The 51,344-nt window shown below is 67.6% G+C and carries 51 protein-coding genes; 16 read left to right on the top strand and 35 right to left on the bottom strand.

The genetic code is table 11. The annotated features are described in order from the left end of the window. The 6 genes from WB461_RS07835 to WB461_RS07810 all read right to left on the bottom strand — a co-directional run. On the bottom strand, positions 1-1,315 hold a 1,315-nt coding region (locus tag WB461_RS07835), incomplete at its 3' end, for an SAM-dependent methyltransferase (RefSeq protein ID WP_423852172.1). A gap of 46 nt (positions 1,316-1,361) precedes the next feature. Further along, positions 1,362-2,282: a hydroxymethylbilane synthase gene (hemC, locus tag WB461_RS07830; RefSeq protein ID WP_423852169.1), complete on the bottom strand. Its 921-nt coding sequence runs from the start codon at positions 2,280-2,282 to the stop codon at positions 1,362-1,364. Then, positions 2,279-3,574: a glutamyl-tRNA reductase gene (locus tag WB461_RS07825; protein ID WP_423852168.1), complete on the bottom strand. Its 1,296-nt coding sequence runs from the start codon at positions 3,572-3,574 to the stop codon at positions 2,279-2,281. The genes hemC and WB461_RS07825 overlap by 4 nt, the downstream gene beginning before the upstream one ends. Next, on the bottom strand, positions 3,571-4,254 hold the full coding sequence (locus WB461_RS07820; RefSeq protein ID WP_423852167.1) for a redox-sensing transcriptional repressor Rex: 684 nt from the start codon (positions 4,252-4,254) through the stop codon (positions 3,571-3,573). Before WB461_RS07820 ends, WB461_RS07825 begins: the two co-directional genes overlap by 4 nt. A gap of 125 nt (positions 4,255-4,379) precedes the next feature. Continuing rightward, a complete protein-coding gene (locus WB461_RS07815) occupies positions 4,380-4,640 on the bottom strand; it encodes a glutaredoxin family protein (RefSeq protein ID WP_423852166.1) in 261 nt (86 codons plus the stop codon). Then, positions 4,637-6,208 (bottom strand): class I adenylate-forming enzyme family protein, encoded by a 1,572-nt coding sequence (locus WB461_RS07810; protein ID WP_423852165.1) that lies wholly within the window; start codon positions 6,206-6,208, stop codon positions 4,637-4,639. Before WB461_RS07810 ends, WB461_RS07815 begins: the two co-directional genes overlap by 4 nt. A 139-nt stretch (positions 6,209-6,347) precedes the next feature. Between WB461_RS07810 and WB461_RS07805 the strand changes: the two genes are divergently transcribed. From WB461_RS07805 to WB461_RS07795, 3 genes are all read left to right on the top strand, one after another. Further along, the gene (locus tag WB461_RS07805; RefSeq protein WP_423852164.1) at positions 6,348-7,145 is read left to right on the top strand and encodes an HAD family hydrolase; all 798 of its coding nucleotides are present in this window, start codon (positions 6,348-6,350) and stop codon (positions 7,143-7,145) included. A 47-nt stretch (positions 7,146-7,192) separates the two neighbouring features. Next, positions 7,193-7,897 (top strand): sigma-70 family RNA polymerase sigma factor, encoded by a 705-nt coding sequence (locus WB461_RS07800; RefSeq protein ID WP_423852163.1) that lies wholly within the window; start codon positions 7,193-7,195, stop codon positions 7,895-7,897. A gap of 100 nt (positions 7,898-7,997) precedes the next feature. After that, a complete protein-coding gene (locus WB461_RS07795; RefSeq protein WP_423852162.1) occupies positions 7,998-9,059 on the top strand; it encodes a DUF5667 domain-containing protein in 1,062 nt (353 codons plus the stop codon). A gap of 60 nt (positions 9,060-9,119) precedes the next feature. Here WB461_RS07795 and WB461_RS07790 read toward each other — a convergent pair whose 3' ends face one another. The 6 genes from WB461_RS07790 to proC all read right to left on the bottom strand — a co-directional run bounded on the left by WB461_RS07790 (position 9,120) and on the right by proC (position 14,012). Further along, complete coding sequence (locus WB461_RS07790) at positions 9,120-10,385, bottom strand: 1-acyl-sn-glycerol-3-phosphate acyltransferase (RefSeq protein ID WP_423852161.1); 1,266 nt, start codon at positions 10,383-10,385, stop codon at positions 9,120-9,122. Then, complete coding sequence (locus tag WB461_RS07785; protein WP_423852160.1) at positions 10,382-11,365, bottom strand: NAD-dependent epimerase/dehydratase family protein; 984 nt, start codon at positions 11,363-11,365, stop codon at positions 10,382-10,384. The genes WB461_RS07790 and WB461_RS07785 overlap by 4 nt, the downstream gene beginning before the upstream one ends. 6 nt (positions 11,366-11,371) lie before the next feature. Further along, complete coding sequence (locus WB461_RS07780; protein ID WP_019143756.1) at positions 11,372-11,473, bottom strand: 30S ribosomal protein bS22; 102 nt, start codon at positions 11,471-11,473, stop codon at positions 11,372-11,374. A gap of 201 nt (positions 11,474-11,674) precedes the next feature. Then, on the bottom strand, positions 11,675-11,860 hold the full coding sequence (locus WB461_RS07775) for a helix-turn-helix domain-containing protein (protein WP_118398399.1): 186 nt from the start codon (positions 11,858-11,860) through the stop codon (positions 11,675-11,677). 160 nt (positions 11,861-12,020) lie between these two features. After that, complete coding sequence (locus tag WB461_RS07770) at positions 12,021-13,196, bottom strand: acetoin utilization protein AcuC (RefSeq protein WP_423852159.1); 1,176 nt, start codon at positions 13,194-13,196, stop codon at positions 12,021-12,023. Between the two features lie 9 nt (positions 13,197-13,205). After that, the gene (gene proC / locus WB461_RS07765; RefSeq protein ID WP_423852158.1) at positions 13,206-14,012 is read right to left on the bottom strand and encodes a pyrroline-5-carboxylate reductase; all 807 of its coding nucleotides are present in this window, start codon (positions 14,010-14,012) and stop codon (positions 13,206-13,208) included. Positions 14,013-14,050: 38 nt separating this feature from the next. Between proC and WB461_RS07760 the strand changes: the two genes are divergently transcribed. After that, positions 14,051-15,016, top strand: a complete 966-nt coding sequence (locus WB461_RS07760; protein WP_423852157.1) for a bile acid:sodium symporter family protein — start codon at positions 14,051-14,053, stop codon at positions 15,014-15,016. A gap of 64 nt (positions 15,017-15,080) precedes the next feature. Here WB461_RS07760 and WB461_RS07755 read toward each other — a convergent pair whose 3' ends face one another. From WB461_RS07755 to WB461_RS07745, 3 genes are all read right to left on the bottom strand, one after another. Next, a complete protein-coding gene (locus WB461_RS07755; protein WP_423852156.1) occupies positions 15,081-16,505 on the bottom strand; it encodes an APC family permease in 1,425 nt (474 codons plus the stop codon). A gap of 128 nt (positions 16,506-16,633) precedes the next feature. Continuing rightward, positions 16,634-17,419 (bottom strand): sugar phosphate isomerase/epimerase family protein, encoded by a 786-nt coding sequence (locus WB461_RS07750; RefSeq protein ID WP_423852155.1) that lies wholly within the window; start codon positions 17,417-17,419, stop codon positions 16,634-16,636. Between the two features lie 24 nt (positions 17,420-17,443). Then, positions 17,444-18,355, bottom strand: coding sequence for a Ppx/GppA family phosphatase (locus WB461_RS07745; protein ID WP_423852154.1), 912 nt, complete (start codon positions 18,353-18,355; stop codon positions 17,444-17,446). 59 nt (positions 18,356-18,414) lie between these two features. Between WB461_RS07745 and WB461_RS07740 the strand changes: the two genes are divergently transcribed. From WB461_RS07740 to disA, 4 genes are read left to right on the top strand one after another with little or no spacing between them, the layout of a single operon-like run. After that, the gene (locus WB461_RS07740) at positions 18,415-19,158 is read left to right on the top strand and encodes a hypothetical protein (RefSeq protein WP_423852153.1); all 744 of its coding nucleotides are present in this window, start codon (positions 18,415-18,417) and stop codon (positions 19,156-19,158) included. A gap of 42 nt (positions 19,159-19,200) precedes the next feature. After that, positions 19,201-19,839, top strand: a complete 639-nt coding sequence (locus tag WB461_RS07735; protein ID WP_423852152.1) for a VOC family protein — start codon at positions 19,201-19,203, stop codon at positions 19,837-19,839. Positions 19,840-19,895: 56 nt separating this feature from the next. Then, a complete protein-coding gene (gene radA, locus WB461_RS07730; RefSeq protein ID WP_423852151.1) occupies positions 19,896-21,269 on the top strand; it encodes a DNA repair protein RadA in 1,374 nt (457 codons plus the stop codon). Between the two features lie 37 nt (positions 21,270-21,306). Then, positions 21,307-22,416, top strand: coding sequence for a DNA integrity scanning diadenylate cyclase DisA (disA, locus tag WB461_RS07725; protein WP_423852150.1), 1,110 nt, complete (start codon positions 21,307-21,309; stop codon positions 22,414-22,416). Between the two features lie 14 nt (positions 22,417-22,430). On the opposite strand, the gene WB461_RS07720 is transcribed toward disA, so the two are convergent. Then, entirely contained in the window at positions 22,431-23,135 is a 705-nt protein-coding gene (locus WB461_RS07720) for a hypothetical protein (protein ID WP_423852149.1), read from the bottom strand. Between the two features lie 102 nt (positions 23,136-23,237). Between WB461_RS07720 and WB461_RS07715 the strand changes: the two genes are divergently transcribed. Next, a complete protein-coding gene (locus WB461_RS07715; RefSeq protein ID WP_423852148.1) occupies positions 23,238-24,134 on the top strand; it encodes an A/G-specific adenine glycosylase in 897 nt (298 codons plus the stop codon). A 73-nt stretch (positions 24,135-24,207) separates the two neighbouring features. On the opposite strand, the gene WB461_RS07710 is transcribed toward WB461_RS07715, so the two are convergent. The 7 genes from WB461_RS07710 to WB461_RS07680 form a co-directional block, all read right to left on the bottom strand. Further along, a complete protein-coding gene (locus WB461_RS07710) occupies positions 24,208-26,718 on the bottom strand; it encodes an ATP-dependent Clp protease ATP-binding subunit (RefSeq protein ID WP_423852147.1) in 2,511 nt (836 codons plus the stop codon). Positions 26,719-26,858: 140 nt separating this feature from the next. Beyond that, positions 26,859-28,316 carry a lysine--tRNA ligase gene (lysS, locus tag WB461_RS07705; RefSeq protein ID WP_423852171.1) on the bottom strand — a complete coding sequence of 486 codons (1,458 nt, stop codon included), beginning with the start codon at positions 28,314-28,316 and terminating at the stop codon, positions 26,859-26,861. 124 nt (positions 28,317-28,440) lie between these two features. Further along, positions 28,441-29,220, bottom strand: a complete 780-nt coding sequence (locus WB461_RS07700; protein ID WP_423852146.1) for a type III pantothenate kinase — start codon at positions 29,218-29,220, stop codon at positions 28,441-28,443. Between the two features lie 4 nt (positions 29,221-29,224). Continuing rightward, on the bottom strand, positions 29,225-29,659 hold the full coding sequence (gene panD, locus WB461_RS07695; protein WP_423852145.1) for an aspartate 1-decarboxylase: 435 nt from the start codon (positions 29,657-29,659) through the stop codon (positions 29,225-29,227). A gap of 2 nt (positions 29,660-29,661) precedes the next feature. Continuing rightward, complete coding sequence (gene panC, locus WB461_RS07690; RefSeq protein ID WP_423852144.1) at positions 29,662-30,495, bottom strand: pantoate--beta-alanine ligase; 834 nt, start codon at positions 30,493-30,495, stop codon at positions 29,662-29,664. A gap of 2 nt (positions 30,496-30,497) precedes the next feature. Next, the gene (locus tag WB461_RS07685; RefSeq protein WP_423852143.1) at positions 30,498-31,400 is read right to left on the bottom strand and encodes a Rossmann-like and DUF2520 domain-containing protein; all 903 of its coding nucleotides are present in this window, start codon (positions 31,398-31,400) and stop codon (positions 30,498-30,500) included. A gap of 106 nt (positions 31,401-31,506) precedes the next feature. Next, positions 31,507-32,982 (bottom strand): glycosyltransferase, encoded by a 1,476-nt coding sequence (locus WB461_RS07680; RefSeq protein WP_423852142.1) that lies wholly within the window; start codon positions 32,980-32,982, stop codon positions 31,507-31,509. A gap of 36 nt (positions 32,983-33,018) precedes the next feature. Between WB461_RS07680 and WB461_RS07675 the strand changes: the two genes are divergently transcribed. The 4 genes from WB461_RS07675 to WB461_RS07660 are packed head-to-tail and all read left to right on the top strand — an operon-like array spanning position 33,019 to position 38,243. Then, a complete protein-coding gene (locus WB461_RS07675) occupies positions 33,019-33,951 on the top strand; it encodes an SAM-dependent methyltransferase (protein WP_423852141.1) in 933 nt (310 codons plus the stop codon). Next, on the top strand, positions 33,948-35,423 hold the full coding sequence (locus WB461_RS07670; RefSeq protein WP_423852140.1) for a polysaccharide pyruvyl transferase family protein: 1,476 nt from the start codon (positions 33,948-33,950) through the stop codon (positions 35,421-35,423). Before WB461_RS07675 ends, WB461_RS07670 begins: the two co-directional genes overlap by 4 nt. Beyond that, the gene (locus WB461_RS07665) at positions 35,420-36,562 is read left to right on the top strand and encodes an NADH-quinone oxidoreductase subunit D (protein ID WP_423852139.1); all 1,143 of its coding nucleotides are present in this window, start codon (positions 35,420-35,422) and stop codon (positions 36,560-36,562) included. The genes WB461_RS07670 and WB461_RS07665 overlap by 4 nt, the downstream gene beginning before the upstream one ends. A 28-nt stretch (positions 36,563-36,590) precedes the next feature. Beyond that, a complete protein-coding gene (locus WB461_RS07660) occupies positions 36,591-38,243 on the top strand; it encodes a DUF885 domain-containing protein (protein WP_423852138.1) in 1,653 nt (550 codons plus the stop codon). Between the two features lie 9 nt (positions 38,244-38,252). Here WB461_RS07660 and WB461_RS07655 read toward each other — a convergent pair whose 3' ends face one another. From WB461_RS07655 to dacB, 11 genes are all read right to left on the bottom strand, one after another. Next, positions 38,253-38,756 (bottom strand): DUF3180 domain-containing protein, encoded by a 504-nt coding sequence (locus tag WB461_RS07655; protein ID WP_423852137.1) that lies wholly within the window; start codon positions 38,754-38,756, stop codon positions 38,253-38,255. A 13-nt stretch (positions 38,757-38,769) separates the two neighbouring features. Beyond that, positions 38,770-39,333, bottom strand: coding sequence for a 2-amino-4-hydroxy-6-hydroxymethyldihydropteridine diphosphokinase (folK, locus tag WB461_RS07650; RefSeq protein ID WP_423852136.1), 564 nt, complete (start codon positions 39,331-39,333; stop codon positions 38,770-38,772). After that, positions 39,330-39,704 carry a dihydroneopterin aldolase gene (gene folB, locus WB461_RS07645; RefSeq protein WP_423852135.1) on the bottom strand — a complete coding sequence of 125 codons (375 nt, stop codon included), beginning with the start codon at positions 39,702-39,704 and terminating at the stop codon, positions 39,330-39,332. The genes folK and folB overlap by 4 nt, the downstream gene beginning before the upstream one ends. A gap of 3 nt (positions 39,705-39,707) precedes the next feature. Then, the gene (locus WB461_RS07640) at positions 39,708-40,142 is read right to left on the bottom strand and encodes a nuclear transport factor 2 family protein (RefSeq protein WP_423852134.1); all 435 of its coding nucleotides are present in this window, start codon (positions 40,140-40,142) and stop codon (positions 39,708-39,710) included. Then, positions 40,139-40,969: a dihydropteroate synthase gene (gene folP / locus WB461_RS07635; RefSeq protein ID WP_423852170.1), complete on the bottom strand. Its 831-nt coding sequence runs from the start codon at positions 40,967-40,969 to the stop codon at positions 40,139-40,141. The genes WB461_RS07640 and folP overlap by 4 nt, the downstream gene beginning before the upstream one ends. 7 nt (positions 40,970-40,976) lie before the next feature. Then, a complete protein-coding gene (gene folE / locus WB461_RS07630) occupies positions 40,977-41,543 on the bottom strand; it encodes a GTP cyclohydrolase I FolE (protein WP_423852133.1) in 567 nt (188 codons plus the stop codon). Then, the gene (gene ftsH, locus WB461_RS07625) at positions 41,540-43,549 is read right to left on the bottom strand and encodes an ATP-dependent zinc metalloprotease FtsH (RefSeq protein ID WP_423852132.1); all 2,010 of its coding nucleotides are present in this window, start codon (positions 43,547-43,549) and stop codon (positions 41,540-41,542) included. Before ftsH ends, folE begins: the two co-directional genes overlap by 4 nt. Before the next feature lie 181 nt (positions 43,550-43,730). Then, entirely contained in the window at positions 43,731-44,288 is a 558-nt protein-coding gene (gene hpt / locus WB461_RS07620; protein ID WP_423852131.1) for a hypoxanthine phosphoribosyltransferase, read from the bottom strand. Positions 44,289-44,292: 4 nt separating this feature from the next. Next, positions 44,293-45,246 (bottom strand): tRNA lysidine(34) synthetase TilS, encoded by a 954-nt coding sequence (tilS, locus tag WB461_RS07615; RefSeq protein WP_423852130.1) that lies wholly within the window; start codon positions 45,244-45,246, stop codon positions 44,293-44,295. A gap of 4 nt (positions 45,247-45,250) precedes the next feature. Further along, positions 45,251-46,297: a zinc-dependent metalloprotease gene (locus WB461_RS07610; RefSeq protein WP_423852129.1), complete on the bottom strand. Its 1,047-nt coding sequence runs from the start codon at positions 46,295-46,297 to the stop codon at positions 45,251-45,253. A 40-nt stretch (positions 46,298-46,337) separates the two neighbouring features. Then, positions 46,338-47,747, bottom strand: coding sequence for a D-alanyl-D-alanine carboxypeptidase/D-alanyl-D-alanine endopeptidase (gene dacB / locus WB461_RS07605; RefSeq protein ID WP_423852128.1), 1,410 nt, complete (start codon positions 47,745-47,747; stop codon positions 46,338-46,340). 77 nt (positions 47,748-47,824) lie between these two features. Here dacB and WB461_RS07600 point away from each other — a divergent pair, with 77 nt between their 5' ends. Continuing rightward, the gene (locus WB461_RS07600) at positions 47,825-48,316 is read left to right on the top strand and encodes an inorganic diphosphatase (RefSeq protein WP_423852127.1); all 492 of its coding nucleotides are present in this window, start codon (positions 47,825-47,827) and stop codon (positions 48,314-48,316) included. Positions 48,317-48,361: 45 nt separating this feature from the next. On the opposite strand, the gene WB461_RS07595 is transcribed toward WB461_RS07600, so the two are convergent. Further along, positions 48,362-48,970, bottom strand: a complete 609-nt coding sequence (locus WB461_RS07595) for a TetR/AcrR family transcriptional regulator (RefSeq protein WP_423852126.1) — start codon at positions 48,968-48,970, stop codon at positions 48,362-48,364. Between the two features lie 75 nt (positions 48,971-49,045). Here WB461_RS07595 and WB461_RS07590 point away from each other — a divergent pair, with 75 nt between their 5' ends. After that, the gene (locus WB461_RS07590) at positions 49,046-50,512 is read left to right on the top strand and encodes a flavin-containing monooxygenase (protein WP_423852125.1); all 1,467 of its coding nucleotides are present in this window, start codon (positions 49,046-49,048) and stop codon (positions 50,510-50,512) included. A 2-nt stretch (positions 50,513-50,514) separates the two neighbouring features. Next, on the top strand, positions 50,515-51,344 hold an 830-nt coding region (locus WB461_RS07585; protein WP_423852124.1), incomplete at its 3' end, for a cytochrome P450.

Here is a 51,344-nt window from a genome sequence, read left to right as displayed (position 1 = left end):
TGATCGCCTCACGTGTCGGGGCTGGCGGCGGCGCGGCCCGGACGGTGCGGTAGGCCGTGACGTCATCAACTTCCCAGCCCAGATCGACCAGCCCGGCCACCAGGGTCTCGGTCGCGATGTCGGCCCGGGGCAGGAAGACCCGGTTGATCGGGTCCAGCAGGTCGTCGTAGGGCGGCCAGTCCTCCAAAAGGCCACGCGCCGACTGCTCGCCGGTGGGAATCAGATCGGCTCGGATGCCCCACGTCGCGATCGCCTCGGCGGTCTTGTCGCCGACCGCGGCGATCTTCAGGCCCGAGAACGCCCGAGCGTCAAGCCCGTACTCCTCGAACTTCTCGCGCACGGCCTTGACCGCATTGACGCTGGTGAAGGCGATCCACTCGTACCGGCCCTCGACCAGGCCACGGACGGCCTTGTCCATCTGCTGCGGATTGCGCGGCGGCTCGACCGAGATGGTCGGAACCTCCTCGGAGAGGGCGCCGAAGCCCCGCAGGCGGGCTGCGAGTCCGGCGGACTGCTCCTTGGTGCGTGGCACCAGGATGCGCCAGCCGTACAGCGGCTTGGTCTCGAACCAGGACAGCGCCTCACGCATCGTGACGACCTGCCCGACGACCGTGATGGCCGGCGCGGTCATGCCGGCGGCCTTGGCGTCAGCGGCGATGTCAGCCAGGGTCGAGACGATCGTGGTCTGCTCGGTCGTCGTGCCGACCCGGGTCATCGCCACGGGTGTGTCACCCTTGCGTCCCGCATCCATCAGCCCGCTGGCCACTTCCGCGATGCGCGCCACGGCTGACAGGAGCACCAGCGTGTCCTCGTTGGCATGATCGGACCAGTTGACTGAAGCGTCCCCGACACTGACCACGGAGTACTCGCGGTGCGTGCGGTTGGTCAGGGGCACTCCGGCATAGGCCGGGACGGCCGAGACCGAGGAGATGCCGGGCACGATCTCAAAGCCGATACCGGCCTTGCTGCATGCGGCGGCCTCTTCGGGTGCCGTGGCATACGTGAACGGATCGCCAGCGATCAGGCGGACGACATGTGAGCCGGTTTTGGCGTGCTTGACGACGAGTCGGGCGCGAGCTGCATGAGTCAGCTTCTCGCCGTCCTCACCGACGCCGCCATCGACGATCTCCGCGCCGTTGGTGACGAGCGCGGACTGCTCGGGCAGCTCCGTGATGACGATGTCGGCCTGAGCCAGGAGCTCGGCCGCGCGCACCGTAAGCAGGCTCGCATCGCCCGGTCCTGCGCCGACGAAGCTCACGTGGCCGCGGGTGGCCTTCTGTGCACTCGGTCGAGGGGTGGACGGTGCATCTCGCATCGCAGTGGTGATGGTCACGGTGATCCTTTTCTCGTTCTGCCTGGGGTTATGAGGCAACGGCCACGAGGGCGTCGGCGCCTTCGGCGAGCATCTCGACAGCGAGACGCTCCCCGACCGCAGCGGCTTCGGATGGCAAGCCGTTCGCGGACAGTCGGATGGTGGACAAGCCGGAAGTGCTTCCGACCACGGCACGAAGCCAGAGCTCATCACCGTCGTCGCCCTCGGCGACTTCGGCGAGGGCCCCGACGGGTGCACTGCAACCTGCCTCGAGGGTGGCGAGGAGGCTGCGCTCGGCAGTGACGGCAGCACGGGTGTCGCTGTCGTCGAGTTCACTGAGCAGGTGAATCGTGGCGGCGTCGCCGGAGCGACACTCGCAGGCCAGTGCTCCCTGCCCGGGGGCGGGAAGCATCTGCAGGGGGTCGATGATCTCGGTCGCCTCGTCTGCGCGGCCCAGCCGCAGCAGACCGGCATGGGCCAGCAGGACCGCGTCGTACTCGCCGGTCGCCACCTTGCCGATGCGGGTGCCGACATTGCCGCGGATTGGCACGACCTCGACGCCGAGCCCGAGCGCGTTGAGCTGAGCCTCGCGGCGCGGCGAACCAGTGCCGACGCGGGCGCCCTGCGGCAGCTCTCCCAGCGTGAGGCCGTCGCGCGCAACCAGCGCGTCGCGCGGATCCTCCCGGACGGGGATCGCGGCAAGCTCGAGCCGCGGGTCGGGAGTCGTCGGCAGATCCTTGAGCGAATGGACGGCGAAGTCGACGTCGCCGCGCACGAGGGCTTCACGCAACGCAGCCACGAACACGCCCTGGCCGCCGAAATCGACGAGCGGCTGTTGACTGCGGTCGCCCTCGGTCGAGATCGCCACGAGCTCGACCTGGATGCCGCGCGCGCGCAGGCGGTCGGCGATCAGGCCCGACTGGGTCATCGCGAGATCGGAGGCCCGGGTGCCAAGACGAAGCGCGGTCATGAGGACTCCCCCTTGACCTGCGTCACGGCGTCGACGGCGGACTGGTCGAGCGCGAACAGGTCCGCCAGCGCATCGGCGTACGTCAGCCCGGCGGGGCCGTCGACCAGCTGCTGGACCCGGACCGTGGGGGCGTGGATCAGCTTCTCGGCAACTCGGTGCAGTGCCTTGCGAACGCTGGCGAGCTCGTCGCTGGTCAGGTCGGGAAGGCGGGTCTGGATGCGGGCGAGCTCGGCGGCGACGACATCGGTCGCCATCGTCCGCAGCGCAACCACCGTCGGAGTGATGTGGGAAGCAGTCTTGGCAGCCAGGAAAGTGCGGACCTCGTCCTCGACGATCGACCGCACCTGAGCGACATCGGTGGCGAGCTCGGTGTTCTCCCCGAGCCGGGCCAGCACGACCAGATCGACCAGATCGACGCCGTCGAGCTCGCCGGCAGCGGGATCGATGTCGCGCGGCAGGGCAAGATCGATCAGCGCCATGGACCGGCCGGTCGAGGCGAGGGCGATGCGTTCACGGTCGAACACGACCCCGGTGGCGCCGGTACAGCTGATCAGTACGTCCGTTGCGGCCAGCTCGACGTCCATGGCCTCCCAGCGCACCGCGCTGACGCCGAAGGTGGCGACCAAAGCGTACGCCCGCTGGAACGTGCGGTTCGCGACCATGATGCGGTGCGGCGCGACGCCCCGACCGATCAGCGTGCGCACTGCCAGGCTCGCCATCGTGCCGGCGCCCGCGACCAGGAACCGGGAGTCCTCGGCGTCGACTATCTCACCGGCGGCGTCCAGCCCGGCGGTCACGATCGACGGCGCCAGACGATCGATTCCAGTCTCGGCGTGGCCCCGCTTGCCGATCCGCAGGGCCTGCTGGAACAAGGCGTTCAGAGCCGAGCCAACGGTCGATTCAGCCTGCGCACCGTGCAGTGCGTCGCGGACCTGGCCGAGAATCTGGCTCTCACCGAGAATCATCGAGTCCATGCCAGCTGCGACACCGAACAGGTGCGCGACGGCGGACTCGTCGAAGTGGACGTACACGTGACGGACGAAGTCTTCTCGCTCGAGACCGGAGTGCTCGGCCAGCAGACGCGAGACCTCTTCGACGGCGCCGTGGAAGCGCTCCGCCTCGACATAGATCTCGACCCGATTGCATGTGGAGACGATGACCGACTCGGTCACGAAGGGAGTCTCCAGAACCAGGTGGGAGAGCTTGACCGCGGCATCGGTGTCGAGTGAGACCCGCTCGAGCACGTCGATCGGCGCAGACTTGTGGGACATGCCCACGACCAGGACGCTCACGCTGTCCCCCTTGTCTGCGCGCCGGACTTGCGCTGCTCGTGGTAAGCGAGGATCTGCAGCTCGATCGACAGGTCAACCTTGCGGACGTCCACGCCGTCGGGCACGTGGACCAGGGCGGGCGCGAAGTTGAGGATGCTGGTGATGCCGGCCGCGACGAGCCGGTCAGCGACGTGCTGCGCAGCAGCGCCCGGGGTCGCGATGATCCCGATCGAGATGGCCCGCTCGCGAATGATGGTGTCGAGATCGTCGACGGCCGAGACCGTGATGCCGGAGATCGTCGTACCGACCCGCTTCGGATCGGCGTCCACCAGAGCGGCCACGCGGATGCCGCGGGTGCTGAAACCCTGGTACGCCGAGAGCGCCGACCCGAGGTTGCCGACGCCGACGATGACGACGTCCCAGTCTTGGGTCTGGCCGATCTCGCGCGCGATCTGGTAGCGCAAGTACTCGACGTCGTAACCCACTCCCCGGGTGCCGTACGAGCCAAGATGTGACAGGTCTTTGCGGAGCTTTGCTGGATTGACCCCGGCGCTCTCGGCCAGGTCATTGGAGGAACATGTCGCGACGCCCTGCTCAGCCAGCACGTTGAGCGCGCGCAGGTAGAGCGGCAGCCGGGCGACCGTGGCATCTGGGATGCCTCGGGCGGTTCCGTCCGCATGAGGGGTGCGAAGTAAGGTCACAGTGCTCCTGGCGCTGCACGGCCGGGGATTATCCCTGTCGGGACTGGCGTGCAGAGCCATCTCAGTTTAAGAGTTTGTGAACGCGTTAACAAAATCGAGGCGAGGCGCCGTGGCCCACGTCACATTCACGGTGCGCGGTTCAGGGCTGTTCGCAGGCGGACGGGATCGACCCGCCAGAAGTCGTGCTGCCTGCCGTCGACGAACGTCACCGGCACCTGTTCGGTGAATGCGGACACCAGTTCGTCGCTGGTCGTGATGTCGACCCGGGCCCACGAGTCGCCGGTATCGGCGCAGATCTCGGCGATCAGTTCTTCGGCAGCTTCACAGAGATGGCACCCCGGGCGCGAGTAGATGACGACGCGCGCGTCGTCGGCGCGCGGGATCATGAGGCGTCCAGGCCCAACGTCGAGCTGCGGGCCAGCGCACGCAGGCGCCCCTTTGCGACCTTGCCGGTCGCCGAGTGCGGCAGGCCGCTCACGACCACGACACGATGCGGCTGCTTGAACCGCGCGAGTCGGGTCCTGCAGTGAGCAGCCACGGACTCCAGCAGGGCGCCCTCGTCGGCCCCGAGCTGCTCGGGCACGACGAACGCCACGACAGCTTCGCCGGTCTCCTCGTCGGGCAGTCCAACCACCGCGACCTGCGCGACGCCCGGGACCTCGGCGATGACGTCCTCGACCTCGAAGGGATAGACGTTGAATCCGGAGACGATGACGAGCTCGCGCAGCCGGTCGACCAGGGTCAGGTCCCCGTCCGCGTCCAGCAGACCGATGTCACCCGTGGGGTACCAGCCGTCATCACGCGGCCCATCGATCCCGTCGGGCCAGTAGCCGGAGAAAAGATTGTCGCCCCTGACCCAGATCTCTGCCGGATCACCAGAGCTCGAGTCCTCGCCGTTCGCCTCGACGATCCGGACGTCGATACCCGGGAGGGGACGTCCTACCGACCCAGCCTTGGGCGAGGTGTCTGCATCGCGGGGCTGACCCAGTGTCGTGGTGATCACCGGCGCCGTCTCGGTCAGTCCGTAACCCTGCTCGATGTGCTTGCCCGACGACGACAAGAAGGTGTCGGCAAGCTCCGGGTCCAGCGCCGAGGCTCCGGACAGAATCGTGGTGACACCGGCGAGCTTGTCCCGCAGGTCCTCGCGGCCGGCCCAGGCTGCCACGACCGGCGGGGCCAGCGGAATGTTCGTGACCCCCTCGGCAACGATCTGATCCAGCAGGCCACCCGGGTCGAAGCCGTCGATCAGCAGCACGCAGGCACCTTGTCGTACGGCCTGGCCCAGCACGCAGTTGAGACCGTAGATGTGGAACATCGGCAGCAGACCCAGGCAGACGTCCTCAGACGTCATCGCAGGCGGGTCCAGCTGCGCGATCTGCTCGATGTTGGCGATCAGGGCGCGGTGGGTCAGCATCGCGCCGCGCGGCTTGCCACTGGTGCCAGAGGTGTAGAGAACGACGGCGAGTGCCTCGACATCGGCGGGCGCCGCAGGGTCGCCGCCGGTCGCGTCCGCGAGCAACGCGTCGAAAGCCGTCTCGCCGGGTCCGGGCTCTGATCCGTCGACGACGACACTGATCTGGTGCTCCTGGGTGACAGCCTCCCGAACCTGGGTGACGCCCGCCTCGTCGCACAACACGACCCGCGCGAGCGAGTCCGCGAGCATGCGGCCGATCTCGCTGGTCGTGGAGCGCGGATTGATCGGCACCGCGACCATCCCGCCACGAAGGATGCCGAAATAGGCGATCGGCAGATCGATGCGGTTCGCCATGGCGATCGCGACCCGCTGTCCCGCGACGAGCCCGCGTGACGTCAGGCCGCGTGCCACGGCGTCAGCAGCCGCGTCGAACTCACCCCAGGTGACCTCGCGGCGGACGGCTCGATGCTCCACGAGGGCAACGCCATCCGGATCGTGGGAAGCGGCCGCGCGGAGGTAGTCGCTGACATTGACTGTCACGACCCGAGTCAACCACACGTCATGGGGCATCGAGCGCGTTAGTCTCGGTTACATGCCCCGGGACGCACGACCCGATCAACCGCGGAATCTGCAGTCGAGATCGGTCCTTTCTGGCCAGGCGTCTGCCTCGGCGTCGGAGATGGAGACCGCTCTCACGACACAACCGGACCTCACCGGCGCGGCGTTCTTCGATGTCGACAACACGATCATGCAGGGCGCTTCCATCTTCCACCTGGCCCGCGGTCTGCATCGGCGGAAGTTCTTCACCACTCGCGACATTCTCAAGGCCACCTGGCAACAGATGTACTTTCGCGTCGCCGGCGTGGAAGATCCCGAGCACATCGCCAAGGCGCGCTCCTCGGCGCTCGCCTTCATCGCGGGACACCGAGTCAGCGAGCTCGAGGAGATCGGCGAAGAGATCTTCGACGAGAACATGGCGCACAAGATCTGGCCCGGGACCCGGGCGATCGCCCAGTGGCACCTCGACCGCGGGCAACGCGTTTGGCTCATCACGGCTGCCCCGATCGAGATCGCCAGCGTCATCGCGCGCCGACTCGGGCTGACCGGAGCCTTGGGCACCGTGTCGGCACACGTCGACGGGGTCTACACCGGCGAGCTGGTTGGCGAGATGATGCACGGCGAGGGCAAGGCGACGGCGATTCGTGAGATTGCCGAGCGCGAAGGGCTGATCCTGGCGAACTGCTACGCCTACTCCGACTCCAGCAACGATCTGCCGATGCTGTCGCTCGTTGGCCACCCGTGCGCAGTCAACCCTGACTCCGCGCTCCGGGCTCATGCCAAGTCGAACGGCTGGCGGATCCGCGACTATCGCACCGGACGCAAGGTCGCCCTGGTGGGCGGAAAAGGCGCAGTGGCTGCGGTCGCGGCCGCTGGCAGCTGGCGTGTGCTACGTCACAGCATAAATAAAAGACACTGACATTACCGCGCGCAGCGGTTACCCTTTCACTGAGCCAGGGAGGGCCTGTGAGGAGAGCCACATTTGCGTTGCGCGAAGCGCTGTCGCTTTCTCTGGCGATCCCCGACGACCGGTCACTGCTCGTCGCCCTGTCCGTTGCCAGCTCTCCGGCGTACGCGCCGTCCACCGGCAACAGCCCCAGCCCGCACGACGACCACGATCCTGAGGCAACCCGCCTCCGTGCGCTCGTCGACCTCGCGAAGGATGGCGACGGCGAGGCATTCGGTCAGCTCTACGACCACTACGTGTCAGGCGTCTTCCGCTTCGTCTACTACCGTGTCGGCTCGCAGCAGCTCGCCGAGGATCTCACCAGCGAGACCTTCGTCCGCGGACTGCGCGCGATCCAACGATTCAACTGGCAGGGCAAGGATTTTGGCGCGTGGCTGACCACCATCGCCCGTAATCTCGTCGCTGACCACTTCAAGTCCAGCCGCGCCCGACTGGAAATCGTCTCGGAGACCATCCCCGAGGGCAAGCTGACTGTCGCCAGTCCCGAGCAGGACGTCCTGGCGTTGATCTCCAACGAGATGCTGTTCGAGGCGGTCAACGGACTGCCCAACGAACAACGTGACTGCATCCTCATGCGGTTCATCCAGGGCATGTCGATCGCCCAGACGGCCGCATCGCTGGGACGGAGTGAGGGCGCCGTCAAGCAGCTTCAGCTCCGGGCAGTGCGCAGCCTCGCCAAGACGATGCCCGAGGACGCCCGATGATGCTCTGCCACCACGCTCCTGTCCTGTCGTCTCGTCGTAACCTCCGAGGCTCGGCAATCGTTGTTATTTCCGGTACATCTACTGCAGTGAGGATCCAGCCATGATCGGCCGTCGCCACCACGACGACGCCCAGGCCTTTGACGAGGCCTGGAGCGGTCGCGCGCCCAGCGACGAGCACATCGCCGTGCTTGTGCAGCTTGCCGAGCAGCTGTGCGAGGCCGCTGTGGCCGAGCCGTCCACGCAGTTCCGTGACACCCTCCGTCAGCAGCTCATGACCGAGGCAGCGACTGTTCTCGTCGTGAAGCCGCCGGCAACGCGCACGGTGACCACACCCGTAACCCCGGTGCACCCCATCCGGCGTCGTGTCGCCGGAGTCACCGCAGCCCTCGTCGCCTCGGCCGGTGTCGTCGGCCTGGTCGCGTCCAGCGCTTCCGCCGTGCCCGGCGAGATGCTCTACCCGGTCAAGCGAAGTGTCGAATCCGTCGAGCTCGCGCTGCACCGCAGCGATGAGTCGCGCGGCTCGTTCCAGCTCGCTCAGGCATCGGAGCGTCTCGCCGAGGCCCAGAAGCTCAGTGCCGACGGCGGGGCCGACAATCAGATCGCCGACACGCTCGATGACTTCTCTTCCCAGGCCACCGAGGGTTCGACGTCCCTGTTCAACCACTTCACCGACAGCGGCGACCAGAAGTCGATCCGCACGGTCAATGACTTCGCCGCCTCAGCAACTGCTGAGCTGGCCACCCTGTCCTCGCTGCTGCCGACGGGCGCGGACAGCTCGTTCGACGCCGCCACCGACGCGATCAGCGATCTGGCGACCCGGGCCTCGTCATTGTGCTCTGCCTGCACGACGGCCGATGTGCAGCAGCTCGTCGCAGCCGTGACCGGCCTGACCAGCACCAGCGACTCCACCCGCGCCACCGTCGAGCCGAAGAGCACCTCGAGCTCGACGCCCAAGGGTTCCACCCCTCGCGCCACAGCTGGGTCTTCGGCACCTGTTTCCGCTTCGGCGCCCGTCGTCGCCAGCCCGACGACATCTCCCACCGCCGTGCCGTCGCTGACAGATGTCACCGATCCCCTCGTCGGAGCCCTCCTGGGCGGCGACGAGCAACTCGGTGTCGTGCCAGGACTGCTCAACGGCCTGCTGGGCGGCGGCAGCAAATAGCACGCGCGGCTTCTTGCCGCTTCGGCTGAACGGTCCTCGCACTGCGAGCCGGTCAGTGTCTCAGAAGAACGCGTTGCCCCGGTCGACCAGCAAGCCGTAGAGGGTCTGCTGGATCGTCTCGCGCACCTGATCTGTGACGTTGAACAACAACATCGGATCGTCGGCGGACTCCGGGTCATACGCATCGGTGCGGATCGGCTCACCGAACTCGATGATCCACTTGCTCGGCAGCGGGATCATCCCCAGCGGTCCCAGCAGGGGGAAGAACGGGGTGATCGGCAGGTAGGGCAGACCGAGCAGGCGGGCCAGTGACGGCACGTTGCCGACCAACGGATAGATCTCCTCGGCACCGACGATCGACACCGGGACGATCGGCACCTGGGCGCGCATCGCGGACGAGACGAATCCGCCACGACCGAAGCGCTGCAGCTTGTAGCGCTCTGCGAACGGCTTGCCGATGCCCTTGAAGCCCTCGGGCCACACGCCGGCCAGCTCGCCCGTCGTCAGCAACCGCTCGGCGTCCTCGGTGCAGGCCAAGGTCGCACCGACCTTGCGGGCCACCTGACCGACGAAGGGCAGCGAGAACACCAGATCGGCCCCCAGCGGGCGGAGATTGCGCCCGGCGTACTTCTTCACCGCGTAACCGGTGATCATCCCGTCGATCGGCACGGTGCCTGAATGGTTGGCCACCAGCAGCGCCCCACCTTCGGCCGGGATGTTCTCGATGCCGCGGACCTCGAGCCGGAACCATTTCTCGGCGATTGGTTCGACTGCGGCGATCAGAACCTCGGTGATCTGGGGATCGAAGCCGAACTCGTCGACCTCGTAGTCACCGCTCATGCGCTTGCGGATCGTGGCGAGCAAGGTCGCGATGCGCGACTCCCAATCGGTGCCGAGAATCCGCTGGGCGGCCTGGACCACGGCGACCAGGATCTCGTCGATCGGAATGCCAGCAGACAGTGGCGCGGCGCCGGCCGTCCGGGTGCGGCTCGCGGCGTCCTCCGCTGCTGCCGCTGCGGCGGCAGCAGCGTCCTCGTCAGTGACGGCCCGGAGGTGGGGCTTGTCCTCCGACTCGCTCGAGGTAGGGGTCACCTTCGGGGCGGCTGCCTTCTTCGGCGGGGTTGCTTTGCTCGATGGCGCAGCGTTCTTGACCGTTGCCTTCTTCGGCGGGGTCTGCTCGGGCTCGGCCGCCGGCTTGGCTTTGACGACGGGTTTGCGCGCCGTGGCCGGCCCAGCGAGCGAACGCGCCGCCGCCGAAGGCGAGGTCTCCCGATTGCCGCGCCCGGCCTTGCCACCTGAACCGATGCTCTTGCGTTCATCCGTCATGATCGTCCCCCCACCACAGCCATGATGCCGGGCCGCACCGACCGGCGAAACTCTTCGAACGTCTCCTGCGAGGAGTTCCGCAGCTCGTAGCCGAAGATGTCACGCAGGGCAGCGGTGTCCATCACCCGACCGTAGGTCAGCAGCCGGTGCAGATCCGGTGAGATGTCAGAGCCAGCAGCACGCAGGACCCGCCGCGCGGCCGTGGCGAACCCCAGCGGCGGCAGCGGAATGATCGGGCGTCCGAGCCGCCGGGCGGCCTGGCTCAGCAGCACCACCCCGTCGCCGGCGATGTTGAAGGTCCCGGGTCGGTCCTTGAGGATCGACAGCCGCAGGATCTCGACAGCATCCTCCAGACTGGTGAACTGGAGCCGCGGGTCGAATCCCATCGCTGCCGGCAGCACAGGGCTGGTGAAATAGGTGCCCATCGGGGTGGTGACCCTGGTGTCCAGCAGCTGCGCTGCCCGCAGGATCGTGATGATCACCTCAGGTCGGCGCCGCGCGAATCCGCGGACGTAGGACTCGACCTCGACGATGTCCTTGGGGAATCCACTTCGTACGCCACCGCGGGCCAGGCTCGACTCGGTGAACATCGCAGGATCGCGGGGCGAGGCGCCGTAGACCGCGCTTGACGAACCCAGGACGAACTTCTTGACCGTGGCCGACCGCTGGCACGCAGCCAGCAGCTGCATCGTGCCGATGACGTTGAGCTCCTTGGCGCCGCCGGTGCGGCCGCGTGGGGGCGGGTTGACGTCGAGGTGGACGACGGTGTCGATGTCCTCGACGGCGATGACCTTGCCCACGACGGGGGTGCGGATGTCGGCGCGAACGAACTTCAACCGACCGGTGTCACCCGACGGGAGCACCGTGTCGATGCCGACGACCTTGCCGATGCCGGCGGCCTCGCCCAGGTCAGCGAGACGGCGCGCGACCAACGACGCGAACGGCCCGGCGACACCGGTGACCAGGACAGACCGGCTCACGTGCTGCTACTTGCCGAGACGACGACGTTGCACTCGAGTGCGCTTGAGCATCTTGCGGTGCTTCTTCTTCGACATCCGCTTGCGACGCTTCTTGATGACTGAACCCACAGGTCACTACTCAATTCTTGTCGTCCACGCGATCGTGGCTGGTGCATGCTGAGACAGGTGGCCACCTCGGCGGTCGACCGACATCGCATGGCGCGGCTTCGATCTCCGATACTGGCTGCCACCAGCGTACACGTGGGCGCCGGCCGAGCCTGCCGCCGACCAGCGGCACCGCCGGTGAGCGCAGGCTTGGCGACGAACCGGTCAGCCAGCCTGGAAGTAGGACTTGCCCAGAAACTCTTCGACAGCGTGAGCAGGCACGCGGAAGGATCTCCCCACGCGGACGGCCTCCAGCTCCCCGGAATGGACGAGCCGGTAGACCGTCATCTTCGACACCCGCATCTGACCTGCCACTTCCGCGACGGTCAAGAACGTTGGTCCGGATGCCATCGACACCACCTGCTTCCTGAGGGGGCACGCGCGCTCTCCAGCTTCCCCACCGGAGAAACAGCGCGCGTGCCTTGGTTGAGACTAGTGCTTCGCGAGGTCTGCGGAACAGTAGTTTACGAAAATCTCTCGGGCGGGGACCGCCGGGCCGCAGCGGCGCCCATCACGGCTGCGGATCCAGCCCATTCAGGGGGAACGCGGCAACCCTCGTCGCCTGGATGGATCGGTCGAGCCAGCTGTCGGGGTCGTACCCCTGCTCCCAAGGCCGATAGGCCGCCGCGCGGCCATCTGTCATCCGCTGCGGACCGGGCATCCCTCGCAGGTGCGCGATGTGCGCACGCCACCTGTCGGGGGTGAGCGTGGACGGGTCGAGCGGCGTACCGGCGATGATCGCGAGAAGGTGCGTCCACGCCCGCGGAACGACGTCCATGACTGCGTATCCGCCACCGCCGGTCGCGACCCACTTGCCACCACACACTTCGGCAGCGAGGTCGTGCAGCGCAAGATAGGACGCGCGCTGACCGTCGACGCTGAGCATCAGGTTCGCCAGTGGATCATCCATGTGCGAGTCGCACCCGTGCTGCGTGACGAGGATGTCGGGTTCGAACTCCCGCAGCAACGGCGGCACGATCGCGTGGAAGGCCCGCAGCCACCCGGCATCGGACGTGCCCGGCGGCAGCGGCATGTTGACCGCGGAACCTTCGGCCCCCTCCCCCCCGGTCTCGGTCGAGAAGCCCGTGCCGGGGAACAACGTCTGCGGTCCTTCGTGGATCGAGATCGTGAGCACCCGCGGGTCGTTCCAGAACATCTTCTGCACCCCGTCACCGTGGTGCGCATCGATGTCGACGTAGGCGACCCGTTGCGCACCATTGTCCAGGAGCCAGCGGATCGCGAGCGCGACGTCGTTGTAGATGCAGAATCCGCTGGCGTTTCCCGGCATCGCATGATGCAGGCCGCCGGTGATGTTGATCGCGCGAGGTGCAGCACCGGTCCACACCCGTCTCGCGGCCTCGACACTGGCGCCGGCGATCAGCGCGCTGGCCTCGTGCATGTGTGCGAACACCGGGTTGTCGTCGGTGCCCAGACCGATCGTGGGGTCCGCATGGGTCGGGTGGTCGCTGAGCTTGTGGACGCGTTCGATGTAACCGGCAGTGTGGATCAACTGGAGCTCGTCGTCGGTCGCAGGCGCAGCCCCCACGACGTCAAGTCCGTCCACGATGCCCATCTGGCGAGCGAGGTCCATCGTCAGCTCGATCCGGACCGGCGCCATCGGATGAGATTGGCCGAAGTTGTACTCGGTCAGGTGCTCGTCGAACACCACGCATGCGCGGTCGGTCATGCCACGAGCCTATGCCGGACCGGACAGCTCGATCGATCGGGCCGTAGCAGCGGCGACACCGGCGATCACGGCATCCTTGACCCCGAGCGCGTCGAACGCGACTATCGCGGCGTGCGTCGTGCCATGGGGTGACGTCACTCGACGCCTGAGCTCCTCGGCCGTCTCATCGGACTCGGCCAGCAGTGCCGCTGAGCCGATGATCGTCTGATCCACCAGCGTCCGGGCCGTCGCCGGGTCGAGGCCCTGGGCGATCCCGCCGGCGACCATCGCCTCGGCGAGATAGAAGACGTAGGCCGGGCCTGATCCCGACACCGCGGTGAGTGCGTCCTGCTGGGTCTCCTGGACAACGACGACACGGCCTCCGGACTCCAGCAGGGTGACGACGGCCGCGACCCGCTCGTCGCTGACGCCTGACCCTGCAGAGACGCCGAACATGCCCTCGCCGACCAGCGCAGGGGTGTTGGGCATGGCACGGACCACTGCGACCCCGGCGGGCAGCGCTGCGGCAATCGTCTCGGTGCGCACTCCCGCCGCGAGTGACACGACTGTCGCGTCAGGTTGCACGAAGTCGGCGATCTCGAGGAGCAGCGCCGGCACGTCCTGCGGTTTGACGACGAGCAGGACCATGTCGGCGTCCCGGACTGCGTCGGAGTTCGTCGTCACCGCGACCCCGTACGCCGCACGGAGCTCCTCGGCGCGGTCTGCCCGTTTTTCCGAGATCACGACATCACTCGCGGCGTGGCCCGACTTGAGAATGGCGGCCAGCAGGGTCTCGCCCATCACACCGGCACCCAGAATGGCAATCCGTTGAGTCATGACGCCGAGTGTAGGTCGACACGACCTAGAGTCGGAGGGTGCGCCTGCGACTCGACCCGTTCATCGTCGCGCTGTTGGCCGCCGCGGTCCTCGCCTCCTTCGTGCCGGCGACGGGTGAAGGGCTGGAGGTGCTGAAGATCGCGGCGATGATCGCGATCGGCCTGCTGTTCTTCCTCTACGGCGCCCGGCTCTCGACGGCGGAGACCCTCACCGGGATCAGGCACTGGCGTCTTCACGTGGTGATCCTCGGCACGACTTTCGTGGTGTTTCCGGTCCTGGGTCTGGGAGCACAGCTGCTCGAGCCGACCATCCTGACACCCGGGCTGGCCGCCGGCGTGCTGCTGCTCTGTCTCGTGCCCTCGACGGTCCAGTCGTGCGTCGTCTACACCCGGATCGCCGGCGGCAACGTGGCCGGCGCGGTCGTCAGCGCCTCGATGTCAAGCCTCATCGGCGTCTTCCTGACTCCCGCGCTCGTGGCGCTGCTGATGACCTCCGACGCCCGGGTCGACGCCGGAGCGGTGCTGCGCATCGTGCTGCAGCTGTTCGTCCCGTTCGTCGCCGGACAGCTGCTACGCCCGCTGGTGGGTGGCGTCGTGGCCCGTCAGGACCAACGACTTCGGCTCTACGACCGCAGCAGCATCGTGCTCGTCGTGTTCGTCGCGTTCAGCGAGGGCGCCGAGGCAGACGTGTGGTCGTCGCTGACGGTCTGGTCGGTGCTCGCGGTGATCATGACGTGCGCCGCGCTGCTGGTGACTGCCACGGGCTGGACCGTCCTGGTCGGCCGGATGCTCGGCTTCGCCAGCGCCGATCGCATCACGATCCTGTTCTGCGGATCCAACAAGAGTCTCGCGAGCGGCCTGCCGATCGCCTCGGTGCTGTTCGCCGGGAACGATGTCGCCCTGATCGTCCTGCCGCTGATGCTGTATCACCAGATGCAGATCATCGCCGGGGCTGTCATCGCAGGCCGGCTCGCGCGCGTCGGCCCGGCCGGACGAGCTGCTTGACCTGACCCCGGCAGACGCTCGGGAGGTCACCCATCCAGTCTCGCCGCCGCGCACCGACGCGCCGTCAGTCAGTGCTGAGGGTCGACTCTCCCGGAGCGCGGTCATCTGGCCGGTCCCGGTCACCGAAGAACCACTCAGCGATGAACAGCACGCCCCCGAGCGCCAGCAGGCCGGCGCACCACAGCAGCGACTTCGGGTCGTCGATCAGCACGTAGCCAAGCAGGATCGCGTTGCCAATGACTCCTACGACCAGCAGCGCGATCGGGGCACGGAAAGTCTCGTCGCCCTCATCCTGCCCTCGGAGCTTGAGGGCGGAGAAGATCACCAACGCGTAGATGACGAGCGTGAACACCACCGTGACCGTGGCCAGTCGGGCTACGACGTCGATGCCTGCGCCGCTCTGGTTGAGCGCGAAGCCCACCAGCAGAAGACTGGACACGACGGCAGCCGCGAACAGCAGCGCGACCCAGGGGCTCTTTCGGGTCTGGTGAATCTTTCCGAAGATGCCGGGCACGACGTCCTCGTTGGCCATCCCGTACAGGATCCGCGACTGGGTCACCACGGCGACCAGCGTGGTGTTGGTGATCGCGATCATCGCGATGACCGCGAACAGAATCGTCATCACTCCCACCGGAACAGGCAGGATCCCCGCCTTCACCACTTCGAGCAGCGCTGCGTCCGAGTCCTGCAGGGTGCCGATCGGCACCGTCAACGCCGAGGTCATCGCGACCAGGACGTAGATGACGCCAGCCGTGATCATCCCGCCAACGAGGGCACGTGGGAAATTCTTCGCCGGATTGATGGTCTCCTCGGCCACGTTGGCAGCGTTCTCGAAACCGGTCATCGCGAAGAAGGCCAGCGCGACACCCGCGATGATGGCGAAGATCGGGCTGCCCTCAGCCCGGAAGTCGCCAAGCGTGGAGAAATCCGCCTTGCCCTGAGCGACGTAGATGACTCCGATCAGCATGACGATCAGCAGGCCGGCGATCTCCACGAAGGTCATCAACATGTTGGTGACGACCGACTCGGTGATCCCGATGAAGTTGACGATCGCGAGTCCGATCACGAACGCAAGGGTGACCAGCAGTGCGGGAGGAAGCGACCAGATCTCGTCGAAGTACGCGCCGAATCCGGTGGCCAGTGACCCGGCCGCGGCAAAGCTCGCCGACAGCATCGACACGGTGATCAGAAAGGTCAGTGGACGATTGTTGAAGGCCTTGTTGACGTAGAGCGCGGCACCTGCGGCCTGGGGATACTTGGTGACCAGCTCGGCGTACGCCAGACCCGTGATCGTCGCGACGGTGACTCCGACGGCGAAGGCGATCCAGAATGCCCCTCCCACGGCCCCCGCCACCAGGCCGATGAGCACGTAGATACCGGAGCCGAGCACGTCACCGAGCACGTAGAAGTAGAGCAGGCGGCCGGTGATGGATCTCTTGAGCTCGCCGTCATCCTCGGATGTGGCGCTCTCCGCCTCGTTCGTCGACATGGTGTGTCCCTTCCCGAGACTGTGATGTCGCTGGCCGTACCCGGCTCGGGCTGCCATAAACGCACGAATGTGAGGCGGGCACGCGGCGCGCGGCCGGACGACCGCGGTCGCGCATCGAATTGCTGGGTTCAGACGGCCGCGTGAAGGCGGGTGAACGCCAGCGCCTCCATCAGATCTGTCTCGCGATCGGCCTGGTCCTTGGCCTTTCGGGTGTTGATCTCCACGACGATCTCACCATCGAAGCCTGTGCCCGCCACGTGGGCCAGGAACTCCTTGCACGGCTGGGTGCCCCGCCCCGGGATCAGGTGCTCGTCCTTGGCCGATCCCGAACCGTCGGCAATGTGGACGTGCGCGAGCCGGCTGCCCAGCGCCCTGGCCATCTGCACGGGGTCCTCGCCCGCGGTGGAGCTGTGTGACAGGTCGACCGTCACGTGCGCGTAGTCCTGCTCCAACGGATCCCACCCCGGGGCGTAGGCCTGGAACTCGCGCTTGCCGGTGCGCCACGGATACATGTTCTCGACCGCGTAGGTGACGTCGTGCTGCGCCTCGAGGTCCGCAATGCCCTCGACGAAGCCGCGCGCGTAGTCACGCTGCCAGCGAAACGGCGGATGAACGACGATGACCGAGGCGCCGACCTCGTGCGCCATCTCGGCACTGCGGTGCAGCTTGCCCCACGGATCGCTGCCCCAGACTCGTTGGGTCACCAGCAGGCACGGCGCGTGGATCGAGACGACCGGGATCTCGTGAAAGGCACTGAGGGCCTTGATCGCGGTGATGTCGGCGCTGACGTCGTCGATTCCGACCATGACCTCGACTCCGTCATACCCCAGTCGGGCGGCCAGCTCGAAACCGCTGGCCGTCGACCCCGGATAGACCGAGGACGTCGACATCGAGACGCGGAGCGGGGCAGGCACGTGCACAAGGCTAGTCCGGACCCTCTAGAGACCGTCCAGATACTCCAGCAACACGCCCTCGCGCATGGCCCAGGGGCAGATCTCCAGCTCACCCAGGTCGAACAGATCCATCGTCGCCTCGGCCACGATCGCGCCGGCTCGGATCTGGTGCGCCCGATCCGGTGAGACCCCCGGCAGCTCGGCGACGGCATCGGTCGACATCGTGGCGAGCTCTTTGACCAACGACGAGAGATCCTGCTTGCGCAGGACACGACGAACGTACTGGCCCTCGCTGGATGACGGCGCCCCGCAGATGCGGGCGAGGGAGCGGAATGTCTTGCTGGTCGCGACCGCGCGATCGAACGGTCCGCCGCGCAGGACCGCGCCCGCCGCGTCGGCGATCGTGGAGCGGACATGCAGTCGGAGCTCGGCCTGGGTCCGGCCCGCGTCGAGCCACTCGCGGGTCAGCCGTCCCGCGCCCAGCGCCGTCGACCGGGCAACGTCGGGGACCTCATCCGCGCCGGCGGCGATCTCCAGCGAGCCGCCGCCGATGTCGAAGACGCCGAGCCGACCGGCCGACCAGCCGAACCAGCGACGGACCGCAAGGAAGGTCACCCGAGCCTCGTCCTCGCCCGACAGGACCTGCAGGTCGAGCCCGCTGGCCTCATTGACCCGAGTGATGACGTCATCGGCGTTGACCGCGTCGCGCACGGCCGAGGTCGCAAAGGCGAGGATCGTGGTGCAGCCCTTGTCCTCGGCCTCACCGCGAGCTTCGACGACGTACTTGACCAGTCGGGCGACGCCTTCCTCGGTCATCGCCTGATCAGCATCCAGATGCTCAGCAAGCCGCAGCGGCTCCTTGTAGGAATGGGCCGGCACGGGTGGACCGCCGCGAAAGGCATCCACCACCAGCAGGTGGCCGGTATTGGATCCGATGTCGAGGACGCCCATGCGCATGAACTCATTCTCGCACCGTCGGATCCGACTACCTCGCCGACGCCGTCTAGACTCTTCCGGTGCCTGAAGTCGAGCTCGGATTCCCCCGCACGTTCGTGGAATTTCCCAACCCCACCGACCCGTCAGAGGTCTTCAGGTGTGATCTGACCTGGCTCACGTCCCGCTGGACCTGCATCTTCGGGGCCGGTTGCCCCGGCATCTACGACTCGAGCCCCGAGGCAGGGTGCTGCACCCTGGGCGCCCACTTCGCCGACGACGAGGACGCCGAACGGGTCAAGTCGGTCATGGAGAAGCTGACCCCGGCTCACTGGGAGCACCATGACGAGGGGCACCGCGGCGGCTGGACCGAGAAGGACGACGAGGGGGAGCTCAAGACTCGGGCGTTCCAGGGCGCATGCATCTTCCACAACTCACGCGGATTCGCCGGTGGTTACGGCTGCGCCCTCCACGGGTACGCGTTGGAGCAGGGCCTCAAGCCGCACACGACGAAGCCGGACGTGTGCTGGCAGCTGCCGCTACGACGCCAGTTCCGCGATGTCGAGCGCGGTGACGGCACCACCTACACCGAGACCCAGATCGGCGAGTACACCCGCGCCGGCTGGGGACCCGGCGGGGCCGATCTCGACTGGTACTGCTCGTCGAACACCGAGGCGCACGTCGGGATGGAGCCGGTCTACGTCTCCAATCGGGACGAGCTGTCCGAGCTGATGGGCGAGTCCGGATACGCCGAACTTGCCCGCTTCTGCCGTGAGCACGAGGCCGGTGGAACCAATACACCACACCCGGCCGACCCCCTGCGCTGACCCCGCGCCCCAGTCGAATGCGGGCGCAGGCAACAATGCGGTATGCGCCTCGATCACGTCTCGTTCGCCGTCGGCCAACACGGTCTCGACGGCACGACTGAAGAGCTCGGCCAGCTGCTTGGTGCCTCGTTCATCGACGGTGGCGCCCACCCTCGGTTCGGCACCCGCAACATGATCCTCCCGCTCAAGAACTCCCAGTACCTCGAGATCGTCGAGGTGCTGGACCACCCGGCGGCCGACAAGGCCGCCTTCGGGCAGGCAGTGCGCCAACGCTCCGATGCCGGTGGCGGCTGGCTGGGCTGGTGCGTCTCGGTCGACGACATGACGGAGGTCGAGCATCGGATGGGGCGGCACGCCGTCCCAGGCAACCGTCGCCGTCCCGACGGCTTCAACCTCGAGTGGCGGCAGATCGGGACGAGCGGAATGAAGGCCGATCCTCAGCTGCCGTTCGTCATCAGCTGGGACATCGACGCCGCCGAGCACCCTTCGCAGATCGCGCCGGCGGAGGTCACCCTGACGGCACTCGAGATTGCCGGAGACCCGCAGCGGCTGGCCGACTACCTCGGCGAACCCGCCGTCGAGGCCCTGGACGACATCGAGGTCCGCTGGGTAGCGCCGCACGGCACGCCGGGCATCCTTGCCGCCCAGTTCACGACCCCCGCGGGAGACGTCCGCATCTGAGCTCGTACCTGCCAGCCTGAGGCAGACTGTCGCACCGCTCGCCTAGGCTGATCTGCATGGCGACCAAGACCGCACGACCGGCCTATGTCTGCGCGGACTGCGGGTGGACGACCAGCAAGTGGGTCGGCCGCTGCGGCGAGTGTCAGGCGTGGGGAACGGTCGACATCACGGCTCCCGCGCGGACCGGCCGCACCCACGCCGCCGCCGTGGCGACACCGGCGATACCGATCAGCCAGGTGCGGATCGAGTCTGCCCGCTCCACGACGTCGGGCATCGGCGAGCTCGATCGGGTGCTGGGTGGCGGCGTCGTGCCGGGCGCGGTGCTCCTGCTGGCTGGCGAGCCCGGCGTGGGCAAGTCGACGCTGCTGCTCGAGGTCGCCGCGCGGTGGGCCAGAGCCGGCCGCCGAACGCTCTACGTCTCCGGCGAGGAATCGGCCGCCCAGGTGCGACTGCGGGCCGAGCGCACCGGCGCAGTCGACGACAACCTCTACCTCGCCGCCGAGACAGACCTCGGCGCCGTCCTGACCCACGTCGAGACAGTCAAGCCCGGCCTGCTGATCGTCGACTCGGTGCAGACCATCGGATCGGCAGATGTCGACGGGGTGCCCGGCGGCGTCACCCAGGTCCGTGAGGTCGCTTCGGCAGTCATCCAGCGAGCCAAGCGCGACAACATCGCGACCCTGCTGGTCGGTCACGTGACGAAGGACGGATCGGTCGCCGGTCCTCGGGTGCTCGAGCACCTCGTCGACGTCGTGCTGCAGTTCGAGGGCGATCGCAGCTCGCGCCTGCGTCTGCTGCGCGCGGTCAAGAATCGCTTCGGACCCGTCGATGAGATCGGCTGCTTCGACCTGGTCGACGACGGGATCGTCGAGGTCCCCGACCCGACCGGATTGTTCGTCAGCCGGCACGAGCGGCCGGTCCCAGGCACGTGCGTGACCGTGACGATGGAAGGCCGCCGACCCCTGCTCGCCGAGGTGCAGGCGCTGACGGTCGCATCGTCGACACCGTCGCCCCGGCGCACCTCCAGCGGGCTCGACTCGTCCCGGGTCGCGATGATCCTGGCGGTCCTGACCAAGCACTGCGCGATCAGGCTCGGTGAGCTGGACGTGTACACCGCCACCGTCGGCGGCGCGCGCCTGGTCGAGCCATCGGTCGACCTGGCGGTGGCGATCGCCACGGCATCGGCGCAGCTCGAGGCAGCCGTCCCGGCCGATCTCGTGGCGATCGGCGAGGTGGGCCTGGCCGGCGAGGTTCGCAAGGTCAGCAACCTGGCCGCACGACTGCGCGAGGCCGAACGGATCGGCTTTCGCCGTGCTGTGGTCCCGGCAGGGTCCGAGGGACTTGATGGGCTCACCACCACCATGACGATCATGCCGGTCGGTGACATCCGCTCCGCGATGGCGTGTCTGAGTGTCACATCGACCGCTTGACTCCGCATACACTGGCATCCCGGGAGAAGGGTTGAGCATGGCAACAGTGGCTGAGCGGACAGCCGCGGCCGCGGCGGCCGCGGAAGCCTCCGCACGCCTGCGCGCCACGCTGGCCTCGATTGCGCCCGGCACGTCCCTGCGCGAAGGACTCGAGCGCATCCTGCGTGGACGAACGGGCGCCCTGATCGTCATCGGCAACGAGCGTCAGATCGAGGCGATGTCGACCGGCGGCTTCGCCCTCGACGTGCCCTTCACCGCGACCGGACTGCGCGAGCTGGCCAAGATGGACGGGGCGATCGTGCTCGACCGCGACGCGACACGGATCCTGATGGCCGGCGTCCATTTGATGCCCGACCCCTCGATCCTCACTCAGGAGACCGGCACACGGCATCGCACGGCCGATCGGGTCGCCCAGCAGACTGGTGTCCCCGTCGTGTCGGTGTCCGCTTCGATGCACATCATCGCTCTCTACCTCGAGAACCTGCGTCATGTCTTGGAAGACACCGGTGCGGTGCTCGGTCGCGCCAACCAGGCCCTGCAGACCCTCGAGCGCTACCGCAATCGGCTCGACGAGGTCTCCGACGCCCTCTCGGCCCTGGAGATCGAAGATCTGGTCACGGTCCGGGACGTCTCGGCTGTGGCACAGCGGCTCGAGATGGTCAGCCGGATCGCCGGCGAGATCGACACCTACGTCCTGGAGCTCGGCTCCGACGGGCGCCTGCTCGCGCTTCAGCTGGAGGAGCTCATCGGTGGAGTCGACGCTGAGCGCGAGCTGATCATTCGCGACTACATGCCCACCGGACGACGGGCTCGCACACCCGAGGCCGTCCTGGCCGAGCTGGCCGCGATCGAGTCGACCAATCTGGTCGACCTCGGGGCGGTGGCCCAGGCTCTGCGCATCGGCACCGGTGAGACCCTCGACAGCCCGTTGGCCCCGCGCGGTTATCGGCTCCTGGCTCGCATCCCGCGACTCCCAATCACCGTGGTCGAGCGCCTGATCGAGCACTTCGGCTCGCTGCAGAAGCTCTTGGCTGCGAGCATCGAGGATCTGCAGATCGTCGAAGGGGTGGGCGACCTGCGTGCCCGCGGTGTCCGCGAAGGACTCTCCCGACTTGCCGAGTCCAGCATCCTCGAGCGATACGTCTAGCCCACCTGCGCGCCTCAGCCGTTCGGCTCGGCCGTGCTCTTGGTGCTCGGAGTCTTGGAGCTCGGGGTCTTGGTGCTCGCGGTCGGTGTGGACTTCGTCTGCTTCGGGGCCGGACGAGGTTTGAGGGTGAAGGTCGTCTTGCCCGGCTCGCCGCCGAAGGTTCCCACCTGCACGATGTACCGCCCGGGAGTTGCGTAACCCTCCCTGGCTGAGCAGGTGCCGCCGGATCCGCGGCCAGACCAGGTTGCCGTGACGAACGAGGCCCAACGAGGCGAAAGCGCAACGGGATCGTCCAGCAGCGACGACCTGCACACGGTGGAATCCCAGATCGGCGTCTTGTTGGCGCTGATGACAGCCACGATGTCCGCGTCCTGCGGGGCAAGCGTGCAGGCTGTCTTCTCGGTCGAGCTGACCACCAGTCCGATCTCCACCGTCCCCTTCGTGAACTGGCCGGAGACGACCGTCGGGGTCAACCGAATCTTCTGGGGGTCGCAGGCTCGACCAGCGCTGACCAGTGTCACCTGGACCGTGTCGCCCTGCGGCTGAACTGTGCTCGGGACGGGGGCCGCGGTGGTCGCCACGGCAGCCGGTGTCGCGGCCTCGGGCTGATCGTCACCGCCAAACAGACGCAGCACGACCCAGACCAACCCGATCAGCAACGCCAGCGCCAGCAGTCGCCTCCGCCAGTAGATCTCGGCGGGCAACCGTCGCTGACTCACGACACCACGATATCGGGCCGAGCGTGCAGCCGGACGGACGACGCGGGTGTCGCGGCTGGTCCTGCTGGGCCGTAGGCGGGCGCGTGCGAGGATCAGGAGACCATGAGCTCCCCCGCCGACCCTGTCCCGGCCGCCGACCTGGCCAGGTTGCACGTGGCAGTGCTCGCATGGTTCGACGACGAAGCGCGGAACCTGCCCTGGCGAGGAGGCGCCTCGCCCTGGGCCATCATGGTCTCGGAGTTCATGCTCCAGCAGACACCGGTCCAGCGGGTCCTCCCGATCTACGCAGCCTGGATGGAGCGTTGGCCCACACCCGCAGCACTCGCCACCGCAACGACCGGCGAAGCAGTCCGAGCGTGGAGCCGGCTGGGCTATCCGCGCCGCGCACTCCGCCTGCACGCCGCCGCGGTCGCGATCGTCGATCAGCACGACGGCGACGTCCCGACGGCGCTTGAGGACCTGCTGGCCCTCCCCGGCGTCGGCGCATACACGGCTGCCGCGATCTCCTCCTTCGCCTTCGGCGGGCGTCACGTCGTGCTCGACACCAATGTTCGTCGTGTGCTCGGGCGGATCGTTCGCGGCGAGCAGTTTCCGGCGCCGTCGGTGACTCGCACCGAGCGGGACCAAGCCGCCGATCTGCTGCCTGCGCAGGACGCACATCGCTGGGCCGCTGCAACGATGGAGCTCGGAGCCCTGGTCTGCACCGCTCGCAGTCCACGGTGCGGCGATTGCCCGGTCGCAGACCTCTGCCGGTGGCGCGCGGCGGGATACCCAGCGCACTCCGGGCCGGCCCGACGGGGCCAGACGTGGGAGGGAACCGATCGACAGTGCCGCGGACGCCTCCTGGCGGCGCTTCGTGCCTCCTCGGATCCGGTCCCCCGCGCCGCGCTCGACCTGGTCTGGCCCGATGCGATCCAGCGGGAGCGCGCGCTGGACGGGCTCATCGCTGACGGGCTCGTGGAGGCGCACCCCGCGGAGTGCTTCGCGCTACCGGGCTGACGGCGCCGCGGCTGTCCAACGACGAGACCCCCCACAGCGCTTGCTGCGGGGGGTCTCGTCGTGAGGTGCTCTGCTACTCGGCGCTCGCCTCGACAGCAGGCGGGACGTCGGGCATCTCCAGCTCGAGCTCGGCCTTGTTACGGCCCTCGAACGTGAAGACCGCGTCGACGCCTTCGCCCTCGACACCGACCAGCACGAGCTGGCCGGGGCGGAGCTCGCCGTACAGCAGCTTCTCGGCCATGACGTCTTCGATCTCGCGCTGCACCGTCCGGCGCAGGGGACGTGCCCCGAGCACGGGGTCGAAGCCGCGTCTGGACAGCAGATCCTTGGCCTCGAGCGTCAGCTCGAGGTTCATGTCCTTCTCGGCGAGACGCTTCTCGAGCGAGTCGATCATCATGTCCACCATCTGCAGGATCTCCTCCTGGGTCAGCGGCGGGAAGACGATGATCTCGTCGACACGGTTGAGGAACTCGGGCCGAAAGTGCTGCTTGAGCTCGATCGAGACGCGCTCCTTCATCTTGTTGTAGGACCCCGCGGTGTCGCCGGCCTGGCTGAAGCCCAGGTTGACGCCCTTGGAGATCTCGCGTGCACCGAGGTTGGTGGTCATGATGACGACCGCATTCTTGAAGTTGATGACGCGACCCTGACCATCGGTGAGGTGGCCCTCCTCGAGGATCTGCAACAACGAGTTGAAGATGTCGGGGTGTGCCTTCTCGATCTCGTCGAACAGCACCACCGAGAACGGCTTGCGGCGCACCTTCTCGGTGAGCTGACCGCCCTCCTCGTAGCCGACGTAGCCGGGAGGAGAACCGAACAGGCGCGAGACGGTGTGCTTCTCGCTGTACTCCGACATGTCGAGCTGGATCAGCGAGTCCTCGTCGCCGAACAGGAAGTTCGCCAACGCCTTGGACAGCCACGTCTTGCCGACGCCCGACGGACCCGCGAAGATGAACGATCCACCCGGACGCTTGGGATCCTTCAGACCCGCCCGCGTACGGCGGATCGCCCGGGACAGCGCCTTGATGGCCTCGTCCTGGCCGATGACCCGCTGGTGGAGCTCTTCCTCCATGTTCAGCAGGCGGCTGGACTCAGCCTCGCTGAGCTGGCCGACCGGGATCCCCGTGGCCTTGGCCAAGACCTCGGCGATGAGCTGCTCGTCAACCACCGCGACAGTGTCGAGGTCGCCGGACTTCCAGGCCTTCTCCCGCTCGCCCTTGGCGTTGATGAGCTTCTTCTCCTCATCGCGCAGCGCGGCGGCGGCCTCGAAGTCCTGTGCGTCGATGGCGCCCTCCTTGCGGCGGCGAACGTCGGCGATCTTGTCGTCGAACTCCTTGAGCTCCGGCGGAGTAGCCATCCGACGGATGCGCAGGCGAGCGCCCGCCTCATCGACCAGGTCGATCGCCTTGTCGGGGAGGAAGCGATCGGAGACGTAACGGTCACCCATCGTCGCCGCGGCCACGAGGGCCTCGTCGGTGATCGATACACGGTGGTGCGCCTCGTAGCGATCGCGCAGGCCCTTGAGGATCTCGACCGTGTCGAGCACCGAGGGCTCCTCGACGAGGATCGGCTGGAAGCGACGGTTCAGGGCCGCGTCCTTCTCGAAGTGCTTGCGGTACTCGTCGAGCGTCGTGGCGCCGATCGTCTGCAGCTCACCGCGAGCCAGCATCGGCTTGAGGATGCTGGCGGCATCGATGGCACCCTCGGCTGCTCCTGCACCCACCAGGGTGTGGATCTCGTCGATGAACAGGATGATGTCGCCGCGCGTGCGGATCTCCTTGAGCACCTTCTTGAGGCGCTCCTCGAAGTCGCCGCGGTAGCGCGAGCCAGCCACGAGCGCGCCCAGATCGAGCGTGTAGATCTGCTTGTCCTTGAGCGTCTCGGGGACGTCGCCGCGGACGATGTCCTGAGCGAGGCTCTCGACCACGGCCGTCTTGCCGACGCCGGGCTCACCGACGAGCACCGGGTTGTTCTTGGTACGACGCGACAGCGTCTGCATGACGCGCTCAGCCTCGTCGTCTCGGCCGATGACCGGATCGAGCTTGCCTTCGCGGGCTGCCTGCGTCAGGTTGCGGCCGAACTGGTCCAGCACCGCCGAAGTGCTCGGCGCGGACTCGCTGGGCGCACCGGCCGCCTCGGCCTCCTTGCCCTGGAATCCGCTGACCAGCGTGATGACCTGCTGGCGCACCCGGTTGAGGTCGGCGCCCAGCTTCACCAGGACCTGGGCTGCGACGCCCTCGCCCTCGCGGATCAGGCCGAGCAGGATGTGCTCGGTGCCGATGTAGTTGTGGCCCAGCTGCAGCGCCTCGCGCAGGCTCAGCTCGAGCACCTTCTTGGCGCGCGGAGTGAAGGGGATGTGACCTCTCGGGGCCTGCTGACCCTGGCCGATGATGTCCTCGACCTGTCCGCGGACGGCCTCGAGCGAGATGTCAAGGCTCTCGAGGGCCTTGGCAGCGACGCCCTCGCCCTCATGGATCAGACCCAGGAGGATGTGCTCCGTGCCGATGTAGTTGTGGCTGAGCATGCGTGCCTCTTCTTGGGCAAGCACGACCACGCGACGAGCACGGTCGGTGAATCTTTCGAACATGGCGTCCCCCTCTGCTGGACTATCAGTTCAGTTTAGTCAGGTCTGGAAATCCGCACGCATGGATGTCCATATGTGTAACTCAACTGTCACCGGTGACCGGGTGTTCCGGAGTTCGCTGTCAGCAGAACCCCGGTCGCAGGTCACTCGGCGCGGGACAGCGGAAACAGGATTGCCTCGCGGATGCCGATGCCGAGCAGCAGCATCACCAACCGGTCGACGCCCAGACCCATCCCGCCGGCAGGCGGCATCCCGAACTCGAGTGCACGCAGGAAGTCCTCGTCGACATCCATCGCCTCCGGATCGCCGGCCGCGGCGAGCCGCGACTGCTCCTCGAGGCGTTCGCGCTGGATCACGGGATCGTTGAGCTCCGAGTACGCGGGCGCCAGCTCGACACCGTTGATGATCAGGTCCCATGCCTCGACCAGGCCGGGCTTGGAGCGGTGCTTCTTGGCCAGCGGGCGCACCGACTCGGGGTAGTCGCACACGAACGTCGGCTGGATGAGTGTGTGCTCGACCAACTTCTCGAACAGCTCGAGCACGATCTCGCCCGCGCCCCAGTGCGGCTGCAGGGCCACTCCCTGCCTGGCGGCGAGCGCCGTCAGATCGTCCTCTGACGTCTCGATGTCGACCGCGATCCCGGTGGCCTCTGACACCAGCTCGTGGATGCTGGCGCGGCGCCAGTCTGCTTCGAGATCGATCTCCGTCCCGTCCCGACCGGTCACGACGGTGCGACCCACTGCGCGCGCGGCGTTGACCACCAGATCGCGGGTGAGCTCGGCCATCGTGTCGTAGGAGCCGTAGGCCTCGTAGGCCTCGAGCATCAGGAACTCGACATTGTGCGTGTTGTCGACCCCCTCGTTGCGGAACGTCTTCCCGATCTCGTACACCCGGTCGACTCCGCCGACGAGTGCACGCTTGAGATGCAGCTCGATGGCGATGCGCAGCAGCATGTCTTCGTCGAAGGCATTGGTGTGCGTGTTGAACGGGCGTGCCGCGGCACCACCATTCGTGTGCTGCAGCACGGGGGTGTCCACCTCGACGTACGCACGCTGATCGAGGGTCGACCGAAGGGATTGCAGCACTTTGGCCTTGACCCGCACCGTCTCGCGGGCCTCGGGGCGGACGATGAGGTCGACATAGCGCATCCGGCTGCGCGCCTCGTCGGACAGCGGGGAGTGCTCGTTGGGCAGCGGGCGAACGGTCTTGGCCGCGATGGCCCACGAGGTGGCCATGACCGAGAGCTCGCCGCGCTTGCTCGTGATGACCTCGCCCGTGACGGCGAGGTGGTCGCCGATGTCGATCGAGGACTTGAGCTGGGCCAGACGGTCTTCGCCGATCCCGGCGAGCGACAACATCGCTTGGAGCTCGGTGCCATCGCCCTCGCGCAGCACCGCGAAGACCAGCTTGCCGGTGCCGCGCACGAAGATCACCCGGCCGGCAACCGAGACGACATCACCTGTCCGTACGTCCGGGCCGAGCGCCTGGGCGTCGTAGCCCGAGGTGATCTGCTTCAGCGTGTGCGTGCGGTCGACGACGATCGGGTATGGCTCCTCGCCACGGTCGAGGAGCTGCTGCCGCTTCTCCAGGCGCACCCGCATCTGCTCGGGAATCTCGCCCTCGGGGGCCGGGGTGGTGGTCGCATCGCTCACAAGGGTCAAGCCTAGTGGCGGCCCGGTGATCGCGGGTCGCCGCTCTCTTCGCCAGGACGTTCGCCCTGCTTTGTCACTCGTGGTTCTTCTCGTGGATCAGACGCAGTCCCGTGAGGGTCAGCCACGGATCCCGGGTCGTGATGGTCGAGCAGTTGTCGACGACGGCATCGGGATAGGAGCCCGTCGCGATCACCGTGACGTGATCAGGGTCGACGTCGAGCGACTCGATGATGCGGGTCACCATTCCGTCGACCAGGCCGGCGAACCCGTAGACGACCCCGGACTGCAGGGCCTCGACGGTGTTCTTGCCCACGACGTCCCGAGGCAGCGCCAGCTCCACGCTGCGCAGCTGGGCGCCGCGGCGGGCCAGCGCATCGAGCGACAGCTCGACACCCGGCGCGATCGCGCCGCCGATGTAGCGGTTGGATTCGTCCACGACATCGAAGATCGTCGCGGTGCCGTTGAGATCGACGACGATCGCCGGGCCGCCGTAGAGCTCAACCGCCGCCAGCGCGTTGACGATTCGATCGGCACCGACCTCGCGCGGGTTGTCGGTGTGGATCGGTACACCGGTCTTGACCCCCGGGCCGACGATCGCCACCGGCAGATCCGCCCAGTAACGCACCTGCATGGCCCGCAGCTCGACCAGGATCGCGGGCACGGTGCAGCACAGGCTGACTGCCTCGACCCGACCGATACCGGCCTGGCTCACCAGGCCCGTGACGAGCATCTGCCACTCGTCGGCCGTTCGCCGCTCGTCCGAGGAGACCTGCCAGTGCGCGATCAGGTCCTCGTCGTCGAAGGCGCCGATCGTCGTGTGGCTGTTGCTGACGTCCAGGCAGAGCAAGGTCATGGGGTCACCGGGATGCCACGAGGGGGTTGTCGACGACGTCTCCGCGGGTCAGCCCGCTGCCGGGAAGCGCCTCGGCCGGATCGCTGCCGGTGCCGACGACCGAGTTGTTCGCGTCGACGAACACCACGCTCGGCTCGAACGCCCGCGCCTCGGCGTCGGTCAGCTGGGCGTACGCGATGAGGATGACGAGATCACCGGGGTGGACCAGGTGTGCGGCGGCACCGTTGATGCCGACGACCCCACTGCCCCGCTCTCCAGCGATCGTGTAGGTCTCCAGACGCGCGCCGTTGTCGACGTCGACGATGTGGACCAGCTCGCCCGGCAGCAGGTCCGCCGCGTCGAGCAGGTCCTGGTCGACCGTCACCGAGCCGACGTAGTGCAGGTCGGCCTGGGTCACGGTGGCCCGGTGGATCTTGGACTTCATCATGGTGCGGATCATGGTCAGGCTCCTAGCGTGAGGGACGTGTTGTCGAGCAGGCGTGGCGTGCCGACCCGGGCGGCGACGAGCAGACGGGCCTCGGCTCCGGGCATCGCCGAGCCCAGGTCGGGGTCGGTCACGACCAGATAGTCGGGGTCGATCCCAGCGGATTCGAGCACCGTGGCAGCTGCGGACAGGACGGCATCAACGCCGTCAGGTGCGGCTGCCACACCGGCCCGCAGGGCCGCCGACACGTATGCCGCCCGCTGGCGGTCATCCTCGGACAGGTAGCGATTGCGAGAGCTCATCGCCAGCCCGTCCGGCTCGCGCACGGTCGGGCAGCCCACGACGTCGACGCCCAGGGCGAGATCCCGGGCCAGGTGCCGAATGAGGGTCAGCTGCTGGTAGTCCTTCTCCCCGAACACCGCGACATCCGGACGCACGAGGCCGCACAGCTTCGCGACGACGGTCAGCACGCCGCGAAAGTGGGTGGGCCGGACGGCACCTTCGAGCACGGCGCCGAGTGGTCCCGGGTCGACCGTGATGGTGTCGTCCAGACCGGCCGGGTACATCGTCGCCACCGTGGGGGCGAAGACCACGTCGACCCCGGCCTGCGCGCACACCTCGAGATCGGCGCCGAACGTCCGCGGGTAGGCATCGAAGTCCTCTCCCGGGGCGAACTGCGTCGGGTTGACGAAGATCGATGCGACGAGGGTCCCGCCCAGCGGTCGGGCGTGCTCGAGCAGCTGGAGGTGCCCATCGTGAAGCGCCCCCATCGTCGGCACGAACGAGACGCTCGTCCCGCCACAGGCAGCTGACAGCTCGGCGCGTGTTCGCGCGATGATCGGACCCGACACGGTCAGATCCCGGCTGCGATCTCAGCGAGAGTGTCCCAGTCGGCCTCGTCGAGGACCTGTCGGATCGTGCCTGCCTGGCTCGCGGCGAGCCTGCCGTCCGCCTCAGCCCGTCCCGCGGTGGCGCGAGCCAGCTCGAGATAGGCATCCACGGTGGAGTCGTCGACGTCCGCTGCGGCCAGCGCGTCGACGTGGGCGCGGATCGTGGTGACGTCACCTCGCACGACCGGACCGGTCAGCGCCGCGTCACCATGAGCCAGGACGTTGTCGAGTGCCGCGGCGAGCAACGGGCTCAGCACCGCTGCGGGGTCCGCGGCACCGGCGGCACGCAGCAGATCCATCGACTGAGCCACCAGCGTGACCAGGTGGTTGGCTCCGTGCGCCAGGGCCGCGTGATACAGCACACGATCGGCCTCCTCGACCCACATCGGGGTGCCGCCGAGTGCCGCGACGAGCTCCTCCGCGAGGCGACGCTCGGCCGGGCCGGCGGTCAGCCCGAAGACTGGCGAGCGATCGAGGTCGACCGGGGTGCCGGAGAACGTCATGGCCGGGTGGAACGCGATCGGGCGGGCGCCCAGCCGCGTCAGGGCGGCCAGCGCGTCCAGGCCGTGCCGTCCACTGGTGTGCAGGACGTACTGGCCCGGTCGGACGCATCCGGTCGCGGCCAGCTCCTCGGCGACGACGATCAGGTCATCGTCCGGCACCGCGAGGACCAGGATGTCGCTGGCTGCGGCCAGCTCCACCGGTGTCAGGACAGCGACGCCCGGGAGCAGGGTGCTGATGCGCAGCAAGGATTCGGGCGACCGCCCGCTGACCCCCACCAACGGGTAGCCGGCCGCGCGGAATCGAGCAGCGAGAACTGCGCCGACCCTGCCGGCTCCGATCACGCCCATGGACATACGTGTCATGTGTGGTGCCTTTCGTTCCAGTCCCGCACGCGGGTACCAGACAAACTGACAACTCGATACTACCGTTCGGGCGCCGGGCCGACAGGGCCGAGGCCTGTGCCAAGGATCACACGCCGGATCGGCGCGGAAGTCGAGCGATCGTCGTGCTCTCCCGTGATCCGTCGGTCAGCGTCACCGTGATCTGCCTCGGAGCCCGGCGCGAAGCACCTCTCAGGGTCACGGACCACCCAGATCCGACATAACGTCGTTGGGCGCCCTGACGCGAGGTGGACACGTGCGGCTCACCCCACTGCACGACGTCGACGAGGTCCCCATCGGTCTTGACCGCCAGCATGGGTTCGACCAGGTCCACGTTCGGGAACCACGCCTCGACATCGAGCACCAGATTCGGACCGTCGTGATGGACACTCCGCACGGTCGCACGCGCTGCGGTCTGTTCGGCGGTGAGGACGTAGGTCTCGGGCGGCACCCGATCACGCTCCCAGCCCGGCAGGTAGACCGTCAGTCCGGCGGGCTCGATGCCCGACGGGTGCATTTCGGGCTGCATGCCCTCGGCCTGGACGTAACGCCAGATGGGGTCGTGCTCGCCGGCCGCGAGCAGCGCATGGAGGACGCGGAACTGCGCGGGCACCTCCGCGCGATAGCGATCGGCCGGGACGGCGCGGATCAGGCGGGGTACTCGTTCGATGAGCGCCTCGAGGTAGGCGTCATCGGCGCGTTCGAGCTTGAGCACCAGGTTGGGCAGGTTGTGGCGCACGTACTGCACGGCCCGCTCGACGCGTACGTCCGGGAGTGGCTCCAGGATCTCGAGCACCGCATCGATGGCGTTGGTCCAGGCGTGGACTGCAGCCGCAGTAACCCGACCCTGCGACACCGAGGAGGTCTGGCGACGCCAGTTGTAGGCCATCGTCCCCGAGATGTCGATGCCCTCGGCCGCGACCAGGGCGCGGGCGCTGACGATCTGATCTCCGGCCAGCATCACCTCCGGGAACTCCAGCGCGGTGGCATCCCAGAACTCTCGCTGAAAGATCTTGGCGCACGCCATGGCATGGACGAGGACATCCGGACGTTCGGTGAGCCCGACGTGCGTCGCCGGCCTGGAGTGAAGTGCGCGATTCCAGGCAGCCGCCGGACGGACCCGACCATCCTCCAGGCGCTGGTAGGGCATCACTGCGATGTCGGAACCCGACTCGGTCAGGACGTCCATCGCCGCGCGAAGCCCGGTGCGGGTGACGGTGTCATCGGCGTCGACGAACGTGAGGAATGCCCCCGTCGCCGCCTCGACGGCCGCCCGCCTCGCGGCGGCCACCCCACTGTTGGTCTGCGTGAGCACCGTGACGCGTCGATCGGATCTCCGGTGCCGACGGGCGATCGCCAGACTGGAGTCGGTCGATCCGTCGTCGATCACGATGATCTCCACGCGGCGATAGTCTTGACGCCGCGCCGACAGCAGGCATTCGTCGAGGAAGGCCTCGCCGTTGAAGACCGGCACCACGATGCTGAGCAGTGGTCTGGAACGCTGTCGCCACCGGTCCAGCGGCACCGCGACGGCTCGTCGGAAACGCCTGCGAAGTCGAGCCACGAGCCGAGCATAGCGACGACTCTCTAGGTTGATCACATGACGATGCGAGCCCTCCCGTGGCGCGAGGCGTGGGATCGTGCCCTGTACGCCGAGGACGGCTTCTTCCGCACCTCCCGGCCGGCGGAGCACTTCCGTACCAACGCGCACGTCGGCAGTTTCGCCACCGCCATCGCCGAGCTCGCCCTGCGCAACGAGGCGCAGACGATCATCGACCTCGGCGCCGGCGGCGGCGAGCTGCTGACTGCCCTGCGCTCCCTGGTCGGTGACCAGATGCGCCTCATCGGAGTCGAGCTGGGCGCGCGACCCGAGTCGCTGCCCGAATCCATCGGCTGGCAGTCGGCGCTGCCCGAACAGATCGACGGCCTGCTGGTCGCGAACGAGTGGCTCGACAACGTCCCCTGCGACATCGTCGAGATGGCCGACGACGGGCGGGTGCGGCAGGTCCTGGTCGATCCGTCGACCGGAGTCGAGACCCTCGGTGACGAGTTGGACTCCGACTGGCTCCGTACCTGGTGGCCGCTGACCGAACCCGGCGAGCGAGCCGAGATCGGCCTGACCCGGGATGCTGCCTGGGCTGACGTCGTCGCACGGGTCAACGGCACCGCGGTGGCGATCGACTACGGTCATCGGCGCGCTGACCGCCCACCGTTCGGCACCCTGCGCTCCTACGCCGGCGGACGCGAGGTCGATGTCGTGCCCGACGGCAGCCGCGACGTCACGGCGCACGTGGCCGTGGACTCCGTCGCGCAGGCGGCCGGAGCAACCGCGGTACGGCAGCGCGACGCCTTGACCCGGCTGGGGCTCCAGACCACCCGACCCCCGCTGGACCTCGCCCACACAGACCCCGCGATCTACCTGCAGCGTCTGGCCGCCGCAGGGGAGGCCGGTGAGCTCGTGGCGGGGGGCGGACTGGGCGACTTCTGGTGGCTGGTCACCGGGTCCCTCGAGCATGGAACACTGACCCCATGACGCGGTTGCTGATCCGATCCGGCAAGGACCCCTTCACCCCCGTCGCGGCCGAGTCGACGCTGACGCAGGATGTGTTCAACAGCAACAGCGGAAACTACCTGTTCCAGCACGCGGTGTGGCGGGCGCTGGCAACCGATGACGCCGAGCTGGTCTCCAACGGCACGCTGTCGGAGCGGGCCAAGCCGAAGCAGCGTGACGGAGCCCGGGTCAATGCCGAGTTCGACCACTTCGTGATTCCGATGGCCAATGCCTTCCGTCCCGAATTCGCCTCGCGGCTCGACCGGCTCAGCGAGCTGCTCGAGCAGGTCACGATCCCGGTGACTGTGACCGGGATCGGCGCCCAGGCGGCGCACGGCCAAGGAGTCGAGTCGCTGGAGTCGATCGCGTCCACGGTCAAGAAGTTCGTCGGTCTCGTGCTCGACCGCTCGGCCTCGATCGGTGTCCGCGGCGAGTTCACCCGGTCGTACCTGCTCGGGCTCGGCTTCCCCGACGACGCGATCGAGGTCATCGGCTGCCCGTCCCTGTTCCTCCGCGGCAGGGACTTCGCGGTCGACAAGAAGGTCGACATGATCACGGCGCACAGCCCCCTGGCCCTCAACCTGACCCCGGAGGTGCCGGGCATCGGAGCGTTTGCGACGGCCCAGGCACAGCGGCACCCCCACCTGACCTACATCGGTCAGGACGCCCATGACTTGCGGCTCCTGCTGTGGGGGACTCCGTTCCCCCACGTCCACGACATGCGCGCCCCGGTCCACCTGGACCATCCGCTGTACCAGGACGACCGCATGCGACTGTTCCTCGACACCTGGAGCTGGTACGACTTCCTGGCGACCCAGGACTTCGCCTACGGCACCCGGTTCCACGGCAACGTCGCCGCCTTGCTCGGTGGCACACCGGCCCAGCTGCTGGCACACGATTCCCGCACGATCGAGCTGGCCGAGTACCACCGGATGCCGTTCACCGTGATGCCCGAGTTCACCGCCGAGCTGCGTGCCGAGGAGCTTTACGACTCGACCGACATGAGCGAGTTCAATGCCGCGATGCCGGAGACCTTCGATCGGTACACCTCATTCCTGGAACGCAATGGCCTCGCGCACATCTGGCAGGACGGCGCGGGCAGCGGGGACTTCGACGACCGGCTCGCCGCCGCGACCTTCCCACCCCCGGTCCATCCGCTGATCGCCTCCGACGGTCACGAGATCGCCTCGCGTCTGCAGTGGCTGCGTCAGGGCATGGTTCTGGACATCACCCGCCACCCGCAGGCCTACGAACAGCCGTTCCCGCACCCGCCCTGGAACGGCGCCGGCAGCCGGCACGCCCGAATTCAGGCGAAGACGGCCGAACAGCTCGCGGCGCAGCGCGGCCAGATCGACGAGCTGTACGCACGACTCGAGCGGATCGAACGCAGCTCGCCACGCGGCCTGACGACCCGTGTCCTGCGCCTGATCAGGCGCCTGTTCGGGCGCTCATGACCGAGGTCACCGCAAGCGTCGGCACCGGGTTCGCGACGACGGACATGGTGCTCAACATCGGTCCTCAGCACCCTGCGACCCACGGCGTGCTCCGCCTGCGTCTGACCCTCGACGGCGAGCGGGTGATGGCGTGCGAGCCGATCGTGGGCTACATGCACCGCGGCGTCGAGAAACTCTTCGAGGTGCGCGACTACCGGCAGATCATCGTCCTGGCCAATCGGCACGACTGGCTCAGCGCGTTCTCCTCCGAGCTCGGGGTCGTGCTGGCGGTCGAGGACATGCTCGGGATGGAGGTGCCGGAGCGCGCGACCTGGATCCGCACGCTGCTGGCCGAGCTCAACCGGGTGCTCAACCACCTGATGTTCCTCGGCTCGTATCCCCTCGAGCTCGGCGCGATCACGCCGATCTTCTATGCCTTCCGTGAGCGGGAGACCATCCAGGAAGTCATGGAGGAGGTCTCCGGCGGACGGATGCACTACATGTTCAACCGGGTCGGCGGGCTCAAGGACGACATTCCGGCAGGATGGACCGGGCGGGCCTCGGCAGCCATCTCGACGGTGCGGACGCGCCTGACCGAGCTCGAGGACCTGATCTTCGGCAACGAGATCTTCCGGGCCCGCACGCGGGGAATCGGCGTGCTGTCGCCCGAGCTCGTCGAGGCGTACGGCGTGTCAGGGCCCATCGCACGGGCCTCCGGTCTCGATCTGGACCTGCGGCGCGACGAGCCCTACCTCGCGTACGGGGAGCTTCAGGACGTGCTGCGGGTGCCGGTGCTGACCGATGGCGACTGCTACTCGCGGTTCGCGGTCCTGCTGGAGCAGACCAAGGTGTCGCTCGACCTGGCCGACGCGTGTCTCGCCCGCCTGGTCGACATCGCACCCGGACCGGTGAACGTGCGGCTACCCAAGATCCTCAAGGCGCCCGAGGGTTCGACATATGTCTGGACCGAGAACCCGCTCGGGCTCAACGGCTACTACCTCGTGTCGCGCGGTGAGAAGACTCCATGGCGACTCAAGCTGCGCTCGGCGTCGTTCAACAACGTCGCGGTGCTGCCCGAGATCGTCGGCGGCACGGTCGTGGCTGACCTTGTCGCGATTCTCGGCTCGATGTTCTTCGTCGTCGGGGACATCGACAAGTGAGGTGACCTCGCCGTCGTAGGGTCGGGGCATGGCCGATCCCACGCCCCGCCTTCCCACGCGCATGGATGAGCTCGCCGAGGAGTGGCTCGGGGAGCTGCTCGAGCTCACACCGGAGCTGCACATCCACCTCGGCCTGCCCGGACGCGAGTCCGACTACACCGATCGGTCTCCCGACGGCGTTGCCGCAGCCGCGGCGGCCGCCCGCACGATGCTGTCCCGCGTACGCCGGACGGACCCGGACGACGCCGTCGATGCGGTGACCCGTGCAGAGCTGATCCGTACGATCGAGCTCGACCTGGAGCAGGTCGAAGCCGGCTTCTGGCAGCGGGATCTGAACGTCATCGCCTCGCCGGGCCAGCAGTTCCGCGACATCTTCGACCTGATGGACACCGAGACCGAGGACGACTGGTCTCACATCGCGCGTCGCATGCAAAACCTCCCGGCGGCGATGACCGGCTATCTGGACTCCCTGCGGATCGGGATTGCTGCGGGCAATGCGCCGGCGCTCCGCCAGGTGCGTGAGGTCGCGTCGCAGGCTCGCAAGCAGGTTGGCGCCGACAGCTTCTTCGTCGCACTGGCAGCCGGTGCGGACGTGCCCAGCTCCCTGCGCTCCGACCTCGAGGCCGGTGCGCTCGCCGCGACCGAGGCGTACGCGGCCATGGCGGAGTTCCTGGAGAACGACCTGGCACCGCACGCCCCGGTCGAGGACGCTGTCGGCCGCGAGCACTACGCCATCGCGTCGCGACACTTCGTGGGTGCCGACATCGATCTCGACGCGACGTACGAGTGGGGTCTGGACGAGCTCGCGAGAATGGTTCACGAGCAGGAGGCGACAGCCGACCAGATCAAGCCCGGTGCGACGGTCGCCGAGGCGATCGCACATCTGGACTCCGATCCGGCGCGTCGGCTGAACGGCACCGCGGCGCTGCAGGCCTGGATGCAGGCCACCAGCGATCGCGCGGTCGCAGACCTGTCGCGCACCCACTTCGACATCCCTGAGCCCATGCGCCGGCTCGAGTGCCGGATCGCCCCGACCCAGCAGGGCGGCATCTACTACACGCCGCCGAGCGACGACTTCACGCGGGCCGGCCGCATGTGGTGGAGCGTGCCGGAGGGGATCACCGAGTTCGACACGTGGCGGGAGCTCACCACGGTCTACCACGAGGGCGTCCCCGGCCATCACCTGCAACTGGGTCTCGCGACGTACAACCGCGCCGAGCTCAACGGTTGGCGTCGGATCAACTGGAACTCCGGGCACGGCGAGGGATGGGCCCTCTACGCCGAGCGGCTGATGTCCGATCTGGGCCATCTCGACGATCCGGCCGATCGGCTCGGCATGCTCGACGGTCAACGCATGCGCGCGGCGCGGGTCGTCGTCGACATCGGGGTGCACCTGGGCAAGCCCAAGCCAGACGGATCCGGCAGATGGACCGGTGATGATGCGTTCGGCTTCATGTCCCAGCACGTCAACATGAACGAGCCGTTCATCCGTTTCGAAGCCAATCGCTACCTGGGCTGGCCCGGTCAGGCGCCGTCGTACAAGGTTGGCCAACGCATGTGGGAGCAGCTGCGTGATGACTACGTCGCCGCCAACGGGTCTGACCTCAAGGAGTTCCACCGTCGAGCGCTGGCCGTCGGCAGCGTGGGGATGGACACCCTCCGCGAGTCGCTGCTGGCCTGACCAGCACGCTCAGGCTGGAGTCGGGTCTGGGCGTGCATCGGACGCCGTACCGTCCTTGCCCTCGTCATCGTCGCCCGGGAGCCGGCACGATCGCTCCAGCAGCACTGCGGCGACCAGGAGCAGCACGCTGGCCACCGCGGCAGCGCCACCGCGGACGACCCGTTCCCGGCCCAACGGCGAGTCCAGCGCGTCGACGAACGCGATCGCGAAGCCACCGTAGAGCCCGGCGACGAGCGATCCCACCACGGCGCTGGACTTGGCGATGGCGAGCATGCGAATGCCGTGCGCGGACGTCATCCGCTGATTCTTCTTGTGCAGGCTCTGCCAGGTGTTCCAGGCGAGGGTGCCCACCAGCACCGCGGCGAGGAGCAGAGTCAACGGAGCCACCCAGCTCAGTCTCGGCACGCTGCCGTCGAACCGGACGATCAACGGCGGCACGATCCGACCGACGACCAGCCCGGTGCCGATCAGCGCGGCGACCAGCAGCGGCGAGGTGGGGCGGACCCGGTTCATGTCGGTGCCGAGATCACAGGATGATCTCGAGGTCCTCACGCTTGTGGACGCCGGAGGTGTCGACGCCGGCGAGGAGGTCGGCGACGAAACCCTTGCCCGGGACTTCGCCCTCGGGGTCGATCTCCAGCCATGGCACCAGCACGAATCCGCGCTCGTGTGCACGCGGGTGCGGAAGCTTGAGCGACTCGTCGTCAGCGACTCGCGGGCCCACGACGATCAGATCGACGTCCAACGTGCGGGGCGCGCCCTGCTCGGAGCGCTCCCGTCCGAAGGCGTCCTCGATCGCGAGAGCCCGGTCCAGCAACGTGTGGACCGTGAGGGTCGTGTCGATCAGGACCACCGCGTTGAGGAACTTGCCGGACTCGTCCGGTCCGCCCAACGGGTCAGTCTCGTAGACCGAGGAGATCGCGACGACCGTGACCTCCGGGGTGTCCTCGAGCGCCGAGACTCCGCCCTGGAGCTTGCCGTGCCGATCGCCAAGATTGGAACCGAGTGAGAGGACTGCCTGCCGGATGGGTCGCATCCCCCCGGTCATGGTGTCCGCGTCCAAGACGTACGGTGTGGGCGCTTCGGTCACTGTTTGCTCCGCTCTATCGTCACGGCGACATCGTCAAACGCCACCTTGATGGGCGCCTCCGGCTTGTGCACCGTCACGCTAGCCCATCGGACCGAGTCCTCGGCCAGGCACAAGTCCACCACACGAAGCGCCAACGTCTCAATCAGGTCGACCGGGTCGCCCACGATCGCGTCATGCACCTTCTCGGCCAGCACCCCGTAGTGCACCGTCTTGGTCAGATCGTGCTCCCGCGCGGCCGGGCCGAGATCGAGTCCGAGGCTCACGTCGAGGACGAAGGTCTGGCCGTCACGACGCTCCTGCGGGAACACCCCGTGGTGGCCGTGAGCGGAGATGCCGCGCAGATCGATGCGATCGAGGTCGTCGGGAATCACTGGTCAGTCCTCCGGGTCAGGGATGGGGAGCTCAGCGATGGGCGAGGCGTGGCGGGACCAGAGCTTCCACCCGGCCGGCTGATTCACCAGGATGCTGGTGCACACGGCCTTGCCGCCGGAGAATGCCTCGGCCGAGACCAGCCCGTCACCAGACAGGATGTTCTCCGTGCAGCTCACGAGCGCCGTCGTGGGCTCGGCTGCGCCGCGGGGGAAGGTCACCACCTGGATGTCGGTCAGGAAGAACTGGATGTAGCCGACATTGGCCATCAGGACGGTCCACGACCGCAGGACCTGCGCCGTACCGCGTAGGGGGTGCGATCCGGGGTGGACACACGAGATCTCGGCGTCGTCGACCCACAGCGACGCCATCAGGTCGACGTCGCCGGTCTCCACCGCGTCGTAGAACGCCCGGTGAACAGCGAGCACGGCATCACTCATCGGTTCTCCTGTCCGAGTCGAGCCGCCACCCGGACGGCATCGGCCGAGGCCGCAGGCTCGTGCACCCGCACGCACCATGCACCCGCGGACGCAGCGAGCGCGCTGATCGCCGCGGTGGCGTCGTCTCGCCGCTCGGTCGGACGCTGCACGTCGCCATCTGTCAGCAGCTCGCCGAGGAACCGTTTGCGCGATGCAGCGACCAGCAGCGGGTGACGCAGAGCCACGAAGGCGTCGAGGTGCGCCAGAACGGCCCAGTTCTGCTCGCCCGTCTTGGAGAATCCCAGGCCAGGATCGAGAATGATCCGGTCGGGATCGACACCAGCGTGCACAGCGGCATTGACCTGCACTATGAGCTCACGGGTGATGTCCTCGACAATGTCTTCGTACAGGGTGTGCTGCTGCATCACCGCGGAGTGCTCCCGCCAGTGCATCAGCACGATCGGGGAGCCGGTCTGCGCCGCCAGCGCCATCATCTCGGGGTCCGCTCGCCCACCGGACACGTCGTTGATGATCGACGCACCAGCCTCCAGGGACTCTCGCGCGGTCGAGGCCCGCATCGTGTCGACCGAGACCGAGATGCCTTCGGCGACCAGGCCGCGGATCACCGGGATCACCCGGCGCCGCTCCTCCTCGCCGTCGATCCGGAGCGCGCCGGGCCGGGTGGACTCACCGCCGACATCGACCAGGTCGGCGCCCTCGGCGACAAGATCGATCCCGTGCCGGATCGCGGTGTCCGCGTCGAGCCACCTGCCACCGTCCGAGAACGAGTCAGGTGTCACGTTGACGACCCCCATCACGAGGCAGCGGTCGTCGGGCAGCCCAGGCATCACACCGCTAGCGTGCCGTGATGAGGCCCATGGCCTCCGCGCGGGTCGCTGGATCGCGCAGCTGGCCACGCACTGCGCTCGTGACGGTCTTGGCTCCGCCCTTGCGGACTCCCCGCATCGTCATGCACAGGTGCTCGGCCTCGATGACCACGATGACTCCGCGTGGATTGAGATGGGTGATGAGGGCATCGGCGATCTGGGTCGTCAGCCGCTCCTGCACCTGCGGGCGCCGGGCGAACACGTCGACGAGGCGCGCGAGCTTCGACAGGCCGGTCACCCGTCCGCCGTCGGTGGGGATGTAGCCCACGTGCGCGACACCGAAGAACGGCACCAGGTGGTGCTCGCACATCGACCACACCTCGATGTCCTTGACCAGCACCAGCTCGTCGTGGCCGACCTCGAAGACTGCAGTCAGGACGTCCTCGGGGCTCTGGTCCATGCCCGCGAGCAGCTCCTCGTACGAGTTGGCGACGCGTGCTGGCGTGTCTCTCAGCCCCTCACGATCGGGATCCTCGCCAACAGCGATCAACAGCTCACGGATCGCCGCCTCGGCTCGGGCCCGATCGACCGTCACGGAAGCTCCGGGTGCCCGTGGACGTCAGGACCGGCCGGCGGTGGGGCGTCGGACCCCGAGTCGGGGCCGATCACGACCGGCGTTCCGTTCTGGCCGCTGTAGGAATTGCCGGCGATCGTGTCGACCGGCGGGCGAGTATCCGGGACCCGGCTGTCGGAGCCGGTCCAGGCCGGGCGGATCTCGCGGCGTTGCAACGGAGCGAAGATCTCGGCGACCTGCGCCTTGTCGAGCGTCTCCTTCTCCAACAGCTCGGTCACGAGGGCATCCAGCACGTGCCGGTTCTCGTTCAGGATGTCGAACGCCTCCTGGTGCGCGAAGGAGATCAGCTTGTTGATCTCTTCGTCGACCACGGCGGCGACAGCCTCGGAGTAGTTGCGGGCATGACCGATGTCGCGACCCAGGAATGGCTGGCCCTCGTTCTCGCCGAGGCGCACTGCGCCGAGTCGCTCAGTCATGCCGTACTGCGTGACCATGGCACGGGCCAGCCCGGTGGCCTTCTCGATGTCGTTGCCGGCACCCGTCGTCGGGTCGTGGAAAACCAGCTCCTCTGCCGCGCGGCCACCCATCATGTACGCGAGCTTGTCGAGCAGCTCCGCGCGGGTCTGGGAGTACTTGTCCTCGTCAGGCAGGACCATGGTGTAGCCCAGCGCCCGTCCACGCGGCAGGATCGTGATCTTGTGCACCGGATCGCTCTGGGGCAGCGCTGCGGCGACCAGGGCGTGGCCCCCTTCGTGGTACGCCGTGATCCGGCGCTCGTTCTCGTTCATCAGGCGACTGCGCTTCTGCGGTCCGGAGATGACGCGATCGATCGCCTCGTCCAGAGCGGCGTTGTCGATCGTCTTGGCACCGTTGCGGGCTGTCAGCAGCGCGGCTTCGTTGAGCACATTGGCCAGATCGGCGCCCGAGAAGCCCGGAGTGCGCCGCCCGACTGCCTCGAGGTCGACACCCGGCGCGATCGGCTTGCCACGGGAGTGCACCTTGAGGATCTGGGTGCGCCCGGCCAGGTCAGGCGCCTCGACGCCGATCTGCCGGTCGAACCGACCAGGACGTAGCAGTGCCGGGTCGAGCACGTCGGGACGGTTGGTCGCTGCGATCAGGATGACTCCACCTCGCACGTCGAAGCCATCCATCTCCACCAGCAGCTGGTTGAGCGTCTGCTCACGCTCGTCGTGGCCACCGCCCATTCCGGTGCCGCGGTGCCGACCGACGGCGTCGATCTCGTCGATGAAGACGATCGCGGGCGCATTTTCCTTGGCCTGCTCGAACAGGTCGCGGACCCGGCTCGCGCCGACGCCGACGAACATCTCGACGAAGTCCGAGCCCGAGATCGAGTAGAAGGGGACGCCGGCCTCACCTGCGACGGCTCGCGCAAGAAGCGTCTTGCCGGTGCCGGGCGGGCCGTAGAGCAGCACGCCCTTGGGAATCTTGGCTCCGACTGCCTGGAACTTGGCCGGCTCCTGCAGGAACTCCTTGATCTCCCCGAGCTCTTCGATCGCCTCGTCGCAGCCTGCGACGTCGGAGAACGTGGTCTTGGGAGTGTCCTTGGTCATGAGCTTGGCCTTGGACTTGGCGAACTGCATGACCCGACCGCCACCCCCGGCGGCGTTGTTCATCATGTAGATGATCAGGCCAAAGATCACGACGATCGGCAGGATGCCGATCAGCAGACTCACCAGGGGGTTGGACTTGGGCACCTCGACGTCGAAAGACTTGAGCTGCTTGTCGGCCACCGCCTTCTCGGCCTGCTGGACGAGTCGGGCTCCCTGGTCGCCAAGGTACTTGCTCTTGACCTTCTTGCCGTCGGCCAGCGTCGCCTGGATCTGCTGGTCACCGTCGATGAAGGTGACGTCCTTGACCTTGCCGTCCTGGAGATAGCTGACCATCGTGGCGGTCTTGACGCTCTTGTAGCCGTCAGCGTTGGAGGAGGCAGTCACGATCGCGATCACCACGAGAGTGATGACGAAGATCCAGAGCCAGGGGCCCTTGATGAGGCGTTTGAAGTTCATGTGAACGGGCGTGGAGCGGGTCCACTCCTCCTGAGTACTTGTCGGTAAGAAGACGGTACACGCAGCACCATCCACCTGTGGAACGAGTGCGTTGCGGGCAATGGTTCCCCACCGTGGCGGTGGAAACTGCGTCGAGCCACCCCAGGTGTGACCCGCGTTCCCGGCCTAGGCGTGGAGCCGATCAGGAATACACGTGCGGCGCGAGGGTGCCGATGCAGCGCAGGTTGCGGTACTTCTCGTTGAAGTCCAGCCCGTAGCCGACGACGAAGGCGTTGGGGATGTCGAAGCCGACGTACTTGACCTCGACGTCCATCTGCTGCGCCTCGGGCTTGCGCAGCAGTGTCGCGATCTCGACGGACGCCGGTCCGCGTGACCGCAGGTTGGTGATGAGCCACGACAGCGTCAGCCCCGTGTCGATGATGTCCTCGACGATCAGGACGTGGCGGCCCTGCAGGTCGGTGTCGAGGTCCTTGAGGATGCGCACCACACCGGACGACTTGGTGCCCGAGCCGTAGGACGAGACCGCCATCCAGTCCATCTCGACGTGCAGGTCCAGGCTGCGAGCAAGATCGGCCATGACCATCACGGCGCCCTTGAGGACGCCCACCAGCAGGATGTCCTTGCCGGCATAGTCGATCTCGATCTGCGCGGCCATCTCCTTGAGGCGGGAGACGATCTGCTCCTCGGTGAACAGGGTCTGATCGAGCTCGAGGTCGTCTGCGACATGTGTCTGGTCCACGGGCTCAGCCTGCCACAGGGGTCCTCACGTACGACAGGGAATCCCCCAGCCGCACGCAGGCCAGCCCACCGGGCAGCTCGATCCGTCGCTGCCCGTGCCAGCTGGTGACGAGGCGATCGATCTCGGCGAGGTGGGTCGAGGTCAGGGCCGAGCCGTCGGCGCCCGCCTGGAGGGCCGTCCGGCGCAGGGTCCGTGATCGCACGGCCGGCGGCAGGGCCAGGAGCGTCGGGACGTCGAGCGGCGCCTCCACGGCTGCAGCCAGCTCGTCGAGCCACGCTCCATCGGCCCTCACCTGATCTGCGGTGCGCGCCAGCGCCTCGGCGACACCCCCACCGAGGACGTCCTCCAGCACCGGCATGAGCTCGGTGCGGATCCGGGACCGCCGATAGGCCGGATCCGCGTTGTGCGGATCGTTCCACCACGACAGACCGTGCGCGCGGCAGATGCGCTCGGTGTCGACGCGTCGCAGGGCGAGCAGGGGGCGCCGGGTGATCCCGTCGGCGGGCGACATTCCCGCGATCGAGCGCGGCCCCGATCCGCGGCCGAGCCCCAGCAGCACGGTCTCCGCCTGGTCGTCGAGGGTGTGGCCGAGAAGCACCGCGTCGGGCATCGACCTGCGCAGCGCCTCGTGGCGTGCCCGTCTGGCAGCCGCCTCGGGCCCACCGTGACGGCCGACGTCGACAGCGATGATCTCGGCCTCCATGCCCAGCTCGTGGATCTGCTCGGCTGCCACGGCGGCCACGGCGGCCGATCCTGGCTGCAGCTGATGGTCGACGATCACGGCAGTGACCTCGTACGACGCCCGGTCCGCAACGAAGCCTGTGACCGCGGCCAGAGCCAGCGAGTCCGCGCCACCGGAGACGCCGATCACCAGCCGGCTGCCTGGTCCGAGATCCGCCAGTGCGGCGCGCACCAGGTTGCGACCTGTTGCGACGGCAGGATCCAGAGCTCCGCCCATCGACCTAGCCGTGCACGCGGGCGACCCACGACGAGGGGTCGAGGATCTCAGCGGCGGTCGGTAGATTGGCGGGCTCGGCCCAGACGGCGTTGAACCCCGACAGGCCCACCCGCTCGTTGACCTGACGGACGAACACCGCCCCGTCGCGGTACTGGCGCATCTTGGCGTCCAGGCCCAACAGTCGCCGGAGAATCCGGTCGAAGCTGCTGGCGCCCTTGCGCCGCTCGGTGAACTTGCGCCGAATGTCGACCACAGACGGAATGACCTCGGGGCCGACGCCGTCCATCACGACGTCGGCATGACCCTCCAGCAGCGACATGATGCCGGTCATCCGATCGACGACCTCGCGCTGCCTGTCGTTCTGGAACAGCTCCGCCAGCGAAGCGTCCGAGTCACCGCGAACGATGCGGATCATCTCGCCGAGGCCCTCGGTGACCAGGGACGACAACGCCGACGCGTCCAGGTCCGTCGCGTCCACGAACTCGTCGAGCAGCGAACGCAAGTGGTCCCGCATCCAGTCGACTGCCGTGAACTGCACCCGATGCGTCTCCTCGTGCAGGCACACCCAGAGGCGGAAGTCGTGCGGGTCGACATCGAGCTGGCGCTCTGCCTGCACGATGTTGGGCGCCACCAGCAGGAGCCGACCGGCCTCGCCGGCGGGCCCGGTCCAGAACGGATCGAACTGACCCAGCACCTTGGACGACATGAACGACATCAGCGCGCCGAGCTCAGCGCCGCTGATCTTCTCGCCCACCGTCCGGGCCACCCCGGTCGGCATCTTGCGGGACTCCGCGAGCTTGGCGACGAGAGGATCCATCACGAGCCGGAACGTGTCGAGATTGGCCTCGACCCAGCGCGGTCGGTCGATCACCAGGACCGGCGCCGTGGCCGATGTGGCGTGCAGGTCACTGAACTCGCGGACCGGGGCTTCCGACCGGGCTGCCCCCTCGCGGAGCTCTGCAACCGCCTCGGCGACCTCGGCCGCCGACACGACGGGGCCGGGCTTGGACAGCCTCGTCGCCGTCGAGAGGGCGAGCTTCCAATCGATCATGGCACCAACCTACGGCCTGCCGGGTGGCTGCGCCGCCGACTCATGATCCGCAGGTGCACGTCGCAATAGCTGCGGCGACCCGGTCCAGTGCGGCCTGCGCCACCAGCGGTGCGGCCCGTTCAGTGCGATCGGCCATCAGGGCGAACACGACCGGGCGACCGTCGGCGTCGAGCGCGAAGCCGGCCAGCGAGTGGACACCCGACAGCGTGCCGGTCTTGGCCCGCAACGTGCCCAGAGACGTCGTGAGCGATGCGAACCGGTCGACCAGCGTGCCGGTGAAACCACTGACCGGCAGGTCCGACATCAGGCCGGACGCGCGTGAAGTCGTCGCCGCGACGTTGACCGTCTCGGCCAGGGTCCGGGGCGCGATGCGGTTGGACCGGGAGAGCCCACTGCCGTCGCGGAGCACCAACCCCGTGACATCGATGTCCGCAGACGTCAGCACGTCGACGACCGCCGCGGTCCCACCGTCGAAGCTCCCGGGTTGCCCGGCGGCCAGAGCCACATGTCGGAGCATGACCTCCGCAGCCTGGTTGTCACTGGTTCCGATGAGCGCTTCGACGATCTGCGCGACCGGCGCACTGCGCACCGCGGCGATCGTCTGCGCACCGGCGGGTGCCCGACCCGCTGCCGGTTCGCCGGTGACGGCGACGCCACGCTTCGACAGCAGGTCCGCGAAACGGCGAGCAGCGTCGGCAGCGGGGTCCTTGGCGCGGGCTCCCCCGACGACACCCTGATCGGCCCAGAGGGCACTGACCGGCGTCACGATGCTCTGGCTCACGTACGTGGATTCCCAGCTGGGGCTTGCGGCCTGTCCGGTGAACAACGACGCGTCGAAGCCCAGACGGACGGTCGTCACCCCCGCCTGGGTGAGCGACGCCGCCGTGCGACGCGCCAGCGTTGCGAGATCTGCCCGCTCGACCCGTTTGGACTTCTTGTCAATCACGGTGGCGAGGTAGGGGTCCCCGCCGCCGATCAGCATGAGCCGCTCACCCTGCTGCACCACTCGGGTCGTGAAGCTCGCCTGCGGGTCGATCAGCGACAGCGCGGCGAAACCCGTGAGCAGCTTCGTCGTCGAAGCCGGAATGTAGGTGCCGGAGCCGAAGGACGCCAGCTCACGGCCGTCCGCTGGTGAGATCGCGGAAAAGCCCACCCGCGGCCCCAGCACGGATGCGCGCAGTCCGTCCCTGACCGCCGCCGAGAGCCTGGCCGGGTCGATCTCGCCCACGCTGGCCCGTGCCGGACCCATCGGGTCAGGCATCGAGTCCGTCGTCAGGGAGCGAGGGGGAATGACATTGCTCGGTCCGCAGTCGCCGTCGCAGATCAGCTCGTTGAGGTCGCCGCGTTGCCACAGGACGACGCCGAGCGCCACGACGAGGGCCAGCACGATCGCCGGGATGGTGACGCCACCACGAGGCCGCGCGACCCTGGTTTCATTCTGAGCGGCCACATGCGCCAGACTATAGAGACACCATTGTGCTGCGCTCCATGGCGCGCGCACCCAGAATTCAACCGCCGGAGGCACCAGTGATTTTCGACGTCACCGTGGAGATCCCGAAGGGCAGCCGCAACAAGTACGAGGTCGACCACGCGACGCATCGCATCCGCCTCGACCGCACGCTGTTCACTGCGACGCAGTACCCGGCCGACTACGGCTTCATCGACGACAGCCTCGGCATGGACAGCGATCCACTCGATGCCCTGGTACTGCTCTCCGAGCCCACCTTTCCCGGCTGCGTCATCTCGTGCCGCACGATCGGTATGTTCCGCATGACCGACGAGGCCGGCGGCGACGACAAGGTCCTGTGCGTTCCGGCGAAGGACCCCCGCCAGGAGCACCTGCGCGACATCCACCACGTACCTGAGTTCGACCGGCTCGAGATCGAGCACTTCTTCACGGTCTACAAGGACCTCGAGCCCGGCAAGTCCGTCGAGGGCTCGACGTGGACCGGGCGGGTCGAGGCCGAGGCCGAGATCCAGGCGAGCTACGACCGCTTCAAGACCAACGGCGGCTACTGAGCCTCCGCCTCGGGGGACGGGCCCCGGCTCACCAGGGCAGCGGCGTCAGCCGTTCGAGCTCTTGAGCAGTGCCCGCATGGTCTCGGCGAAGACCCCCACGTCGATGCTGCTGTCCAGCGACCGCAGGGTGCCCAGCCCTATTCCCAGGCTCAGCAGTGCGGTGGCAGCTTTCTCCGGATCGACCGTGTCGCCGAGGCCCGCCTCGGTCGTGACCTGACGCACCAGGTCGGCGATCGCCGCACGAATCTCCCGGTGACGCTTGATCAGCTCGGTCGCGACGTACGGGCTCTGCCGCGCGATTGCCCCAAACTCCACCTCGAGCGCGGTCCAACGTGGCTGACCCAGCCCTTCACGGGCCCAGGCAGCGAACGCCTCGATGCGCCCGTCCAGATCGGTGTCGGCCGTGAACGCACTGACCACGCCCTCGATCTGCTCCTCGTGGATGCTGTCAAGCACCGCCATGCAGAGCTGCTCCTTGCCGTCGAAGTTCGAGTACACGGCCCCCTTGGAGAAGCCCGCGCGCACGGCGACCTTGTCGAGCGAGGTCGCGGCATAGCCGTCGGACAGGAACATCTCGCGAGCGACCGCGATCAGGCTCTCCCTGGTGCGCGCCTGGCGCTCGGCCCTGCTGATCCTCGACCCATCCACCGTCACGCGCCACTCCCTCGACCACCGGGCCGAGTGGCCCAAAACACTCTTGCATCGTACTCAGATACCGATAGTATCTGAATGGTGATCAAAAAGGATGTCATCATCATCGGTACCGGTTTCGCCGGCATGGGCGCGGCCATGAAGCTCCGCCAGTCCGGGCGCGAGGACTTCGTGATCCTGGAGAAGGCCCACGACGTCGGCGGCACCTGGCGCGACAACACGTACCCCGGCTGCGAGTGCGACATCCCCAGTCACATGTACTCGTTCTCGTACGAGCTCAACACCGACTGGAGCAAGAGCTTCTCCGGCCAGGAGGAGATCTGGGCGTACCTCCGCAAGGTGGCCGACGAGCAGGGCATCCGTCCCTACATCTCCTTCGGCGTCGAAGTCACCGGCGCCACCTGGGACGAGGACCAGAAGGTCTGGACCATCCGAACCAACGGCGAGGACTACCAGGCCCGAGTGCTGATCGCCGGAGTCGGCGGTCTGCACATTCCGAACGTGCCGGAGATCGCTGGCGCGGACTCCTTCGAGGGCCCGAAGTTCCACTCCGCCCAGTGGGACCACTCGGTCGACCTGAAGGGCAAGAAGGTCGTCGTGATCGGCACCGGCGCCAGCGCGATCCAATTCATCCCCATCATCGCGCAGGAGGTCGGGCAGCTCACCGTCTTCCAGCGCACCGCCGCATGGGTGCTGCCCAAGAAGGACAAGCCGACTCCCGAGTGGCGCAAGAAGGCCTTCGCGGCGATCCCCGGTGCTCATCGCGCCTATCGCAACGCGCTGTACTGGTCGCTGGAAGCCCGAGCGATCGCCTTCAACGGCCACCTCAACGTCTTGCCGCTCGCCGAGAAGATCGTCAAGCGTGAACTCGCCAAGTCGATCCCCGATGCAGAGCTGCGGGCCAAGCTCACCCCGGACTACCGGCTCGGTTGCAAGCGCGTGCTTCAGTCCAACACGTACTACCCGACATTCCTGCGGGACGACGTCGAGCTCAACACCGACGGGGTGAGGGAGATCCTGAGCGACGGCGTGATCGACAACAACGGCGTGAAGCACCCGGCCGACATCATCATCTACGGCACCGGCTTTCACGTCATCGACGCGTTCGACTACCTCGACATCAAGGGCAAGGACGGTGTCGACCTCGCTGCGCAGTTCCGCGACAACGGCGTTGAGACCTACCTGGGCATGACGATCAACGGCTTCCCCAACCTGTACTTCATGCTCGGCCCCAACACGGCACTCGGCCACAACTCGGTGGTCTTCATGATCGAGCAGCAGACCAAGTTCATCATCCGGATGCTGGACGAGATGGACCGCCGTGACGTCGCGGCCGCAGATGCGACCAAGGAGGCGCAGAGCGCCTTCAACGTCGAGATCCAAAGGCTCGTCGAGAAGGGCATCTGGACCCAGGGCGGCTGCACGTCGTGGTACCTCGACAGCCAGGGCAAGAACCGCACGATCTGGCCCAAGTTCACCTTCCAGTACTGGTGGGAGACCCGAAAGATCAAGGGATCCGACTTCGCCTGGGAACGGGCGGCCTGACCATGAGCGAGTCCCGCACCTACGACATACCGCCCGGTCCGACGACTCCCCCGTGGTTGATGACCTGGAGGTTCCTGCGCAGTCGCTACGCCGACATGCCCAAGCTGCACGCCAAGTACGGCGACACCTTCTCGGTGCGGATCCTGCCCGGCCCCGAGACGTTGGTGGTCTTCAGCGATCCGGTGGACATCAAGGAGATCTTCGCTTCGGACCCGTCGCAGTTCCATGCCGGAGAGGCCAATGGCATCCTCAAGCCGGTCATGGGCGAGCACTCCGTCCTGCTGACCGACGACGCCGAGCACATGCGGGCCCGCAAGCTCCTGATGCCGGCCTTCACCGGACCGTCGATGCGCGGCTACCAGCCACTGGTGGAGGCCATCGCCAAGATCGAGATCGATTCGTGGCGCGACGGCGACACCCTGATGACACTCGATCGGATGAACTCGCTCACCCTCGACGTGATCCTGCAGGTCGTGTTCGGCGTGACGGACGAGAAACGTCTTGCGGTGCTGCGCCCCAAGGTCAACACGATGGTCAACATCGGCGCGAAGACGCTGCTCGCCTGGTCCTACCCCAGGCTCGCCAAGATCCCGCCATGGAGCACGTACTTCAAGAATCAGGTCGAGGTCGACAAGCTGCTCTACGCCGAGATCGCCGAGCGCCGCGAAGCACACGATCTCGAGGGTCGCGACGATGTGCTGTCCCGTCTCCTCCGTGTCGGTGACACCGAGGGCGAGACCCCACTCACCGACGAGGAGATGCGTGACCAGCTGGTCACGCTGCTGCTCGCGGGGCACGAGACGACCGCGTCGGCCCTGTCGTGGACGTTGCA

The sequence above is a fragment of the Aeromicrobium sp. genome (assembly GCF_049587115.1).
In the GTDB taxonomy this organism is placed as follows: domain Bacteria; phylum Actinomycetota; class Actinomycetes; order Propionibacteriales; family Nocardioidaceae; genus Aeromicrobium.
The sequence above is the reverse complement of the archived record's forward strand: the minus strand, read 5'-3'. Positions and strand labels throughout refer to the sequence as shown.

Coding starts and splice junctions, on each gene's coding strand:
- hemC (WP_423852169.1), bottom strand. CDS start 2,282: ATGACCGCGCTTCGTCTTGGCACCCGGGCCTCCGATCTCGCGATGACC.
- WB461_RS07815 (WP_423852166.1), bottom strand. CDS start 4,640: ATGATCCCGCGCGCCGACGACGCGCGCGTCGTCATCTACTCGCGCCCG.
- WB461_RS07805 (WP_423852164.1), top strand. CDS start 6,348: ATGGAGACCGCTCTCACGACACAACCGGACCTCACCGGCGCGGCGTTC.
- WB461_RS07795 (WP_423852162.1), top strand. CDS start 7,998: ATGATCGGCCGTCGCCACCACGACGACGCCCAGGCCTTTGACGAGGCC.
- WB461_RS07790 (WP_423852161.1), bottom strand. CDS start 10,385: ATGACGGATGAACGCAAGAGCATCGGTTCAGGTGGCAAGGCCGGGCGC.
- WB461_RS07775 (WP_118398399.1), bottom strand. CDS start 11,860: ATGGCATCCGGACCAACGTTCTTGACCGTCGCGGAAGTGGCAGGTCAG.
- WB461_RS07770 (WP_423852159.1), bottom strand. CDS start 13,196: ATGACCGACCGCGCATGCGTGGTGTTCGACGAGCACCTGACCGAGTAC.
- proC (WP_423852158.1), bottom strand. CDS start 14,012: ATGACTCAACGGATTGCCATTCTGGGTGCCGGTGTGATGGGCGAGACC.
- WB461_RS07755 (WP_423852156.1), bottom strand. CDS start 16,505: ATGTCGACGAACGAGGCGGAGAGCGCCACATCCGAGGATGACGGCGAG.
- WB461_RS07745 (WP_423852154.1), bottom strand. CDS start 18,355: ATGCGCATGGGCGTCCTCGACATCGGATCCAATACCGGCCACCTGCTG.
- WB461_RS07735 (WP_423852152.1), top strand. CDS start 19,201: ATGCGCCTCGATCACGTCTCGTTCGCCGTCGGCCAACACGGTCTCGAC.
- radA (WP_423852151.1), top strand. CDS start 19,896: ATGGCGACCAAGACCGCACGACCGGCCTATGTCTGCGCGGACTGCGGG.
- disA (WP_423852150.1), top strand. CDS start 21,307: ATGGCAACAGTGGCTGAGCGGACAGCCGCGGCCGCGGCGGCCGCGGAA.
- WB461_RS07715 (WP_423852148.1), top strand. CDS start 23,238: ATGAGCTCCCCCGCCGACCCTGTCCCGGCCGCCGACCTGGCCAGGTTG.
- WB461_RS07710 (WP_423852147.1), bottom strand. CDS start 26,718: ATGTTCGAAAGATTCACCGACCGTGCTCGTCGCGTGGTCGTGCTTGCC.
- lysS (WP_423852171.1), bottom strand. CDS start 28,316: ATGCGGGTGCGCCTGGAGAAGCGGCAGCAGCTCCTCGACCGTGGCGAG.
- WB461_RS07700 (WP_423852146.1), bottom strand. CDS start 29,220: ATGACCTTGCTCTGCCTGGACGTCAGCAACAGCCACACGACGATCGGC.
- panD (WP_423852145.1), bottom strand. CDS start 29,659: ATGATCCGCACCATGATGAAGTCCAAGATCCACCGGGCCACCGTGACC.
- WB461_RS07685 (WP_423852143.1), bottom strand. CDS start 31,400: ATGACACGTATGTCCATGGGCGTGATCGGAGCCGGCAGGGTCGGCGCA.
- WB461_RS07675 (WP_423852141.1), top strand. CDS start 33,019: ATGACGATGCGAGCCCTCCCGTGGCGCGAGGCGTGGGATCGTGCCCTG.
- WB461_RS07670 (WP_423852140.1), top strand. CDS start 33,948: ATGACGCGGTTGCTGATCCGATCCGGCAAGGACCCCTTCACCCCCGTC.
- WB461_RS07665 (WP_423852139.1), top strand. CDS start 35,420: ATGACCGAGGTCACCGCAAGCGTCGGCACCGGGTTCGCGACGACGGAC.
- WB461_RS07660 (WP_423852138.1), top strand. CDS start 36,591: ATGGCCGATCCCACGCCCCGCCTTCCCACGCGCATGGATGAGCTCGCC.
- WB461_RS07655 (WP_423852137.1), bottom strand. CDS start 38,756: ATGAACCGGGTCCGCCCCACCTCGCCGCTGCTGGTCGCCGCGCTGATC.
- WB461_RS07640 (WP_423852134.1), bottom strand. CDS start 40,142: ATGAGTGATGCCGTGCTCGCTGTTCACCGGGCGTTCTACGACGCGGTG.
- folP (WP_423852170.1), bottom strand. CDS start 40,969: ATGCCTGGGCTGCCCGACGACCGCTGCCTCGTGATGGGGGTCGTCAAC.
- ftsH (WP_423852132.1), bottom strand. CDS start 43,549: ATGAACTTCAAACGCCTCATCAAGGGCCCCTGGCTCTGGATCTTCGTC.
- tilS (WP_423852130.1), bottom strand. CDS start 45,246: ATGGGCGGAGCTCTGGATCCTGCCGTCGCAACAGGTCGCAACCTGGTG.
- WB461_RS07610 (WP_423852129.1), bottom strand. CDS start 46,297: ATGATCGATTGGAAGCTCGCCCTCTCGACGGCGACGAGGCTGTCCAAG.
- WB461_RS07590 (WP_423852125.1), top strand. CDS start 49,046: ATGGTGATCAAAAAGGATGTCATCATCATCGGTACCGGTTTCGCCGGC.